The following is a 53,276-nucleotide window of genomic DNA, read 5'->3' on the forward strand; positions in this document are numbered from 1 at the left end:
GACCGACGTGACCGGCGCGATCTCGCTGCCGGAAGGCGTTGAGATGGTCATGCCGGGTGACAACATCCAGATGACGGTCAAGCTGATTGCCCCGATCGCCATGGAAGAAGGTCTGCGCTTCGCCATCCGCGAAGGCGGTCGCACCGTTGGCGCCGGCGTCGTCGCCAAGATCATCGAGTAATCGCTCTTTTGAAAACCCGGGGTGGCAGGCCCGTCACCCCATCGTTCTTTTGGAAGCCAAGAAAATGCAAAGCCAGAAAATCCGTATCCGCCTGAAGGCCTTCGACTATCGCCTGATCGATCAATCCGCCCAGGAAATCGTCGAGACCGCCAAGCGCACCGGCGCCGTCGTTCGTGGTCCCGTGCCGCTGCCGACCCGCAAGCAGCGTTTCGACATCCTGCGTTCGCCGCACGTCAACAAGGCTTCCCGTGATCAGCTCGAAATCCGCACGCACCTGCGTCTGATGGATATCGTCGATCCGACCGACAAGACCGTTGATGCGCTGATGAAGCTGGACCTTCCGGCTGGCGTCGACGTCGAAATCAAGTTGCAGTAATAGTAGTTCCGCGGTTATAATCCGCGGTTTTCGGGGGTGGCCGGCAACGGCTGCCCATTTGTTGTTTTACATCGACCGGCCAATCGCAGCCGGCGATGAGGAGAATAACCATGAGTCTAGGCCTTGTTGGTCGCAAGGTTGGCATGACTCGCATTTTTGCTGAGGATGGCGCGTCCATCCCGGTGACTGTGCTTGACGTGTCCAATAACCGCGTGACCCAAGTCAAAACGCCGGAGAACGACGGCTATGCAGCCGTTCAGGTCTCTTTCGGCCAGCGCCGTGCCTCGCGCGTTTCCAAGCCCCTGGCTGGCCATCTGGCCAAGGCAGGCGTGGAAGCCGGGCATGTGCTCAAGGAATTCCGTATCGATGCCGAGCAGCTCGCCTCTTTCAAGGCGGGTGACCAGGTTGCCGTTACCATCTTCGCCGAAGGGCAGAAGGTGGACGTCACCGGTACCTCGATCGGTAAGGGTTTCCAGGGTGGCATCAAGCGCCACAACTTCAGTTCCAACCGTGCCTCCCACGGTAACTCGGTGTCGCACAACGCGCCGGGTTCGATCGGTATGGCGCAGGATCCGGGTCGTGTTTTCCCGGGTAAGCGCATGGCGGGTCACCTGGGTGATGTGCAGTCCACGATGCAGGGTCTGACGATCGTTCGCGTTGATGCCGAACGTCAGCTGATTCTGGTCAAGGGTGCTGTTCCGGGTGCCAAGGGTTCCGACGTCGTCGTGCGTCCGGCAGTCAAGGCTTAAGGGGGCGACATGGAACTGAAGGTTATCAACGAACAAGGTCAGGAAGCAGCGAAGCTGCAAGCTTCCGACGTGCTGTTCGGTCGCGAATTCAACGAAGCGCTGGTGCACCAGATCGTCGTGGCCTACCAGGCCAACGCACGTTCGGGCGACAGCAAGCAGAAGGATCGCTCCGAAGTCCGTCACACCACCACCAAGCCGTGGCGCCAGAAGGGTACCGGTCGTGCCCGTTCCGGTTCCAATGGTTCGCCGCTGTGGCGCGGAGGCGGTCGGATTTTCCCGAACTCCCCGGACCAAAATTACTCCCAGAAGGTTAACAAGAAGATGTTCCGCGCCGGTATGGCTGCGATCCTCTCCGAGTTGGCCCGTCAGGATCGCCTGGTCGTGATTGACGATCTCGCGGTCGACGCACCGAAGACCAAGCTGTTCTCGGCCAAGCTGAAGAACATGGGTCTGGACGGCAACCTGCTGGTCATCACCGACGAACTGAACGAGAACCTGTATCTGTCGTCGCGCAACCTGCCCAACGTTCTGGTGCTCGAAGCCCATGAAGCCGATCCGGTTTCGCTGGTCCGCTTCGCCAAGGTGCTGGTCACCAAGAACGCCGTGGCCAAGTTCGAGGAGATGTGGGGATGAACCAGGAACGTCTGATGCAGGTGCTGCTGGCACCGCAAATCTCCGAAAAGGCAACCTACGTTGCCGAGAAGAACGAGCAGGTGATCTTCCGCGTTGCCACCGATGCAACCAAGCCGGAGATCAAGGCTGCAGTCGAGCTTCTGTTCAAGGTTGAAGTTGAGTCTGTCCAGGTCGCCAACGTCAAGGGCAAGGTCAAGCGCTTCAAGGGCGCGACCGGTCGCCGCAAGGGTTGGAAGAAGGCCTATGTCTGCCTCAAGGCCGGCCAGGAAATCAACTTCGTTGAAGGGGGTAACGCCTGATGGCTCTCGTTAAAGTCAAGCCGACTTCCCCCGGCCGTCGTGCCGTGGTTCAGGTCGTCAATGCCAATCTGCACAAGGGCAAGCCGTTTGCCGGTCTGGTCGAAAGCCAGTCGAAGAACGCCGGCCGCAACAACAATGGTCGCATCACCGTGCGTCACCAGGGTGGCGGTCACAAGCAGGCTTACCGTGTCATCGATTTCAAGCGCACCAAGGACGGCATCCCGGCCAAGGTCGAGCGTCTGGAATACGATCCGAACCGTACCGCCAACATCGCCCTGGTTTGCTACGCCGACGGCGAGCGCCGTTACATCATCGCCAACAAGGGCATGGTGGTCGGTCAGCAGATCATGAGCGGCTCCGAAGCCCCGATCAAGTCCGGGAATGCCCTGCCGATCCGGAACATTCCGGTCGGTACGACCATCTGCTGCGTCGAGATGCTGCCGGGCAAGGGTGCGCAAATCGCCCGTTCGGCTGGTACCTCGGTCCAGTTGCTGGCCCGTGAAGGCACCTACGCCCAGATCCGCCTCCGCTCCGGTGAAGTGCGCCGCGTTCACGTCGAATGCCGTGCCACCATCGGTGAAGTCGGCAACGAAGAAAACAACCTGCGCAAGATCGGCAAGGCCGGTGCTCAGCGTTGGCGTGGTATTCGTCCGACCGTCCGTGGTACCGCGATGAACCCGATCGATCACCCGCACGGTGGTGGTGAAGGCAAGACCGGTGAAGGCCGCGTGCCGGTTAACCCGTGGGGTCAACCGACCAAGGGTTACCGTACCCGCAGCAACAAGCGCACGAACAGCATGATCGTTCAGCGCCGTCATAAGCGTTAAGGGGTAGGAAATGGGACGTTCTCTCAAAAAGGGCCCGTTTGTTGATGCGCACCTGATCGACAAGGTCGAAGCAGTCCGCGCCACCAACGACAAGCGCCCGATCAAGACCTGGTCGCGTCGTTCGACGATCCTCCCCGAGTTCATCGGCCTGACGATTGCGGTCCACAATGGCAAGCAGCATATCCCGGTGTTCGTCACCGAGAATATGGTCGGTCACAAGCTCGGCGAGTTCTCGCTGACCCGGACGTTCAAGGGTCACACCGCCGGCAAGAAGGCCAAGAAGTAAGGAGCTGACATGGAAACTCGTGCAAGTTTGCGGGGCGTACGCCTCTCCGCGCAAAAGGGCCGCCTGGTTGCGGATCTGGTGCGTGGCAAGCCGGTTGGTCAGGCTCTCAACATCCTGGCTTTCAGCCCGACCAAGGGCGCCGGTATCATCAAGAAGGTTCTGGAGTCGGCCATCGCCAACGCCGAACATAACGATGGTGCCGATATCGACGAACTGACGGTGAAGACCATCTACGTCGAAAAAGGCATGGTGCTCAAGCGCTTCACCGCGCGCGCCAAGGGTCGTGGCAATCGGATCAGCAAGCCGACCTGCCACATCTATCTGACCGTTGGTAACTAAGGAAGAGCCATGGGACAGAAAATTCATCCGACTGGCTTCCGTCTGGCCGTCACCAAGAACTGGAGTTCGCGTTGGTTCGCCAACAGCAAGGACTTCCCCGGTATGCTGCAGGAAGACGTCAAGGTTCGTGAGTACCTGAAGCGTAAGCTGGCGCATGCCTCCGTGGGTCGCGTCACCATCGAGCGTCCGGCGAAGAACGCCCGCGTCACCGTTTACTCCGCCCGTCCGGGCGTGGTCATCGGCAAGAAGGGCGAGGACATCGAAACCCTGCGTACGGATCTTCAGCGCATCATGGGCGTTCCCGTCCATGTGTCGATCGAAGAAATCCGCAAGCCGGAAATCGATGCCCAGCTGATCGCCGACTCGATCGCCCAGCAGCTCGAAAAGCGCATCATGTTCCGTCGCGCCATGAAGCGTGCGATGCAGAACGCCATGCGCCTCGGTGCCCAGGGCATCAAGGTGATGAGCGCCGGTCGTCTGAACGGTGCCGAAATCGCCCGTAGCGAGTGGTATCGCGAAGGTCGTGTGCCCCTGCACACCCTGCGCGCCGACATCGACTACGCAACCTCGGAAGCGCTGACCACGTACGGCATCATCGGTATCAAGGTCTGGGTTTACAAGGGCGACATGCTCGATCGTAACGAGCAGCCGGTGGCTGAAGAGCCGACTGCTGAAGAGCGTCGTCCGCGTCGTGCACCGGGCAAGCCTGAGGGCGACAAGCCCCGCACCCGTACGGTCAAGAAGGCCGACGGTGCTGGCGAGCCGGCCAAGCGCGTCAGAAAGGCAGGTGCTTAATCATGTTGCAACCTAATCGTCGCAAGTTCCGCAAGGAGCACAAGGGACGCAATGAAGGTCTGGCCACCCGCGGCACCAAGGTGTCGTTCGGTGAGTGGGGCCTCAAGGCGACCGGTCGTGGTCGTCTGACCGCGCGACAAATCGAAGCCGCTCGTCGTGCGATGACCCGCCATATCAAGCGGGGCGGTCGCATCTGGATCCGTATCTTCCCGGACAAGCCGATTTCCAAGAAGCCGGCGGAAGTTCGTATGGGTAACGGTAAGGGTAACCCGGAGTACTGGGTTGCCGAAATCCAGCCGGGCAAGGTCCTGTACGAAATGGACGGTGTCAATGAAGCGCTGGCCCGCGAGGCGTTTGCCCTTGCCGCTGCCAAGCTGCCGATCGCCACCACCTTCGTGACTCGTCATCTGGGGTAATCATGAAAGCTAGTGAACTGAGAACCAAGAGCGTGGACGAGCTCAAGACGGAATTGCTGGAACTGCTGAAGGCACAATTCGGTCTGCGCATGCAGATCGCCACGCAGCAGCTGTCCAACACCAGCCAAATGTCCAAGGTTCGTCGCGACATCGCTCGCGTGCGTACCCTCATCCGTGAAAAGGCGGTGCAGCAATGAGCGAAACCACCAGCATCAAGCGTACGCTGATCGGCCGTGTCGTCAGCGACAAGATGGAAAAGACGGTTACCGTCCTGGTCGAACGGAAGGTCAAGCACCCGATGTACGGCAAGGTCATCGTCCGTTCCAAGAAGTATGCGGCGCACGACGAAGGCAGCATTGCCAAGGCGGGCGACCTGGTCGAAATCGTCGAAACCCGTCCGGTTTCGAAGACCAAGGCCTGGGCCGTAACCAGCGTTCTGGAAAAAGCCATCATCGTTTGATGTAATTTTTTTCAGGTACTTGCGCATTCAGTAAAGAAGCCGGTATAATCCGGCTTCTTTTTTGCGAGCACGCCTTCGTGCCGTAAATTTGTTCGACCCGTACGGGTTCCAAGACTGACCGCGCAGCGGATTAAGTTGGAGTTTATTTAAATGATTCAGATGCAGACGACGCTGGACGTCGCCGATAACACCGGCGCCCGTTCAGTTATGTGTATCAAGGTGCTTGGCGGCTCCAAGCGCCGTTACGCCGGTATTGGCGACATCATCAAGGTCAGCATCAAGGATGCTGCCCCGCGTGGTCGGGTCAAGAAGGGTGACGTTTACAATGCCGTGGTGGTTCGTACCGCCAAGGGTGTTCGTCGTCCCGATGGCTCGCTGGTGCGCTTTGATGGCAATGCCGCGGTTCTTCTCAACAACAAGCTCGAGCCGATCGGCACGCGCATCTTTGGCCCGGTGACCCGCGAACTGCGTACCGAGCGTTTCATGAAGATCGTGTCCCTGGCGCCTGAAGTGCTGTAAGGAGAGGGCAATGGAAAAGATTCGCAAGGGCGACGAAGTCGTCGTCATCACCGGCAAGGACAAGGGTAAGCGCGGCACCGTGCTGGCTCGTGTCGATGCCGACCACGTGCTGGTCGAGGGTGTCAATCGCGCCAAGAAGCACGTCAAGCCGAACCCGATCAAGGGTGTTCAGGGTGGCATCGTCGACAAGGACATGCCGATCCATATCTCCAATGTTGCGCTGTTCAATCCGGCGACCAAGAAGGCCGACCGCGTTGGCATCAAGGCGCTTGAAGATGGTCGCAAGGTTCGCGTGTTCAAGTCGAACGGCGAACTGGTGAACGCATAAGGGGTAGTCATGGCGCGTTTGCAACAGTTTTACAAGGAAACCGTCGTCGGTGAGCTGACCAAGCAGTTTGGTTACAAGTCCGTGATGGAAGTGCCGCGTATCACCAAGATCACCCTGAACATGGGTGTGGGTGAGGCGGTTGCCGACAAGAAGGTTCTCGAGAACGCCGTCGGCGACATGCAGAAGATTGCTGGTCAGAAGCCGGTTACCACCAAGGCTCGTACCTCGATCGCCGGTTTCAAGATTCGTGACGGCTACCCGATCGGCTGCATGGTTACCCTGCGCGGTCCGCGCATGTACGAATTCTTCGACCGCCTGGTCACCATCGCGCTGCCGCGCGTTCGTGACTTCCGTGGTGTTGCCGGCAAGGGTTTCGACGGCCAGGGCAACTACAACATGGGTGTCAAAGAGCAGATCATTTTCCCGGAAATCGAATACGACAAGATCGATGCGCTCCGTGGTATGAACATCAGCATCACGACGACCGCGAAGACCGATGCAGAGGCCAAGGCCCTGCTCGCCGCGTTCAAGTTCCCGTTCAAGAATTGAGGCAATCATGGCAAAACTTGCTCTGATCAACCGTGAAGAGAAGCGCCGCAAGATGGTGGCGCAGTATGCGAAGAAGCGTGCTGCCCTTGAGGCGATCATCAACAACGTGAGCCTGTCTGACGAGGAGCGTTATGAAGCTCGTCTGAAGCTGCAGGCCCTGCCCCGCAACGCCAGCCCGTCCCGTCTGCGCAATCGCTGCCAGCTGACCGGTCGTCCGCGTGGCGTGTTCCGTAAATTCGGTCTGTGCCGTCACAAGGTCCGCGAACTTGCCTTCAATGGCGAGATCCCGGGCGTTGTCAAGGCCAGCTGGTAATAGGAGATACAGAAATGGCTATGAGCGATCCGATCGCGGACATGCTGACCCGCATCCGCAACGCCCAGCTCGCCGAAAAGGCGTCTGTGTCCATGCCGTCGTCCAAGCTCAAGGTGGCTATCGCTGCCGTGCTCAAGGACGAAGGTTACGTCGAAGAATTTGCCGTTCGTCAGTCCGACGATGGCAAGGCCAACCTTGAAATTGCGCTGAAGTACTACGCCGGTCGTCCGGTCATCGAGCGCATCGAGCGTGTGTCCAAGCCTGGTCTGCGCATCTACAAGGGCGCCGAGGACATTCCGCGCGTCATGAACGGTCTGGGTGTGGCTATCGTTTCCACCCCCAAGGGTGTGATGACCGACCGCAAGGCGCGCGCTTCCCGTGTCGGGGGCGAAGTCCTCTGCATCGTGGCATAAGGAGCGAAGCAAATGTCTCGTGTAGGTAAGAATCCAATTGTTCTTCCGGCCGGTGTGGAAATCACCGTCGGTGAGCAGATCGTCGTCAAGGGCCCGCTGGGTACCTTGAAGACGGCAGCGAATCCCGCTGTCCAGGTGAGCCAGGAAGGTCAAAGCGTCGTCGTTGCCAAGGTGGCCGGCGCCGAGAACGGCTCCGCCATGTGGGGCACCATGCGTGCCAACATCAACAACATGGTGACCGGGGTTTCCAAGGGCTTCGAACGCAAGCTGCAACTCGTCGGCGTGGGCTATCGTGCCCAGGCCCAGGGTGATGTGCTGAACCTGTCGCTGGGTTTCTCGCATCCGGTTGCACACAAGATGCCCGCTGGTGTGAAGGTTGAGTGTCCGACGCAGACCGAAATCCTGATCAAGGGTTCGGACAAGCAGCAGGTCGGTCAGGTTGCCGCCGAAATTCGCGCATATCGCAAGCCGGAGCCCTACAAGGGCAAGGGCGTTCGCTATGCCGACGAAGTGGTGGTTATCAAGGAAACCAAGAAGAAGTAAGGGTGGCATATGTTTAACAAGAAAGAAGCACGTCTGCGTCGCGCCCGCAAAACCCGGGCCAAGATCGCCGAGCTCAAGGCTGTACGTTTGTGTATCAATCGTACGAACTGCCACATTTACGCCCAGGTCATCTCGCCGTGCGGCGGCAAGGTCCTGGCTTCGGCTTCCACGCTGGACAAGAACGTTCGCGGCGATGTCGCGAATGGTGGCAACAAGGCCGCCGCTGCCGTTGTCGGCAAGCTGATCGCCGAGCGCGCCAAGGCCGCCGGTGTTGAGCAAGTGGCTTTCGATCGCTCCGGCCTCCAGTACCACGGTCGTGTTCAGGCGTTGGCTGAAGCCGCGCGTGAAGCCGGCCTGAAGTTCTGATCGCTGCGAAAGGAATAGGTTACAAAATGGCTAAACCTGAAAGAAACAAGAAGCCGCAGCAAGCTGAAGAGCGTGATGACGGCATGCGCGAGAAGATGGTTGCGGTCAACCGCGTCACCAAGGTGGTGAAGGGCGGTCGCATCCTCGGTTTCGCAGCACTTACGGTCGTCGGCGACGGCGACGGCGGCATCGGCATGGGCAAGGGCAAGTCCCGCGAAGTCCCGGTCGCCGCACAGAAGGCAATGGAAGAGGCGCGTCGCAAGATGGCCAAGGTCAGCCTGAAGAACGGTACCGTCCATCACACCGTGATGGGTCGCCATGGTGCCACCACCGTGATGATCCAGCCGGCACCGGAAGGTACGGGCATCATCGCCGGCGGTGCTATGCGCGCCGTCTTCGAAGTCGTCGGCGTCACCAACGTCGTCGCCAAGGCTCACGGCTCCACCAATCCCTACAACATCGTGCGTGCCACCATCGACGGTCTGATGAAGGTGAATACGCCGGCCGAGATTGCTGCCAAGCGCGGCAAGTCGGTTGAACAGATCCTGGGGTAAGTCATGTCCGACAAGAAAATCAAAGTGACGCTCGTCAAGAGCATCATCGGCACCAAGCAGGACCATCGCGCCACCGTGCGCGGTCTGGGCCTGCGCAAGCTGAACAGCTCTGCCGAGCTGCTGGATACGCCGGCTGTGCGCGGCATGATCCAGAAGGTTCAGTATCTCGTCAAGGTTGAGGGCTAAACCATGCGTCTGAATACCATCAAGCCGGCTGAAGGCTCCAAGAAGGCCGCCAAGCGCGTCGGTCGCGGCATCGGTTCGGGCCTCGGCAAGACCTGTGGCCGTGGTCACAAGGGTCAGAAGTCCCGTTCCGGCGGTTTCCACAAGGTCGGTTTCGAGGGCGGTCAAATGCCCCTGCAACGCCGTCTGCCGAAGCGCGGTTTCAACTCGCTGACGCGTGCCCGCAATTACGAAGTTCGCCTCGGTGAACTGCAAGCCCTGCCGGTCGAGGAAATCGATCTGCTGGTTCTGCAGGTTGCCGGTGTCGTTCCGAATGACGCCCTGTCCGCCAAGGTGATCCTGTCGGGTGAGATCACCCGCAAGGTCGTCCTCAAGGGCATTGGCGCCACCAAGGGCGCCAAGGCAGCGATCGAAGCCGCTGGCGGCTCGGTCGGCGAGTAAGACACGGAAAGGGCAGAACGTTGGCAGCAAATCCGAATACCGTAGGCAAGGGCGGAAAGTTTGGCGACCTCAAGCGTCGTCTCTGGTTCCTGCTTGGTGCACTGGTGGTGTATCGCATCGGCGCGCATATTCCGGTTCCCGGTATCGACCCCAACGTTCTGGCCGATCTGTTCAATTCCCAACAGGGCGGCATCCTGGGCATGTTCAACATGTTCTCGGGTGGTGCCCTGTCGCGTTTCACCATCTTCGCGCTGGGGATCATGCCGTACATTTCGGCATCGATCATCATGCAGTTGATGAGTGTCGCCAGCCCGCAGCTCGAAGCCCTCAAAAAAGAGGGTGAGGCCGGTCGGCGCAAGATTACCCAATACACCCGCTACGGCACCGTCGTCCTGGCCCTGTTCCAGGGTATCGGCATTGCCGTTGCGCTCGAAGCCCAGCCCGGTCTGGTCAACGATCCCGGTTTCATGTTCCGTCTGACCACGGTGTCGACGCTGCTGACCGGCACGATGTTCCTGATGTGGCTCGGCGAGCAGATTACCGAACGTGGCATCGGCAATGGCATCTCGATGATCATCTTCGCGGGTATTGCCGCCGGCCTGCCCAGCGCCATCGGTGGCCTGCTCGAGCTGGTCCGCACCGGTGCCATGCATCCGCTGACCGCCATCGTGATCTGTATCCTGGTCGTCGTGGTCACCGCCTTCGTCGTCTTCGTCGAACGGGGGCAGCGCAAGATCCTGGTCAATTACGCCAAGCGTCAGGTGGGCAACAAGATTTACGGCGGTCAGAGCTCGCACCTGCCGCTCAAGCTGAACATGTCGGGCGTCATCCCGCCGATTTTCGCTTCGTCGATCATCCTGTTCCCGGCAACGCTGGCCGGCTGGTTCGGCTCGGGTGAGTCGATGACCTGGCTGAAGGACATGGCGGCCGTGCTGTCGCCCGGTCAGCCGATCTACGTCATGCTGTACGCGGCAGCGATCATTTTCTTCTGCTTCTTCTACACGGCCCTGGTGTTCAATTCCAAGGAAACCGCCGACAACCTGAAGAAGAGCGGCGCCTTCGTGCCGGGCATCCGCCCGGGCGAACAGACCGCGCGCTACATCGACAAGATCCTGATGCGCCTGACGCTGATCGGTGCTGCCTACATCACGCTGGTGTGTCTGCTGCCGGAGTTCCTGATTCTCAAGTGGAACGTGCCGTTCTACTTCGGCGGTACCTCGCTGCTGATCATTGTTGTCGTTACCATGGATTTCATGTCCCAGGTTCAGGCCTACGTCATGTCCCAGCAATATGAAAGTCTCTTGAAGAAGGCAAACTTCAAGGGATCACCGATGATCAAGTAAGCGCGATGGCAAAAGAAGACTATATCGAGATGCAGGGCGAGGTCATCGAAAACCTCCCCAATGCAACTTTCAAGGTCAAGTTGGAAAACGGGCACGTTGTGCTTGGCTTCATCTCCGGAAAAATGCGCATGCACTACATTCGCATCCTTCCCGGCGACAAGGTCACGGTGCAATTGACCCCGTACGATTTAAGCAAGGCCCGGATCGTTTTCCGGGCAAAGTAAAAGTTCTCTACGCAATAAACCGCAGGGCAAGGAATCACGGCTGCTTCCAAGCTCTCGCAGACGAGGAGTGAAACATGAAAGTGCAACCTTCAGTGAAGCGCGTTTGCCGCAATTGCAAGGTGATCCGTCGCAAGGGTGTCGTGCGCATCATTTGCAAGGATCCGCGTCACAAACAGCGCCAGGGTTAATTCCTGACGAAGTCGGCATTCGTTAATTTTAGAAATATTGGAGTGAATCGATGGCCCGTATTGCAGGGGTAAACATTCCGAACCATCAGCATGCCTGCATCGCCCTGACGGCGATCTACGGCATCGGCCGTACCCGCGCACAGCAAATCTGTGACGCGGCCGGTGTTGGTCGTACCACCAAAATGAAGGACATTTCCGATACGGATATGGACCGTCTGCGTGATGAAGTGGCGAAGTTCACCGTTGAAGGTGATCTGCGTCGCGAAGTCACGATGAACATCAAGCGCCTGATGGACCTCGGTTGCTACCGTGGTCTGCGTCACCGCAAGGGCCTGCCCTGCCGCGGTCAGCGCACCAAGACCAACGCCCGTACCCGCAAGGGTCCGCGCAAGGCCATCGCTGGCAAGAAGTAATAGGGATAGAACATGGCTAAGACTGCTACCAAAGTTCGCAAGAAGGTCAAGAAGAACGTCGCCGAGGGCATCGCCCACATTCACGCGTCGTTCAACAACACCATCATCACCATTACCGATCGCCAGGGCAACGCGCTGTCGTGGGCAACTTCCGGCGGTGCCGGCTTCCGCGGTTCGCGCAAGTCCACCCCGTTCGCTGCTCAGGTCGCCGCCGAAGCTGCCGGCAAGGCAGCCCAGGAATGTGGCGTCAAGAATCTGGAAGTGCGCATCAAGGGCCCCGGCCCCGGCCGCGAATCTTCTGTCCGTGCGCTGAACGCCCTGGGCATGAAGATCACCGCGATTTCCGACGTCACGCCGATCCCGCATAACGGCTGCCGTCCGCCCAAGAAGCGCCGCATCTAAGGAGAAAGACAAGTGGCTCGTAATCTCGATCCGAAATGCCGTCAGTGCCGCCGCGAAGGCGAAAAGCTGTTCCTGAAGGGCGAAAAGTGTTTTACCGACAAGTGTGCCATCGAGCGTCGCTCGTATGCGCCGGGTCAGCATGGCCAGAAGTCTGGCGCCCGTCTCTCCGACTACGGCGTCCACCTGCGTGCCAAGCAGAAGATCCGTCGCGTCTATGGCGTGCTTGAAGGCCAGTTCCGTCGCACCTTCGCCGAAGCTGAGCGCCGCAAGGGCCAGACCGGCGAAAACCTGCTGCAGCTGCTGGAAGCCCGTCTGGATTCCGTCGCCTACCGCATGGGTTTCGGTGCCTCGCGTACCGAATCGCGCCAGATCGTCCGTCACAACGGCGTCCTGGTCAACGGCAAGCGCGTGAATATTCCGTCCTACCTGGTCAAGCCGGGTGATGTCGTCCAGTTGACCGATCGCTCCCGCGCGTCGCTGCGTTGCAAGGCCGCTCTCGAAGCTGCCGAAGCCCGTGGCTTCCCGGAATGGATCTCGGTCGATGTCAAGGAAGGCAAGGGCACGTTCAAGGCCATGCCGCAGCGCTCCGAGCTGCCGGCTACCCTGAACGAAGGTCTGGTCATCGAACTTTATTCGAAGTAACCCGCAAGCAGAGGAATCTAGCCCATGCAAAGCAGTGGACTTCTCAAGCCCCGCATCATCGACGTACAGAGTGTTTCGCCGGTCGAAGCCAAGGTGGTCATGGAACCGTTTGAACGCGGTTTCGGTCACACCCTCGGCAACGCCCTGCGCCGCATCCTGTTGTCGTCGATGCCGGGTTATGCACCGACGGAAGTGTCGATCGACGGTGTGCTGCACGAATACTCGACCATCGATGGCGTCCAGGAAGACGTCGTCGATATCCTCCTGAACCTCAAGGGGGTCGTCTTCAAGCTGCACAACCGCGAGGTCGTCACCCTGAAGCTGGCCAAGGAAGGCGAGGGCGTGATTCGCGCCGGCGACATCGAGTTGCCGCACGACGTCGAAATCATCAATCCGGAGCATGTCATTGCCCACCTGTCCACCGGCGGCAAGCTCGCCATGGAAATCAAGGTTGAAAAGGGCCGTGGCTACGTTCCGGGTAATGTCCGCAATCTTGGCGATGCCAAGACCATCGGTCAATTGGTGCTGGATGCCTCGTTCAGCCCGGTTCGTCGCGTTGCCTACTCGGTCGAGAACGCCCGCGTCGAGCAGCGTACCGACCTGGACAAGCTGATCGTCGATATCGAAACCAACGGTGTGGTCGAACCGGAAGAAGCGATACGCTACGCTGCCCGCGTGCTGATCGAACAACTGTCGGTCTTTGCCGATCTGGAAGGCACGGCGCCGGTTGCCGAAGCGTCCAAGCCGGCCCAGGTCGACCCGGTACTGCTTCGTCCGGTCGATGATCTCGAACTGACGGTTCGCTCTGCGAACTGCCTCAAGGCCGAGAACATCTACTACATCGGCGACCTCATCCAGCGCACCGAAAACGAGTTGCTCAAGACCCCGAACCTGGGTCGCAAGTCGCTCAACGAAATCAAGGAAGTTCTTGCCGCACGTGGTCTCACGCTCGGCATGAAACTGGAAAACTGGCCGCCCGCCGGTCTGGAGAAGGCGTAAGCCTTTTTCCGATCCGGGCAGTCAAGGGACGCCTGCAGAACATAGAAAGGATTAACCATGCGTCACCGCAATGGACTTCGCAAACTGAACCGTACCAGCAGCCATCGCCTGGCGATGCTGCGCAACATGACCGTTTCCCTGCTCCGCCACGAGGCCATCAAGACCACGTTGCCGAAGGCCAAGGAACTGCGTCGTGTCGTCGAACCGATGATCACCCTCGGCAAGAACCCGACGCTGGCCAACAAGCGTCTGGCGTTCGACCGCCTGCGCGATCGCGAGATCGTGGTCAAGCTGTTCGCCGAAATCGGTCCGCGCTACGCTACCCGTCCGGGCGGCTACCTGCGCATCCTGAAGTGCGGCTTCCGCGTTGGCGACAACGCACCGATGGCTTTCGTCGAACTGCTCGATCGTCCCGAGCCGACCGAAGCCGTTGAAGTCGACGAGTCGGCCGAGTAATCGTCCAGCTCACGCAATGCAAAAAGGCCGGGTAACCGGCCTTTTTCTATTTTTGCAGGACGGAATTCAGGGGCAGTCGATCAGCATCAGCGACACGTCGTCGCCCGCGGCATTCTGGCCAAGGTGGGCCGACAGTGCGTCCTCCAGTGCCGTGAAGCGTACTTCCCTGGATGTGTCCCGTACCGCGTCGCTGATTCCCTGGCTGCCGAATTGCCGTCCTTCCGGATCGGCTGCTTCGAGGACGCCGTCCGAATACATCAGCAGCTGGCTGCCCGGCTGCCATTCGAAACGTCGGGGCTGGTCGTTCATCTGGGCACTGTCGATGATGCCGAGCGCCAGATTTTCCGAGGGGAAGCGTTCGCAGATCTGGCCGTCGGCATCGATCAACAGGGCTTCCGGGGTGCCGCCGATCCAGATCTCGCCGCTCAGGCTGATCTCGTCCAGACAGACGATGGTGGCGGCAACGAAGCGGCCGATCGGCATCGACTCCTTCAACTGCTGGTTGATTTCAAGCACCAGTTCGCGAATGGTCCGGTTCAGGCGGGTCATCCGGTAGAACAGTGCCAATACGGGCAGGACACTGATCGCGGCGGGCAGTCCGTGTCCAGTGGCATCGGCGAGGAGGGCGTAGAAGCGCCCTTCGGGCGAATGCGACGCGGCCACGATGTCGCCGCTGAAGTTCTCGGTGGCAATGACCTTGTAGCGCAGTCGGGCGTCGAGCAGGCCAGGGCGATGCAGCAACTTCTCCATCAACCGCAGCGCCAGTTGCTGTTCGTTCTGGCTATGGTCGTAGTAGGTCTGCAAGAGCGCGGCGTTTTGCTGCAATTGCGATTCGGCCAGCTTGCGCTGGGTGATGTCGCGAATGACGATGACGAAAATCCGCTCATGGTCGATGCTGACTTCGGAGAGCCCGTATTCGACCGGGAATGCCCTGCCGTCACGGCGATGGCCGATGGCCTCGCGTTCACGATTCCGGGTCGTCGCTGTCGTCGGCGCGGTGCACTGCAGATCGGGTACCAGCAGGCCAATCGGGCGCTGGACGAGCCCGGCCGCAGGGTGACCGAAAATGATTTCGGTCGCACGATTGACCGTCAGGATTTCGCCGCTGCCGTTGCAGGTGACGATGGCGTCGGGAACGTTGTCGGAGATGGCTAGCAGGCGTTCCAGCGCGACCGTCGCACTGCGCTGCATCGACAGGGAGCGTTGCATCGAGCGAAGCTTGGCTTCGAGGACGACGAAGTTGATCGGCTTGGTCAGGTAATCGTCGGCGCCGGCCTCAAGACCCTCGACCAGATTCTCGTCGCGGTTGAGTGCCGAAAGCAGGATGATGGGAACCCATTTGTCCCGGCTGGCGGCCTTGATCCGGCGCGCCGCCTCGAAGCCGTCCATGACCGGCATCATGATGTCGAGCAGCACCAGATCGGGATGGTACTGCTGGAAGCGGGCGATGGCTTCCTCGCCGTTTTCCGCAAGAATGACCTCGTGCCCGAGTTTTTTCAGGAAGACCTGCAGGATGTGCAGATTGGTGCGGTTGTCGTCAACCGCCAGCACGCTCATCTTCTCGAATGCGTTATTCATTGTCATGGCAAGGTTCAATCGGAGGTGCGCTCAGGTACCGGCCGGCGTTTTCATGCTACCACGCCTTCGCTGCCCGGCTCCTGAATTTCCCGCTGCTGCAGGTACCACATGTCGGCGTACTTGCCGCCGGCTGCAAGCAGCATCGCGTGGGTGCCGCGTTCGACGATGCGTCCGTCCTCGATGACCAGGATGCAATCGGCGTTCATCACGGTAGACAGACGATGGGCGATGATCAGCGTGGTCCGGCCGCGGGCGGCCAGTTCGAGTTGCTGCTGGATGGCGCGCTCGGTTGCGGAGTCGAGCGCCGAGGTGGCCTCGTCGAAGATCAGGATCGGCGGATCCTTGAGCAGGGCCCGGGCAATTGCCACCCGTTGTTTCTCGCCACCGGAAAGCTTCAGGCCGCGCTCGCCGACCCGGGTCTGGTACTTGTCCGGGAGGCCGTCGATGAATTCATGCAGGCTGGCTGCGCGGGCCGCGGCGAAGACGGCTTGATCGTCGGCATCCGGTTTGCCGTAGCGGATGTTGTAGAGGACGGTGTCGTTGAACAAAACGGTGTCCTGCGGAACGATGCCGATGGCCGAGCGCAGGCTGTGCTGGGTGACACTGCGCAGATCGTGGCCGTTGATCCGGATGCTGCCGTCGCTGACATCGTAGAAACGGTAGAGCAGGCGTGACAGCGTGGACTTGCCGGCGCCTGAATGGCCGACAACCGCGTAGGTCTGTCCGGCCGGAATGGTGAAGCTGACCTCGTGCAGGATGCGCCGGTTGGGTTCGTAGGCAAAACCGACCTGTTCGAAGTCGATCCGCATCTGCCGGTCCGCCGGCAATTCATGCGCATCCGGGGCGTCGGCAACCTCGCGGTTTTCGTTGAGCAGTCCGAACATCCGCTCGATATCGGTCAGCGCCTGGCGTATTTCGCGATAAACGATGCCGAGAAAATTCAGCGGCATGTAGAGCTGGATCAGGAAGGCGTTGACCAGCACCAGATCGCCGATGCTCATCCGGCCCTCGACCACGCCGTTGGCGGCGCGCCACATCATGGCCGTCACGCCCAGCGCGATGATCGCCTGCTGGCCGAGGTTGAGCAGGGCCAGGCTGTTCTGGCTACGGGTGCTGGCGTCTTCGAGTTTGACCAGTTGCTCGTCGTAACGCCGCGCCTCCCAGGCTTCGTTGTTGAAATACTTGACCGTCTCGTAATTGAGCAGGCTGTCGACGGCCTTGGTGTTGGCGGCCGAATCGCTTTCGTTGACCGCACGGCGGATGGCGATGCGCCAGTTGCTGACCTTGACCGTGAACACGATGTAGGCGACCAGGGAGGCAGCCGTGATCAACACGTAGCCGATGTCGTACTGGACGTAAAGGATGACCAGCACCAGCCCGATCTCGATCAGGGTCGGCAGGATCGAATACAGCGTGTAGGAAATCAGGCTCGAAATCGAGCGCGTGCCGCGTTCAAGGTCGCGGGAAATGCCGCCAGTCTGCCGTTCCAGGTGAAATCGCAGGGACAGCGCATGCAGGTGTTCGAAGACCTCGAGCGCCACTTTGCGGATGGCCCGTTGGGTGACGCGGGCAAACAGCAGTTCGCGCAATTCGGTGAACAGCGAGTTGGAAAAACGCAACGCGCCGTAAAGCGCCAGCAGCATCACCGGCAACGCCAGCACCTCGCCCGACAGGCCGTCGATCATGTCCTTGAAGACCAGCGGTACGCCGACATTGGCCAGCTTGGCGGCAACCAGGCAGAGCAGGGCGGCGACGACCCGGAAACGGTATTGCCAGAGATAGGGGAAGAGCTTGCGCACCGTCTGCCAGACGTGGATTTCCTGCAGCGGTTGCCCGGCAGGCGGTTTCGGTAAGGCGGTGGCGCGGCGCATGGGGGCTACCCTGAGTCTCGAAGGCAACGAGTATATGAAATAAGCGGGATTTCCGGGAGAATCGGCAGAATCTGTCGTCAAGGATTTTTCATGAACAAGCAGTGCCTCAATTTGCCGGACCGCCAGCCCACCTTGCGGGTGGTGCCGATGCCCGCCGACCTCAACCAGAACGGCGACGTTTTCGGCGGCTGGGTCATGGCCCAGGTCGACGTGGCCGGCGCCATTCCCGCCATGCGCCGGGCCCGCGGTCGAGTGGCCACGGTTTCCGTCAATTCCTTCCAGTTCCGGCAACCGGTGTCGGTGGGCGACATCGTCAGTCTTTACGCCGAAATCGTGCACGTCGGGCGGACCTCGCTGACGGTGCGCGTCGAGGTGTTTGCCGAGCGGAATTATGCCGATCCGATCACCGTCAAGGTGACCCAGGCCGAACTGACTTACGTGGCAATCGACGAATCGGGCAACAAACGTGAGGTTCCCGCTAAAAATGGCGCGGAAATGGAATAAAATCGCGCGATCAAATAATTCGGATGTCTTCGGGGATTCAGGAAATGAACAAGACCACCATGCGTACCCTGCCCGCCGCGATGCTGCTGGCCTTTTCCGGTCTGGCATCGGCAGCCGGCTACCAGGCGCTTGAGCAGAATGCCAGCGGCCTCGGTGTCGCGTACGCAGGCTCGGCGGCAATCGCCGACAATGCCGCCACGCTGTTTGCCAATCCGGCCGGCATGAGCCGCCTTGAGGGCGTCAACTTCTCCATGGGCGTGGTCGGCGTGTCCGAACGCCACAAGTTCCGCACGACCGGCGGGGTCGCTTCCGGCGGCGATGCCGGCGAGAGCAATGCCTTGCCCAACGCCTACCTGACCTGGCAGTTCACGCCGGCCCTGAGCGTCGGCCTGGGCATTTCCCGGCCTTACCTGCTCGATACGCGCTACGACGCCGGCTGGGTTGGCAGCGCCGCGGGCGTCGATACCGAACTGACCACGGTCAACATCAATCCGGCCATTGCCTACAAGGTCAATGAACTGGTGTCTGTCGGTGCCGGCCTGAATTACCAGACGCTGGACCTGCGCCGGACCAGCAGCGTGCCCGAGAATTTCAAGGGTGACGACAAGGCGCTGGGCTGGAACGTCGGTGCGCTGTTTACGCTGTCGCCGGCCATGCGCGTCGGGGTCGCCTATCGCTCGGAAATCGAGCACGACGTTTCCGGACGCAACAACGGCGTTGCCGCACGGCACGACATCGATACCCCGGGCGTGTTCACCCTGTCGGTCTGGCAACAGGTCTCGGATCGCTGGGAAGCCATGGGCGACCTGTCGCACACGCGCTGGAAGTCGGCCGACTTCACCGGCATGCGCTTTGACAATTCCTGGCGCCTGGCCTGGGGGGCTGCCTACAAATACACCGATCAGGCGAAGCTGAAATTCGGCATCGCCTATGACCGCTCGCCGGTCAGCGACAGCAAACGCACCGTGCGCATGCCGGACAGCGACCGCATGTGGTTGTCCCTCGGCGGTCAATGGACCTTTGGCCGTAGCAGCGTGCTTGATGTCGGCTACGCTTATCGTTACATGCGCGATGCCAAGATCAGCCAACCCGCGGGCAAGTACGAGAGCGGTGCCCATGTCGTGGGCGTCCAGTATTCGATCGGGTTCTAAGGGGTCGTGTTCGGCGCCGGTCTGCCTTCGCTCGAAATCGCCGGTCTGACCATCGGCGTGCGCGAGGCCGTACTTGCGCTGATCGTTCTGGTTGCGCTGTACATTGCCGTGGTCCTGTGGCGGATGCGGCGGCTGGGGGGCGCATCGGCGGAGCAAGCCAGCGGCCTTGGTGCGGGCCAACCCGGACCGACCGAAGCCCCTGTGGTCTCCGCCAACGAGCCTGAATCCCCAGTGCCGGACCGGAGCGACGAGATCCTGTCGGCCGAGGCATTTGCCTCGTCGTCCGCGCGAATGGCCGGCGAGTTGGTCGCCGAGGGGCTGGCGCGCGAACTGAGCCAGTTGCGCGACGAAGTCGACGCGATGCGCGGGGAGCTGGCGGCGCTGCGCGAGGACATGCTTCAGGAAGTCGCGCATTTGCGCGCCGCGCAAACGGTTTCGCCGATCTACGGCGATGCGGTACAGATGGCGGCGGCAGGTTACGATGCAGCGGCGATTGCCGAACGCTGCGGGATCGCGCGCGCCGAAGCCGAACTGGTGGTGGCGCTTGCCCGTAGCCAGGTTCAGTGAGGAATGAGCATGACGGACAAGCCGGCAGCCGGTGATATGAACGAAGCGGCAGCAAGCCCTGACTTGCGTAACCAGATGATCCGGCGGCTGGCCGTGGCCGGTGGTCTGGTGGCGATCCTGCTGGGCATGCTGGCGGTTTTCGACCATCTGTCCCAGCCGGCAGAAGAGCAGGAAGTCCGGGTGTTCACCGAACCGGTGCCGGTCGCGCCCAAGAAGATGGTGACGCAGCCGGTGACACCAGTCGAGCCGGTCGTCGACGAGGCGCCGGTCGCGCAGGAAGCGGTGCCCGCGGCTACCGTCCCGGCTGAGGCTGCGGTCGCGACGCCACCGCCGCCCGAGGTGCCTGCGCAACCGGCGATTGAGCCCACGGTCGCGCCAGCAAGCCCACCGGTGGCACGGCCGCGGGTGCGTCCTGTGGCACCGGCCAGCCCGGAAATCGTTCCCGAAATGACCTCGGCACCGCCGATTGCGCCTGCGCCGCCCGTCAGCCCGCCGAAGGCACCGGTGCCTTCGGCTCGGGTGGTCGAGTCCACCCCGGCCGCCCCGGCTGCGCCCCGTTTGTTCTCCGGCTTTGTCCTGCAGGCTGGCGTGTTCACCAGTGCTCAGCGGGCCGAAGAACTGCATGCCAAGCTGACGCTGAGCGGGGTTCAATCGAGCATCGAAACCCGGGTGCAGGTCGGGCCTTTCCGCACGCGCAAGGAGGCCGCCGAAGCCCAGGAAAAATTGCGCGAACTGGGTATCGACTCGATCCTGATTGCCCCCAAGGGCGGACGCTAACCGGCTTTCTGCAGGCGCCGGGCAAACACCCTCATTTCCTTGGCGGCCTGGATGTCGCCCTTCGTCTCGGCGACCGTGATTCCCGCTTCGTAGGCAGCGACAGCGCCGGCCGCATCGCCAGCTTCGGCGAGCGCCTTGCCCAGCGCCTTCCACGCCGCCGAATACTGCGGGTCGCGTTCAACTGCCGCACGGAAGCAATTTGCCGCCTGTTGTGGCGCCGCCGCCTTCAGGTACTCATTGCCCAGCGAGAAGCGGAGCAGGGCGCCGTCACGCGGGCCGTCGATCATTTTTTCCAGGGATTCGATACGCGGGTTCATCGATGCTCGGGTCTAAAATAGCGGCTTTCGCCAATTATCAGAAGGAATTCCACATGGCCAAGACCATCATCGCCACGCCGAACGCGCCGGCCGCCATCGGCACCTACTCGCAAGCCGTGCGCGTCGGCGATACCGTCTACCTCTCCGGGCAGATCGGTCTCGATCCGGCGACCATGCAGATGGTAGACGGTATCGACGCGCAAATCGTTCGTGTCTTCGAAAATCTCAAGGCGGTGGCCGAGGCTGCCGGCGGCTCGCTGGCCGACGTGGTCAAGCTCAATGTCTTCCTCACCGACCTCGGCAACTTCGCCAAGGTCAACGAAACGATGGCCCGCTACTTCAGCGAGCCGTTCCCGGCGCGTGCTGCCGTCGGCGTCAAGGAATTGCCGCGCGGCGCGCTGGTCGAGGCAGACGCGGTGATGTTCCTCGGCTGATCGCCGGATGTCGCTGGCGCCGATCCGCGCCTCCGACGCGCTGAAGAAAAAGCTGGCCAAGCTCGGTCTCCACACGGAGGCCGATCTGCTGGTGCATCTGCCGCTGCGCTACGAGGACGAAACGCGCATTACCGAACTCGCTCGCGCCTTCAGCGGCGAGGCGGTGCAGCTCGAACTGCGCGTGCTGAGCAACGAGATCCAGTTCAAGCCGCGCCGGCAGATGGTCGTGCGCGCCTGCGACGACAGCGGCGAAATCACGCTGCGCTTCTTCAGCTTTTACCCGAACCAGCAGGCGGCGCTCAGCGAGGGCTCGCTGGTGCGCGTCTTCGGCGAGGTGCGCGGCGGCTTCTTCGGGCTGGAGATGGTGCATCCGCGTTTCCGCAAGATCGTCGAGGGCGAGCCGCTACCGACGGAAATGACGCCGATTTACCCATCGACCGCAGGATTGGCCAATTCCGCACTACAGAAGCTGATCGGCCGGGCGCTGGCCGACGGCGACCTGTCCGAGACGCTGCCCGACGAAATCCGCCAGCGCCTCAAGCTGCCTGGCCTGGCGCGCAGCATCCATTTCCTCCACCGCCCGCCGCCGGGTACCGACGTCGACACGCTGCACGCACGCAATCATCCGGCCTGGCGGCGGGTCAAGTTCGACGAGGTGCTGGCCCAGCAACTGTCGTTGCGCCGCGCCTACCTGGCGCGCCGCGAGCAGGGCGCACCGGTGCTGGTGGCTCGGGACGACCTCGGCGCCCGTCTGCTCGACCGCCTGCCCTTCGGCCTGACCGGTGCGCAGTTGCGGGCGATGGCCGAGATCGCCGGCGACCTCGCCCAGCCTTATCCGATGCAGCGCCTGCTGCAGGGCGACGTCGGCGCCGGCAAGACCATCGTCGCCGCGCTGGCCGCCTGCCAGGCGATTTCCGCCGGCTGGCAGGCGGCGTTCATGGCGCCGACCGAAATCCTCGCCGAGCAGCATTACCTGAAACTCAAGGACTGGCTGGAGCCGCTCGGCGTGCGTGTCGCCTGGCTGTCCGGCAGCCTGAAGAGCAAGGCCAAGCGCGAGCAACTGGCGGCGACGGCGGCCGATGCGCAACTGGTGGTCGGCACGCATGCGCTGATCCAGGACGGCGTCGACTTCGCCAAGCTGGGCCTGGCCATCGTCGACGAGCAGCACCGTTTCGGCGTCGCCCAGCGCCTGGCGCTGCGCAAGAAGGGCAGCAACCCGCACCAATTGATGATGTCGGCGACGCCGATCCCGCGCACGCTGGCGATGAGCTACTACGCCGACCTCGACGTCACCGTGCTCGATGAACTGCCGCCCGGCCGGACGCCGATCAAGACGCGGCTGGTCGCCGACAACCGCCGCCAGGACGTCGTCGGCTTCGTCAAGAAACATGTCGAGGAAGGCCGCCAGGCCTACTGGGTGTGCCCGCTGATCGTGGAATCGGAAGCCCTGCAGTTGCAGACGGCGGAGGAAACCTACGAACAGCTTTCCGCCGATTTCCCGGGCTTGACCGTGGGATTGGTGCACGGCCGCCTCAAGGCCGACGAGAAACAGGCGGTGATGAGCGCCTTCGCCGCCGGCGACATCGACGTCCTGGTTGCGACGACGGTGATCGAAGTCGGCGTCGACGTGCCCAATGCCAGCCTGATGGTCATTGAGCACGCCGAGCGCTTCGGCCTGTCGCAACTGCACCAGCTGCGCGGTCGGGTCGGCCGCGGCCAGTACGAATCAAGCTGTGTGCTGATCTACGCCGGACCGCTCGGCGAGGTTGCCCGCCAGCGCCTGAAGATCATCTTCGAGCACACCGACGGTTTCGAGATTGCCCGCCAGGACTTGCAGATTCGCGGTCCCGGCGAATTCGTCGGTGCCCGCCAGAGCGGCGTGCCGCTGCTGCGCTACGCCGATCTCGAAATGGACGCCGACCTGGTCGAGATGGCGCGCGAAGTTGCCGAGGAAATGCTGACCGAGCATCCGGACCTGGCCGAGAAGCACCTGCAGCGCTGGCTGGGCGCCCGCGAGGAACTGCTCAAGTCGTAAACCAGTCCTCGATCAGCGCCGCCACCTGTTCCGGCTGATCGTGGTGCAGCATGTGGTCGGCTTGGTCGATCCACGCTTCACGGACATTGGCGAAGCAGGCGCGGCGCGCTTCCCAGTCGCCGGGGCGGGTGGCGAAATCGCGCACGATCCACGATTGCCGGCCGGCGACCCACAGTACCGGGCAGCTGACCTCGCGCCAGATCGCCATCGACTCTTCGAGGCGGAACAGGTTGGGCGACATCGCCTTGTGCCAGCGATCGCCGTTCCAGATGATGCCGTGCCGGTACTCGCCGCCCTTGGTCGTGCCATCGCCGATCCGCGCCAGGTGCCGCGACAGGAAATCGGCGCGCGCCTGGGTCAGGTAGGGATCGGTCTTCATCAGGCGCCGGGCGAAAGCCGGTCGATCCGGATAGACATGCAGGCGCGGCGGATTCTTCAATTCGCCCAGCCAGTGCCGGTAGCGGCCGGCCGCCATGTCCGGCGTGGTTGGCGCAATACCGAAGCCTTCGAGTGAAATCAGTTTTTCGACGCGATCCGGATACAGGCCGGCGTACAGTGTGGCAATGATGCCGCCCATGCTGTGACCGGCCAGCCGAACCTGCCCTTGCGGCGCGTAACGGTCGATGATGGCCAGCATGTCGCCCATGTGCTCGGCGAAGAAATACGGGCGGTCCAACCACTGCGACGGGCCGAAGCCGCGCCAGTCGGGGGCGACGATGTTCCAGTCCCGCTGCAATTCATCGACGACGAACTGCCAGGAGGCGGAAACATCCATCCAGCCGTGCAGCAGGAACAGTGTCGGCGCCTCGGGATTGCCCCAGCGACGGATGTGCAGGCGGACGCCGTTGGCGTCGAGGAATTCGGAACGGGAGGGGCGCATGGTCGATCGGGGAGCTTCGCGAAGCGCGCATTGTAGCGCCTGCTGCCCGACAGCAGCATTGCATGGAAAATGTGTCGATGGCATATAATCGCGCCTTTCCAGTTTTTACCGTCGGGAGCTTTGATGAAACGTCGCGATTTCGTGCTGTTGGGTACTTTGATGTCCGGTGTCAGCGCCGTCAATCCGGTGCTGGCCCAGTTCAATTTCGGCAAGGTGCTCGAAGCCGGCAAGACGCTGATGGAATCGGAGACGCTCAGCGACGCCGACCTCAAGTCCTACTTCGACCAGATGGCCGCCGATTCCGATGCCAAGAACAAGCTGGCCGGGCCGAAGGATGCCTACGGCAAACGCATCGCCAAACTGGCCAAGGGGCTGGACAGTTACGACGGTCTCAAGCTCGACATCAAGGCCTACCTGACGCCGGAAGTGAACGCCTTTGCCATGGCCAACGGCACCATCCGCGTCTACAGCGGGCTGATGGACAAATTCACCGACGACGAGATCCGCTACGTGATCGGTCACGAAATCGGCCACGTCAAGGCCGGTCACACCAAGTCCCGCATCCAGACCGCGATGCGCACCAGCGCCCTGCGCAGTGCCGTGGCATCGACCGGCGGCAAGACCGCGCAGCTTGCCGAATCGCAACTTGGCGACCTGTTTGAGCAGGTCGTTCGCGCCCAGCATTCGCAGGCCAACGAGAACGAGGCCGACGATCTGGCGATGCAGTTCATGAAGTCCCAGCGCTATCCGGCGGCGGCCTGCGTGACGGCGCTGGAGAAACTCGATGCGCTGGGCGGCGGTGGGGCGTCATGGCTGTCCACTCACCCGAGCCCGAAAGCCCGGGCCGAGCGCATGCGCGCCCAGGCCTGATCGGGCTCAGCGCAAGGTCAGCAGTTCCTGGCGACCGCGGCTTTCCAGGCGGAAGGCCGCGACCAGTTCCTTCAGCACATCGGCCTGATCGCGCAGCGATTCGGAGGCAGCGGCAGCTTCCTCGACGAGGGCGGCATTCTGCTGGGTGGTTTCGTCCATGCTGGCGAGTGCCGTCGACACCTGCTCGATGCCCTGCGCCTGATCGCTCGAGGCGCGGGCAATGTTGCCGACGATTTCGGTGACGTCGGTGATCGCCGCGGCAATCGCCTGCATTGCGGCGCCGGCACGTTCCGCCTGGCTGGAGCCGGTTTCCACCTTGCTGATGGTGTCGGCGACCAGCTGCGAAATCTCCTTGGCGGCCAGACCGGAACGCTGGGCGAGGGCCCGGACTTCGGTGGCGACGACAGCGAAGCCGCGACCGCTGTCGCCGGCCCGGGCCGCTTCCACTGCGGCATTCAGGGCCAGGATGTTGGTCTGGAAAGCGATGCCGTTGATCACATCGACGATGTCGTGGATGCGTGCCGAACTGGCCCGGATCTCCCGCATCGTCCCCAGCGAGGCCTCGACCACCTGACTGCTGGCGCTGGCCTGTTCGCGGGTTTCGATGGCGCGCCGGTTGGCGGCTTCGGCGCTCTGTGTGTTGGCGCGGACCATGACGGCAAAGTGTTCCATGCTGGCTGCGGTCTCTTCCAGGCTGCTTGCCTGCTGTTCGGTACGCCGGGAGAGGTCCAGGTTGCCGGCGCTGATTTCACCGGCGGCCGTGGTCACCAGATTGACCGAATCGATGATGCGCTGCATGACCCGGGTCAGGTTTTCGGCGGTCGTGTTGATGTTGTCGGCAGTCTCGCCGAAACGCCCCGGGTAGTGCTGCGTGATCCGGCACGACAGGTCGCCGTTGGCCAGCGCGTTGCAGGCTGCGGCAATGTCGCCGAAGGCGGCGTTGGCGGTCTGGTTGAGCTGGTTGAGCAGTTCCGTCAGTTCGCGGGCATAGCCCTGCTTGCCGGCGGTATCGATGCGCTGGCTGAAATCGCCGCGCGAGGCAGCATTGACCTGCTGGCGAACGTCGGCGATGACGTGCTGGAGGGTCTGCTGCATGCTGAGCATGGCATGCAGGATGCTATGCCGGTTGTCGTTGTGCAGTGCGATCGCGAAATCGAGGTCGCCGGCGGCGATGCGCTGGGCGGCCTGAACGGCTTCTTCCGGGGTGCCGCCGAGCTGGAGCATCAGCTTGTCGTTGAGCAGGTTCAACTGCTCGCACAAGGCCCGCATGAAGCCCTGCTTGTCGGTCAGATCGATGCGCGCGGAAAAATCGCCGGCGGCGGCCTGTTCGACCATCCGCCCGACTTCGCCGAGGGCTTTCTGCAACTCGCTCTGCATGCGCTGCATGGACGCGAGCAGGCTGTCGGTATCGCCGGTCGCCAGTTCTATCCTGCCGGAAAGGTCGCCGCGGGCGATGCGGCCGGCGGCTTCCACGGCCTGGGCCGGTTCGCCGCCCAGTTGCGTCATGATGCCGCCGGCAACCCGGCGCAGGAACAGCCAGAGCAACAGGCAGGCGCCGAGCACGAGCGTGCCGAGCTTGATCAGCGAATCGATGAAGGCGCTGCGGACATCGTCGAGGTAGATGCCGGTGCCGACGATCCATCCCCATTCCGGGATCTGGCGGACATAGGAAATTTTTGCCACCGGTTGATCGAATCCTGGCTTGGGCCAAAGGTAATCGACGAAACCGGCGCCGCTCGCCGCCGTCACCTGGTTCATCTCGCGGAACAGGAATTTGCCCGCAGGGTCTTTCATCTCGGCTACCGATTTGCCGTCAAGTTCGGGACGGATCGGGTGCATGACCATGTTCAGGCCGGTGTCGTGAATCCAGAAGTATTCGTTGCCGCCATAGCGCAGGGCGCTGACGGCGCGGCGGGCGCCCTCGCGGGCGTCTGCGTCGCTGAGTTCGCCGCGCGCGGCGCGCTGGCGGAAAGCGTCGATCAGGGTGCCGGCCGTTTCGATCTGGGTCTTGACCAGCGCTTGCCGGGCCGCCAGCAAGGAAGACCGCTCGTGGTACAGGATGGCTGCCGACAGAACGATCAGCAAGGCCAGCGACAGCATGATCATGCGTGTGAAGCTCTTCTTCACAGACATTCCCGCCATGGTTTCTCTCCGGTATGTTTTTCTTGATATCCGGCGTGATGCGCCGGTAGCCCGGAACTATAGCCTGATTCTTCCTCCCCCGCCTTCTCCCGCCGGAATCGGCCTGTGCTCGGGTAACATTGCGCCCTGGATAAATGACATTTGCCCGCTACGGTAACGGTGGGCGGGGGCGGCATGCGCGGACAATTCAGCTTACTCGGAGAGAAACGTTTCGGCCCCCTGTTCGGCACGCAGTTCCTCGGTGCCTTCAACGACAACCTCTACAAGAACGCTCTGGTTGTCCTGCTCACCTTTCAGTCGGCGCAATGGACGACCCTGCCGGTGGAATTGCTCGGCAATCTGGCCGCCGGCCTGTTCATCCTGCCCTTTTTCCTGTTCTCGGCGACGGCCGGACAACTCGCCGACAAATACGACAAGGCCTGGCTGGCGCGCCTGTCGAAAATCCTGGAAATCCTGATCATGGGGGTGGCGGCCGCCGGTTTCTGGCTGCACAGCCTGGCCTGGTTGCTCGCCGCGCTGTTCCTGCTCGGCCTGCAATCGACACTGTTCGGGCCGGTCAAATACGCGATCCTGCCGCAACACCTGCGCGAGGAGGAATTGATCGGTGGCAACGCGCTGATCGAGGCGGGCACCTTCGTTTCCATCCTGGTCGGCACCCTGGCCGGCGGCCTGTTTGCCGGCACGGTGAGCGAACCCTGGTGGATTGCCGTCGGTGGCTTGGTCGTCGCCGTGCTCGGTTATGTCTACAGCCGGGGCATTCCCGCCGCACCGGCGCCGGTGCCGGCGCTCCGGATCAACTGGAACCCGCTGAGCGAAACCTGGCGCAGCATTGCCTTCGCCCGCGGCGACCGCCTGGTGTTCCTGGCGATCGTTGCCATTTCCTGGTTCTGGTTGTACGGCGCGCTCTTTCTGGCGCAATTCCCTGCCTACACGAAGACCGTGCTCGGTGGCGGCGAGGCGACGGTCACCCTGCTGCTGGCGATTTTCACCGTCGGCATTGGTGCCGGTTCGCTGCTCTGCGAACGGCTCTCGGGCAGGCATCTCGAGATCGGACTGGTGCCGCTGGGCTCGATCGGCCTGACCCTGTTCGGCGTCGATCTGTACTTCGCCTCGCCGGTCGGCCTGGTCGGTACGACGGCGCACGAACTGCTGGCCTTGCTCAGCCTGCCGGCGATCTGGCGGGTGCTGTTCGACCTGCTGATGCTCGGCGTGTTCGGCGGCTTCTTCATCGTGCCCCTGTATGCGCTGGTGCAGACTCGCTGCGAGCCTAGCCACCGGGCGCGGATCATCGCCGCCAACAACATCCTCAACGCACTGTTCATGGTGGTCGGCGCCCTCGGTGCCGCCGCCGCGCTCGGCGCCGGGCTGTCGATCCCGGCGCTGTTTGCCGTCGCCGCACTGGGCAACGTGGTCGTGGCGGCTTACATCTACGGACGGCTGCCGGAATTCCTCCGGCACTTCGGCGCCTGGGCAAAGCGCATGTGCGGCGCGGCCAAATAGGCGGCGCGGCGGTAAAATTCCGGACTTTGCCCGAAAGTTGACGATGGCCACCGCTTCCCCGATTCCCGCCGACCCGCTGGCCGCCCTGGCCGATACCGAGTGCCAGCGACTGGCCGCGCGCCTGGCGCAGGATGCCTTTGCCGCCGTGTTCCGGATGGCCGTCGCGCCGGACAGTGACGCCGAAGCCGGCGCCCTCGGTGAGCTGGCCGGGCGCTGCTACAACTGGAGCCAGGCCGGCGCCGCCGACGATGCCCGGGCGCTGCGCCTGGCCCTGTTGATCAACGGACTCGATGCCTGGGGGCTGGCTTACACGCAGGCATTCCAGCTCCAAGCGATCCCGGCGCTGACGGCGCTGATCGGTGGTCTGCGCACGCGTCTCGACGCCACCGCCGATGCGCGCTTCCAGCAACAGTTTGCGGCGCTGACGGGGAATGAATTCGCCGCTGTCGATTTCAAGGTCGAACTGCGCCGCAGCATCCATCTCGCGCTGTGGCATGCGATGGCCGCCTGCGAAACGGCAGAGCAGGCCGAAGGCCTGGTCCGGCCGCTGGGCAGCCTGCTGCTCGGGCTCAACGAACAGATGCCGGAACTCGGCTGGCGGTTGATTGCCGACGCGCTGGCCAGCATCCAGATTTCGCTGCTCGCCGATCCGGCCGCTTCGGCGATTGCCCAGGATGGCACGCAGCAGTTGTTCGCAGCCTTGCGCCAGGCGCTGCCGGGGGAGCGCTACCAGGCCATCCTCGCCCATTCCGGTCAGGCCGTCGTCGCCTGGCAGCAGGCGCGGCGGGCACGCGACACAGAAGGTAGAATCGACGCATGACCCTGGCCGCGATCAAGGAAAGACTGGATCTCTACGAGAAGCTGATGCGATTGGACAAGCCAATCGGCATCCTGCTCTTGCTGTGGCCGACGCTGTGGGCGTTGTGGCTGTCTGCCGATGGCCGTCCGGATTGGGCCGTGCTGCTGGTCTTCGTGCTCGGCACGGTGCTCATGCGTTCGGCCGGTTGCGTCATCAACGACTACGCCGACCGCGATTTCGACAAGCATGTCGAACGGACCAAGGAGCGTCCGTTGACCGCCGGTCGGGTGAGCACGAAGGAAGCACTGGCGCTGTTCGCCGTCCTCTGCCTGCTGGCTTTCGCGCTGGTGCTGGTGCTGGGGATTCCGCTGGTCATCTGGCTGTCGATCCCGGCGGTCTTCCTGGCTGCCAGCTATCCCTTCACGAAGCGCTTTCTTGCCATTCCGCAGGCCTACCTGGGCATCGCCTTCGGCTTCGGCATCCCGATGGCCTACGCCGCGCACCAGGGCAGCGTGCCGGCCGAAGCCTGGTGGCTGCTGGTGGCCAACATCTTCTGGGCGGTTGCCTACGATACCGAATACGCCATGGTCGACCGCAACGACGACCTCAAGATCGGCATCAAGACCTCGGCGATCACCTTCGGTCGTTTCGACGTCGCCGCCGTCATGCTCTGCTACGCCGTGACACTGGCGCTGATCGCCTGGGTCGGCAGCACCTATGCGCTGGGCTGGCCGTTCTACAGCGCGCTGGCCATTGCCGCCGGCATCATGGGCGTCCATTACATCTGGATTCGCGGCCGCGAACGCATGGCCTGCTTCAAGGCTTTCCTGCACAACAACTGGGTCGGCGGCATCATCTTCGCCGGCATTGCCCTGGACTTCCTGCTCCGATGAAATACCACGACCTGCGCGACTTCCTGTCGCAACTGGAAAAGACCGGCGAACTCAAGCGCATCGCGGTGGACGTCGATACCCACCTGGAGATGACCGAGATCGGCGACCGCGTGCTGCGCGCCGGCGGCCCGGCGCTGCTCTTCGAAAAGGCTCATACGCAGGGTCGGCGTCACGAGATGCCAGTACTCACCAACCTGTTCGGCACGCCCAAGCGCGTCGCCCTGGGCATGGGCGAGGATTCGGTACAGGCGCTGCGTGAAGTCGGCAAGCTGCTCGCCTACCTCAAGGAACCGGAGCCGCCCAAGGGCCTGAAGGACGCCTGGGACAAGCTGCCGGTGTTGAAACAGGTGCTCAACATGGCGCCGAAGAAGGTGTCGAACGCGCCCTGCCAGGAAATCGTCTGGGAAGGCAAGGACGTCGACCTCTCGCGATTGCCGATCCAGCATTGCTGGCCCGGCGACGTTGCGCCGCTGATCACCTGGGGCCTGGTCGTCACCAAAGGCCCGCACAAGAGCCGCCAGAACCTCGGCATCTACCGCCAGCAGGTGCTCGGGCCGAACAAGCTGATCATGCGCTGGCTGGCGCATCGCGGCGGGGCGCTCGATTTCCGCGATTTCAAGATGGCCAATCCCGGCCAGCCTTTCCCGATTGCCGTGGTCCTCGGCTGCGATCCGGCGACCATACTCGGCGCGGTGACGCCGGTGCCGGACAGCCTTTCCGAATACCAGTTCGCCGGCCTGCTGCGCGGCGGCAAGACCGAGCTGACGCAATGCCTCGGCTCAAGTTTGCAAGTGCCCGCTTCCGCCGAGATCGTTCTGGAAGGCCATATCCATCCCGGCGAGATGGCGCTCGAAGGTCCCTACGGCGATCACACCGGCTACTACAACGAGCAGGCCGAATTCCCGGTGTTCACGGTCGACCGCATCACCATGCGCAAGAACCCGATCTACCACAGCACCTATACCGGCAAGCCGCCCGACGAGCCGGCGGTGTTGGGCGTGGCGCTCAACGAAGTGTTCGTGCCGCTGTTGCAGAAGCAGTTCACCGAAATCGTCGATTTCTACCTGCCGCCCGAAGGCTGCTCGTACCGCATGGCCATCGTCAGCATCAAGAAGGCCTATCCCGGTCACGCCAAGCGGGTGATGTTCGGCATCTGGTCTTTCCTGCGCCAGTTCATGTACACCAAGACCATCGTCGTCGTGGACGACGATATCGACATCCGCGACTGGAAGGAAGTGATCTGGGCGATGACCACGCGTTTCGACGCGGTGCGCGATACGACCCTGGTCGATAACACCCCGATCGACTACCTCGACTTCGCCAGCCCGGTGGCCGGCCTCGGCTCGAAAATGGGGATCGACGCGACCAACAAGTGGCCGGGCGAAACCAATCGTGAATGGGGGCGGCCCATCGTCATGGACGCCGAGGTGAAACAGCGCGTGGACGCTATCTGGGGGAAACTGGGCTTATGAGCCTGACCGTCATCGATCTCGACCTGAACCACACCGCCCATGCGGTGGCCTTGCTCGACCTGCTCGACCACTACGCGCAGGACCCGATGGGTGGCGGTCAGGGCCTCAAGCCCGAGGTCAAGGCGAGGCTGGTCGCAGGCTTGAAGGGCGTGCCGGTCTATCACGGCGGACTGGCGCTGGCTGGCGACGAGCCGGTCGGCCTGATCAACTGCTTCGCCGGCTTCTCGACCTTCGCCGCCCGGCCGCTGCTCAACATCCACGATATCGTGGTGCGTGGCGACCGCCGCCGTCAGGGCATCGGCCAGGCGCTGCTGGCCTGGGCCGAGGCCAAGGCGAGGGCGCTCGGCTGCTGCAAGCTGACCCTGGAAGTGCTGTCGAACAACCACCAGGCGATGGCCTCGTACCAACTTGCCGGTTTCGCGCCCTATGTGCTCGACCCGGCGGCTGGCCAGGCGCTGTTCCTGCAGAAACTGCTGGCCGAGGAGAAATCATGAACGAGCCTGTCCCTAGCGCCCCCGGCGGCGTGCGTCCGTCACTGGTCAATGTCACCCACCTGATTTACGGCCTGCACGCGATTGCCGTCGTCGTCGGCGTCACCTCGTCGGCAACCATCGCCGGCGGTTTCGTCTTCGGGCTGCCGTCGCTGCTGGCCGTCTTCCTCAACTACTGGATGCGCAGCGAAGTTCGCGGCACCTGGCTGGAAAGTCATTTCCGCTGGCAGATCCGGACCTTCTGGTTCACCGTGCTGTGGCTCGGTGTCTATGGCCTGTTCCTGATCACCATCATCGGTATCCCGATCGCCATCGGCGTCATCCTGGTGCTCGGTTTCTGGGTTGCCTACCGCGTCGTCCGCGGCTGGCTGGCACTCGGCAGTTCAAACCCGATTGGTTTGTGAGGCGGCGCGCTTGCGCAGCCACTTGAGCACCGTGCCGAACAGGATCTCGGGATCGACCGGCTTGGCGATGAAGTCGTCCATGCCGGCATCGAGGCAGCGCTGACGATCTTCGGCAAAGGCATTGGCGGTCATCGCCAGGATCGGTACGTGTTGCCGCGCCGGTAGCGCGCGGATGCGGCGGGTTGCTTCAAGCCCGTCGAGACGCGGCATCTGCATGTCCATCAGGATCAGGTCGTAATTGCCGCTGCTCGCCATGTCCAGCGCCTGCTGACCGTCCTCGGCGACATCCACGCTCAGGTTCACATCGCTGAACAGCGACAGCGCGACTTCGCGGTTGATCGGCTCGTCCTCGGCGAGGAGCAGGCGGCAGTGGGCGTAGTCCCGGGCGAGCCGGGTTTCGGCGCTGTCGCCCTCGATGGCCGGGCGGCTCGCGGCAGCGGGGATCGCCAGTCCGTGTTTCAGCCGGGCAGTGAACCAGAACGTGCTGCCGTGCCCGGGTTCGCTGCTGAGTCCGGTGTCGCCGCCCATGGCCTGGGCCAGCTTGCGGGTCACGACCAGGCCCAGGCCGGTACCGCCGAAGCGCCGGGTGATCGTGTTGTCGGCCTGTTCGAAGGCGGAGAACAGGCGGGCCTGCGCCGCCGGATCGATGCCGATGCCGGTATCCCGGACCTCGAAGCGCAGCAGGACGCCGTGCTCGTCTTCCTGCTCGCGACTGACCTTCAGGGTGACGTTGCCCTGGTCGGTGAATTTGATGGCATTGGCGGCGAAGTTGAGCAGGGCCTGCTGCAGGCGACCGGCATCGCCGCGCAGCACGAGGCCGGGGACGTCGTTGACGATTTCCAGGTGCAGTCCTTTCTCCATTGCCTTGTCGAGCATCATCGACGAGACGTTGGCAAGGATGATGCCGGGCTGCAGTTCGTTTTCATCAAGCTCGAATTTGCCGGCCTCGATCTTCGAAAGATCGAGGATGGCATTGATGATGTTCAGCAGATGCTGCCCGGCCAGGTCGATCTTGTGCAGGCGTTCCTGCTGGTCTGGCGGGACGCCGGCGCGGCTGATCAGGTGCACCATGCCGGTGATGGCGTTGAGCGGAGTGCGGATTTCGTGGCTCATGTTGGCCAAGAAATTGCTCTTGGCCTGGCTGGCTGCCTCGGCAATTTCCTTGGCTTCCTGGAGCGCCTGCTCGGTCTTCTTCTGCAACTCGATGGCAGCTTCCAGCTGAGCCGTCCGTTCGCGGACCTTGATTTCCAGCAGGTCGCGGTGGCCGGCGATTTCGTCCATCGCGGCGCGCAGTTCGGTGATGTCGTGGGCGATGCCGAGAATGCCGATCAGGGTGCCGTCGGCCAGGCGCATCGGCACTTTCGTCGTCAGGAACAGGCCCTGATAATCGCAGCCGGCGAAGTGCAGCCATTCCTCATTGGTGCTCGGGCCATCGGCGCTAATCGCTGCCAGGTCCCTTTCGCGGAAAAAATCGGCGAGTTCGGGCTCGACGAAGTCGTGGTCGGTCTTGCCGACAATTTCCTTCTCTCTGGCGCCGAAAAATTGCTCGAAACGCGGGTTGCAGGCCAGGTACACGCCGTCCGTATCCTTCAGCCAGATCAGGTCGGGGATGGTGTCGACCAGGGTGTGCAGGTGGGCGCGCTCGCGGGTCAGCGCGGTCATGGTTTCGTTGAGCACACGCGCCAGCGTACCCAGTTCGTTGTCCGGCAACTTGCCGTCGACCGGCACGAATTGTCCGCCGCGGGCCGAGTCAACGGCCTGCATCAGGCGGTCGAGCGGATTCATGATTTCCCGGCGCATGAAAATCAGGCCGATGATGAAAACCAGCAGCGAGACCGTCGCCAGGCTGGCGAAGCCGGCACCGATCAGCAGGCCGGTGGCCGTGTCGCCGCTCTCTGCCGGGCGGACAAAACGGAAACTGACGGCGGCGCCGTCGACCAGCGGTGCCGTGGCGGTGGAGAAGGTGTGTTCTCCGGATTTGCCGAGGCGCAGGTTGGCAAACCAGCGCAAGGTCAGCGCGCGTTCCTCGCCACTCTCGGTGTTCAAGGCCTGCGCAGGCATCTGCGCCGAATGTAGCGCGTCGTCGTTGCCGATGGCGAAGGCCAGGCCGGTCTCGTTCGCGGTGCGTTCGATGAAGCCAAGGTCGAGGCAGCGCCCGACCGACAGGCGGCCGATTTCGCCGGCGGTCGAAACGACGGGCAGGTCATGAACCAGGGCGATGCCCGGGGCGGTGCGGCAGCGCCCGAAACGGACCTTGTCGCTGCCGGCTGATGTTGTCAGGTCGAGGTCGGCAATGGGTTCGAAGGGGGCCAGGCTGGCCTTGCTGGCAAAGAGGACGGGGGCGCCTTCGCTGCGTTGCGACCAGTAGAGATTCTGCTGCATCGCGTAGCCGGCGATCGGGCCGTGCCGGCTGCTGACCAGCAGCCAGTCGACGCCGCTGGCCCGGCCGCTTTCACCCAGCAGCAGGGCCAGTTCGCGGGCAGGGAAGTCGAAGATGTCGGGGTTGCCGCGTTCGCTGTCGAAGTAGCCGTCAAACAGGTGCAGGGTGGCCTGCAGCTTGGGCGATGCGGACAGCGTCTGCGTCATTTCCGCCAGCTCCTGCGCCCGGTAGGCGGTTTCCGTATCGAGGTGATGCCAGGCGGCGTCGATCGTGCGCGTCTGTTCGTCCCACTCCTGCTGGCCACGCAGGACGGAAAACAGCAACCCGGCAACCACCAGCACGGCAAGGGTTGCGGCAAACCACAGCAGGAGGAGCCGATGGGCCAGGGGCAGCTTGCGCACGTTCAGAATACCGGTTCGATGCGCTCCACGTTGTCGCGGGTGACGGCAATGGATGCGACGATGCGTTCGCGCATCGCCAGACGGCCCCCGTCGATCAGGGTCAGCGCGGCCTCGGCGCCTTCGCGGCCGAAGGTCGGGTAGGTGAAACTGGCGTCGAGTTCGCCGGCCCGGATGGCGTTGCGGGCCTCGGTGATGAAGTCGATGCCGGTGATCGGGATGTGTCGCGGATCGCGTCCGGCCTTCTTCAGGGCCATGATCGCGCCCAGCGCCATGCTGTCGGACTGGGCGTAGATGGCATCGAAGGCCAGGTTTTCGGCGAGGGCTTCCTCGACTTTCTGGATGGCCAGTGCGCGTTGGGAATCGGCACGCTTGATCGCGGCAATCTTCAGTCCGGGGTGTCTGGCCAGTTCGTCCATGAAGCCTTCGGTGCGAAGCTGTCCCGGCGTCGAGGTCGGGATGTGCTGCAACATCAGTATCCGGCCCTTGCCGTTCAGTCGCCGGGCCAGGTATTGCGCCGCCTGGCGCGCGATGGCGCGGTTGTCGGCGGTGACGAAGTGGGTGAACTCCTCGCCATTGACCCGTCGCGACAACAGGATGACCGGGATGCCCCGGCGATGGATGCGGGCGATCGGCTCGCGCATCAGGTCGGCATCGCGCGGACTGGTGATCAGGATATCCACCCCGCGCGCCGCGAACTGCTCGATGTCCTGGACCTGACGGGCGGTGTCGCCGCCGGCGTCGCTGAACACGAACTCGATGTCGGGGCGTTTGCCGAAAGCCTGCTGCAGGTCGCGGACCTGGGCCGCGCGCCAGTCGTTGGCCATGGTGTCCTGGGCGAAGGCGACAACATGCTTGCGCTGCCGGGAGGGATTGGCAAATAACTGCGGCGCCAGGCTCAGCCCGAGGGCGAGCAGGCCAAATTGCCGGCGTTGCATGAGAGACTCCCTTCTCTTCCGTTTGGCGTCAGCGATTCTCGTGCCGCTGTCGCACCAATGCCTTCACTTTAACCCATTCACGGTCGCTTTTCGAGTCGCACCGGGCAACTTATCGACTGTCGGCAAGCCAGTTGAGCAGGGCGTCGATGGCCTCGCCGCCGGTCTGGGCGCGCGGATCGTTGATGAAGAACGTCAGGGCATGGCGGCGGCCGCCGGCGTCGAGCACGTAGCCGGCAGCGGTGCGTACGCCGTTCAGCGTGCCCGTCTTGATATGCGCCCGGCCGCTGGCGGCATCGCCGTTCAGGCGTTTTTTCATGGTGCCGTCGATGCCGGCCAGCGGCAGGCTGGCGATGAATTCCGGCATCACCGGGCTGCGCCAGGCGTCGAGCAGCAGGCGGTTCATGCTGCCGGCGCTGATGCGCTCGCTACGCGACAGGCCGGAGCCGTTGTCGATGACCAGTTCGGGAAAGTCCAGGCGGCGCGAGCGCAACCAGTCGATGATGCGGCGCGTTGCCCGCTCGTTGCTGGCCGGCGCGCCATCGTTGCCGAGCGTCAGGAAGAGCTGGCGGGCCATGACGTTGTTGCTGTACTTGTTGATGTCGCGCACGACTTCGCCCAGCGCGGCCGATTCGTGGCGAACCAGGGGGGCGGCGGTGGCCGGGGTCAGGCCGGGACGAACCTGCCCGTCGATACGCCCGCCCAGTTCCTGCCACAGCGCGAGAATCAGGCCGCTGGCATGGGCGTCGGCGGAAAGCGGTGCCAGATTGACCGTTCGTTCGCCGCACTGCAGCGCGTAGCCGCCTCGGATTTCGAGCCGGCGGCCGGCGCCGTCGGGAACCACCGCGAGCGAAACGCGGTCGCGCCAGTCGCCTGGGCAAGGGCCGTTCAACGCCTGCAGGCGGTCGTCCACGATCAGGCCGGCACTGGGCGATTCGAGCCATGCCCGGGCTTGTCCGTCGACGGGTTGCAGGGTGAAGCGCAAGGCCTGGAAATCCATCAGCAGGCCGTTGGGGCCGACGTTGTAGGCGCGCAGCGGCTTGTTGTCGAAGGCTGCCGGATCGAAGGCGGTGCTGGCAAAAACACTGCGGTCGAGGACGATGTCGCCGGCGATGCGGTCGACGCCGCGGGTGCGCAACTGGCGCAGCAGCAACCACAGGTGTTCGACGGTGAAACGGGGGTCGCCGCTGCCCTTCAGGTAGAGGTTGCCGGGCAGCGTGCCGCGCTCGACCGGCTGTTCGGCGAGGATGGTGGTTTGCCAGGTGTGGGCGGGGCCGAGCAGGTTGAGCGCGGCATAGGTGGTGAGCAGTTTCATCACCGATGCCGGGTTCATGACCATTTCCGCATTGTGCGCGAGGCTTGGCGCCATCGCGTCGACCGGCTGGACGATCAGGGCTACCTTGTCCGTGGGGATCTGCGCGGCCTGCAGGGCGCGGACGACCGGGGGCGGGAGTTGGGCGGCGACCGGGGCACTGGCGGTCAGGGCCAGCAGCGACAGGAACAGGATGAATGGGCGGGCAGTCATGGTGCGGCAGACGAAAAAAATGGGGGCCTGAAGGCCCCCATTTTACGTTGCCGGCTATCGCCGATCAGTGTTTGTACAGCTCGAAACCGGAAATCAGCTGGGCCAGCGACTTCGAGGTCTGCAGCAGGTCGGCGGAAGCCTGACGGGCCTGGCGCGCAGCGTTGGTGTTCTGCTCGATCAGGTCGGTGATCTGCTGCATGCTGATGGCGACCTCCTCGCTGGCAATGCCCTGCTGGCGGGCGGCATCGGAAATCTGCCCGGCCATCAGGGAAACCTGACTCGACGACTGGGTGATGCCTTCCAGGCCGGCGACGCTCTCGCGCAGCTTGCCGATCCCGGTTTCGACTTCCTGCGAGGCGACGTCCATGCTGGCCACGGCCTGCGCAGTGACCGACTGGATTTCGCTGACCGTGGTGTTGATGTCGGCGGTCGAGGTCGTCGTCCGTTCGGCCAGCTTGCGCACCTCGTCGGCGACCACCGCGAAGCCGCGTCCCTGCTCGCCGGCACGGGCGGCTTCGATGGCGGCATTGAGTGCCAGCAGGTTGGTCTGGCTGGCGATGTCGGCAATGACGCTGGTGATGTCGCCGATCTTGGCAATCGAGCGGTTCAACTGGTCGATGGTGGTGTTCGAGGCATTGACGGCATCGACGACCCGGTTCGTGGCGGCCATGCTCTGGCTGATGTTGGCGTTGCTCTGATTGACCTGGAGTTGCGATTCGCGGGCGGCACTGGCCGTGTCCTGGGCGTTGGCGGCAACTTCCTGGACCGACTGGCTGAATTCCTCGGTCGCGGCAGCCACACCCTCGACGCTGGCCTGCTGTTGCTCGGACTGCGAGGTAACCTGGGCCATCTGGGTTTCAAGCAGCTTGCTGCGCGAATCGATGGCGCGCGAAGCGGCGTTGATCTCGTCGAGCATGGCCTTCAGGGTGCCCTGCATGACGCCGAGGTTGCACAGCAGCAAGCCGGTCTCGTCGCGTCCTTCGATGTCGATCTCGTCGGTCAGCTTGCCCTCGGCGATCCGGTCGAACTGGGCGATGGCCTTGCGGATCGGGCCGACGATGGCATTGACCAGGAAGGCGCCGCCAATGACCGCCAGCAGGATGGCAGCGACCAGCAGGCCGATGCTCAGGTTGCGCACCCAGCGGTAGTGCGCGTCGGCCGCTTCGTAGCGGGCATTGGCACCGTCGGCGATGGCCTGGATCAGCGCCTGGCCGTCGCGTTGCATTTCGGCGTAGAGCGGATTGACCTTGCTCAGCAGCAGGACGTTGGCGTCCATGAAGTTGCCCTGGCGCAGCTGCTCGCGGGCCAGGTTGATGCCTTCGCGGGAGAAGCGCTCACGGGTCTCGCCGAACTTGTCGAGCAGGGCCTTTTCCTTGTCGGTCAGCGGGGTGGCCTTGAGCCGGTCGAGCAGTTCGTTGATTTCCTTGCGGTTGTTCAGCGTGTTGTCGATGTGCAGGTCGATCGGATGATCGTGCAGCTTGGCAAACTGGCTGGCCGGATCGTGCTGCAGGCCGAGCATGATCTGCGAGCGGTTGTCCGAGAGCAGGAACATCATCCGGTTGACGACGTTGGAGGGAACCAGGTTTTCGTTGTACAGCGCGATCAGCTCCTCGTCGGTGCTCTTGAGGCTGGTCAGTCCGACGATGCCGATGGTGCTCATCAGCACGACCAGTGCCGCCATGGTTGCCCAGATGCGGGCGCGCAGCGACAGCGACTTGCGGCCGGTGGCCGGCAGGCGGCCCTTCTGCCCGGCGGCGGCGTAGGCGGCTTCGGCGGCGGCACGCTTGGCGCTGGGGGCCGGGGTGCGTACCGACATGTAGCCGGTGATCTGGCCGTTCTTCTTGACCGGGACGACGAAAGCCTCGACCCAGTAGAAGCCCCCGTTCTTGCAGCGGTTCTTGACCATGCCGCGCCACGGCAGCCCTTTCTTCACCGTGCTCCACAGATCCTGGAAGGCGGCTTCCGGCATGTCCGGGTGGCGGACGATGTTGTGGCTCTTGCCGATCAGTTCCTCGCGGGTGAATCCGCTGATCTCGACGAAGGCATCGTTGGCGTAGGTAATGATGCCTTTGAGGTCGGTGCGTGATACCAGGTAGGTGTCGCGGGGGAAGTGCACTTCTTGCTGGGTGACGGGCTGATTGTTCTTCATGTCTTGTCCGGAAGTGTGGCTGTGGGGGGGCTTGATCGAACAATATATAACGTTAATTATAGCTTGTGTTGTTGGTCATGCCGATTTTGCAGTGTGTCCAAATGTTGGCGAAAAAAAAGCCCGCCGGATGGGCGGGCTGTAGGCATGTCCTGGGACGTTTATTTTTCCAGTTCGTAAACAATGTCGGCGCGGCGGTTCTCGGCCCAAGCCTCTTCGTTGCGTCCGAGCAGCTTGGGTTTTGCTTTACCCCAGCTCTTGACTGAAATCTGGCCCTTGTCGGCGCCGTGGCCAAGCAGCGTGGCGCGTACCGTTTGCGCACGCTTCAGACCCAGGCGCTGGTTGTAACTGGCGCTGCCGCGTTCGTCGGCGTGGCCTTCGACGCGCAATTTCGCGTTCGGGTTGCGGGCCAGGTAGCGGGCGTGGGCGGCGATGATCGGGTCGTAGTCGGCTTTGAGATCGGCCTTGTCGAGGTCGAAGTACACGCTGCGCTGGGTGCGCAGGCCTTCTTCGTCCATGCGCATCGGAGCTTCACCGGTGTCACGGGCGGCGACGGTTTGCGGAATCTGGAGTTCGGGCGGAACCGGCTGGCCGAGCAGGCCGGGGTGAACCTTGAGATTGCCGGTCTGGGCAATCTGGCGCGTGCGGGACGGATCGTCGCTCGTGGCGCAGGCGCTGAGCAGGGAAGCAAGCAGGAGGGCAAGGAGCGTACGCATGGTGGTCTGGCATCCGGGAAAGCGGGAATGATATCCGCTCTCCCGGTTTCCGACCAGTTTGCTTTGCCCCGGCCCGGAAAACCCGCCCGCACGGCAGTGATATAATCGCCCACCGAAATTTGCACCTGGCGCTTTCCAGTGATCTTCACCCTTGGCATCAACCATCATTCAGCACCACTCGCCATCCGCGAGCGCGTCGCTTTCGGTGCTGACAAGTTGCACCATGCCCTGGCCGAACTGGCACATGCCCAGGTGGTGCGCGAGGTGGCGATCCTGTCTACCTGCAACCGTACCGAGATTTATTGCGCGGCCGAATCGCCGCAGCGGGTCATCGACTGGTTGACGGCCTATCACCAGGTGGCGCACGACGAGTTGTCGCCCTTCCTTTACGTGCATGACCAGCCGGCGGCGATCCGCCACGCCTTCCGCGTGGCCTGCGGGCTGGATTCGATGGTCATCGGCGAGCCGCAGATCCTGGGGCAGGTCAAGGATGCGGTACGCGTGGCGGAAGAGGTCGGGACGCTGGGTACGCAATTACACAAGCTGTTCCAGCGTGCCTTTTCGGTGGCCAAGGAAGTGCGCAGCACGACCGCGATCGGGGCCAACATCGTTTCCATGGCTGCGGCCGGGGTGCATCTGGCCGAGCGCATTTTCGACTCCGTCGCCGGGCAGCGCGTGCTGTTCATCGGTGCCGGCGAGATGATCGAACTGTGTGCGGCGCATTTCTGCGCCGAGCAGCCGAAACAGGTGACGATCGCCAACCGCACCGTCGAACGCGGTCGCGAACTGGCCGAGCGCTACGGCGGCAAGGCCATCCGTCTCGATGAACTGGCCGACGCCCTGCCGCAGCACGACATCGTCGTCTCCTGTACCGCCAGCCCCTTGCCGATCATCGGTCTGGGCATGGCCGAGCGGGCGATCAAGGCACGCCGGCACCGGCCGATCTTCATCGTCGACCTGGCCGTGCCGCGCGACGTCGAGGAGGAAGTCGGTGAACTCGACGACGTCTTTCTGTACACCGTCGACGACCTGGCCCAGATCGTCGAAAGCGGCATGGAGTCGCGGCAGGCTGCCGTGGTCGAAGCCGAGGACATCATCGGTCAGCGGGTCCGCGAGTTCCTTGGCTGGCTGCAGTCGCGGGACACGGTGCCGGTGATCCGCGCCTTGCGCGACTCGGCTGACCGGATCCGGCGGCACGAGGTCGAGCACGCGCTCAAGGCTCTGGGCAAGGGCGAAGCGCCGGAGAAGGTGGTCGAACAACTGGCCCAGCGCTTGAGCAACAAGTTCCTGCACGCACCGACCAGCACCCTCAATGCGGCCGACGGTGAGGAACGCGTGCAGTTGCATGCGGCGGTCGAGCGACTGTTCCACCTGCGCGGCGGCGACTGAAATCGTCGGGCCTTATTGGCCCGGGGGATTGCCCCGGTTGAGGACGACCCGGTTGCGTCCGGTGCGCTTGGCTTCGAGCAGGGCGTCGTCGGCCGCGGCGATCAGCGACGACGCGGTCAGATAATCCGGAAGCGCGGCGATGCCGCAACTGAGCGTGGCGCGCAGGGTGCCCTGGGCATGGGCGTGCGGCAGTTGCGAGAAATCCTCGCGAATCTGTTCGATCAGCCCGATTGCCTGGGCCGTTTCGATGCCGGGCAGGGCAATGATGAATTCCTCGCCGCCATAGCGGCCGACCAGGTCGGTGCTGCGCAAACGGCCGCGCAACAGCCACGCGACGCTGCGGATCACCTGGTCGCCGACCGGGTGCCCGTAGTTGTCGTTGATCGTCTTGAAGCGGTCGATATCGATCATCGCCACGACCAGTTGCCCGTCGGGTTGCGCCGCCTGCAGCATGCGCTCGACCTGGACCTTCGAGGTCGAATGGTTGAACAGCCCGGTCAGGCTGTCGTGCTGGCCGGAATAGAGCATTTCCCGGTAGCGCTCGATCTTGGTCTTGACCACCGAGGCGAGGATGATCGGGTTGACCGGCTTGGTCAGGAACTGGTCGCCGCCCAGGCGCAGGGCTTCGACCTGTTGCACGATGTCGTTCTCGCTCGACAGGTAGATCACCGGCAGCGCCTGATATTCGGGAATCTGGCGCAAAGCGCTGGTGACCTCGACGCCGGTGCAGAAGGGCATGTACATGTCCATCAGGATGGCGTCGGGACGGTATTCGTTGGCCACTTCGAAGAGCAGTCGCGGGTCGCTGATCGCCTTGCTGTCGATGCCGTGCTGCGACAGCGAGCGGCGGATATGGGCGATGGCGGTGGCCGAATCCTCGACGATGAGCACCCGGTGCATTTCCTGTTCGTGCATTTCGACTAGGTCGAGGATGCGCGACAGTACGTCACTGACCTTGTTGCCGACCGGTACGCAGGCATCGGCACCGGCACGCTGGAGCAGGACGATGCTCTGCAGGTTGGATGGCACCGACAGGCAGTAGAAATAGCTGGTCGGGAAACGGGTGCGCAGGGCGATGATCGCCGAAATGGCGGCCGGCGGGTAGGCGCGTCCCTCGACGTCGGGGATGAAGGTGATGGCCAGCGGCGGTTCGTCGTTGGCCGGTTGCTCGCCCCAGCGGGCTTCTTCCGGGGTGAAGCCGAAGAAGCCGAGTTGTTCGGCCAGCGATGCCGACCACGGATGGTTTTCCCGGGAAACGATGAGGACGCGGCGGGGCTGGTTCCAGCAGTCGCCGACCTGTCCTTCTGCAGTGTCCAGCGTGCGTCGGGCCAGGATGGCCGGGGTTTCGTGGCGGCGTAATTCACCGAGAATGATCTGCAGCTTGCGCTCGATGGCCACCGCCTGGTCGAGCGGGATAGGGTGCATCTCGCGCTCGGCGAAGAAGGTCAGCGCGGTGTTTTCCAGTTCCTGGCAGGCACGCACCAGGCCCGGTAGGTGCTGGCGATGCAACTGTTCGGTCAGGCCGTTCAGCGACAGCGTGAACTCGACGAACAAGTCGAATTCGCCGGAGTTGCGATAGCTTTGCCAGCCACGTTCGAGGGTGGCGGCCAGGGCAACGATGGAATTGGGGAAGGAGGACATTGCGTCGCTTTTCGGGAATGCGTGATTATGCGGCTCGCGGAATGACAAGGCAATCTTTGCCGATTCGCGGGGGATGGTGAACTCGGGTACCATATCGCCCCTTTCCAGCGCTTTCGCCGGCCCGGCCCCCATCAATGAAACCGAGCATCCGCCAAAAACTCGATCTGCTGGTCGACCGTCTCGACGAGATTGACCGCATGCTGTCGGCACCGGAAACCGCCGGCGACATGGAGCAGTTCCGCAGGCTGTCCCGCGAGCGCGCCGAAGTCGAGCCGGTGATCGTGCAGTACAACGCGTTCCGCCAGGCCGAACGGGATCTCGACGAGGCGGCGGCGATGCTTGCCGACCCCGACATGCGCGACTTCGCCGAGGAAGAAATGGCCGCCGCCAAGGCGCGTCTGCCCGGACTTGAGGTCGAGTTGCAGAAGCTGCTGCTGCCCAAGGACCCCAACGACGAGCGCAGCGTGCTGCTGGAAATCCGTGCCGGCACCGGGGGCGACGAGTCGGCGCTGTTCGCCGGCGACCTCTTTCGCATGTATTCGCGCTACGCCGAGCGCCAGCGCTGGCAGGTCGAGGTGCTGTCGGCGAGCGAATCGGAGCTTGGCGGCTACCGCGAAATCATCTGCCGCATCGCCGGCTACGGCGCGTATTCGCGCCTGAAGTTCGAATCCGGCGGCCACCGCGTCCAGCGCGTGCCGGAAACCGAGACCCAGGGCCGCATCCATACCTCGGCCTGCACCGTGGCGATCATGCCGGAAGCCGACGAGGTCGAGGACGTCAATCTCAACCCGGCCGACCTGCGCATCGACACCTTCCGCGCGTCCGGTGCCGGCGGCCAGCACATCAACAAGACCGACTCGGCGGTGCGCATCACCCACCTGCCGACCGGCATCGTCGCCGAATGCCAGGACGGCCGCTCGCAGCACGCCAACAAGGCGTCGGCGATGAAGGTGCTGGCGGCACGGATCAAGGACGTTCAGGTGCGCGCCCAGCAGAGCCACATCGCCAGCACGCGCAAGAACCTGATCGGCTCCGGCGACCGCTCCGAGCGCATCCGCACCTACAACTTCCCGCAGGGGCGGATCACCGATCACCGCATCAACCTGACGCTGTACAAGATCGCCGCGATCATGGACGGCGACATGGACGAACTGCTCGGCGCGCTGGCCGCCGAATACCAGGCCGACCTGCTGGCCGAACTGGCCGAGCAGCAATGACGCTGGGCGAGGCGCTGGCCGCGGCGCGGCAGAAGATCGACCGGCTCGATGCCCGCCTGCTGCTCGAATACGCCACCGGTTGCTCCCACGCCGACCTGCTGGCGCGCCCGGAAACTCCGGTGATTGCGCCGGCGTATGCGCAGTTCGCCGAGTGGGTCGAGCGGCGCGCCGCCGGCGAGCCGCTGGCTTACCTGGTTGGTGAAACCGAATTCCGCGGCCGGGTCTTCCAGGTCTCGCCCGAGGTATTGATCCCGCGCCCGGAAACCGAGGTCCTGATCGATCTGGCGGTCGACCGCCTGAAAATGCAGAGAACCGCCCGCGTCGTCGATCTCGGCACCGGTTCCGGGATTGTCGCCATTTCGCTGGCGCTCGAATGTCCGCAGGCGCAGGTGTTTGCTGTCGACCTTTCGCCCGGAGCGCTGGCCGTCGCCCGCAACAACGCCGGCCGACTCGGTGCCCGCGTCGATTTCCGCGAAGGCGACTGGCTGGCGCCGCTGGCCGGCGAACGCTTCGACCTGATCGTTTCCAACCCGCCCTACGTTGCCGACGGCGATCCGCACCTGTGCCGGGACGGCCTCCCCTTCGAGCCGCAGATGGCCTTGAGCGATCTCGAACCGGGCGGCAACGGCTTGGCCTGCATCCGCCGCATCGTCGCCGATGCGCCCGCCTTCCTCAACCCCGGTGGCTGGCTCTTGTTCGAGCACGGCTACGACCAGGGCGAAGCCTGTCGGAACTTATTGACCGGCGCCGGGTTCAAAGGCGCATTCACCCATCCCGACCTCGCCGGCACCGATCGCGTGTCCGGCGGCCAACTGTAATCCTCTGGAGCCAGCATGTCCGACGTTCAGCAACGCATTCACGAAACCGTCACCAACAATCCGGTCGTCCTCTACATGAAGGGCGACGCGCGCTTCCCGCAATGCGGCTTCTCCGCCGCCGTCGTTCAGGTGCTCAAGCTGTGCGGCGTGAACGACTTCGTCACGGTCAACGTGCTCGCCGACGAGGAAATCCGCCAGGGCGTCAAGGAATACGCCAACTGGCCGACCATTCCGCAGCTCTACATCAAGGGCGAATTCATCGGCGGCTGCGACATCGTCAAGGAAATGTACCAGTCCGGCGAACTGCAACCGCTGCTGGCCGACATCGCCAAGCCCTGAGTTTTTGCCTCACCCAGCAAAAAGCCCGCCGACCGGCGGGCTTTTTTTTCGTGAGCCGGGAATCAGACTTCGGCGACCAGGAACTCGATGGTCGGGCCGTCCATGACCACTTCCTTGACCGCGCAATGAGCGATGCTGTCGAGGATGGCGGCCTTCTGCTCGGCGTTGAAATGCTCGGGGAAACGCACGTCGGTCTTGAACTTGGCCAGCGTCAGCGGACCCTTCGGGCCGGCGAAGGGCTTGCAGTCGATGGCGATGCCTTCGGCCGAGATGCCGAGTTCCTTGCACGCCTTCTTGGCATAGACGGCAGCGCAGGCGGCCAGGGTGGCGTAGAAGCCTTCGAGCGGGTTCATCAGGCTGCCGTTGAGGGCGAAACTGGTTTCGTGCTTGCCGGTGCTGACCTTGATCAGCGGGGTGCTGTCGACGACGGTGCTGTACATGCTGTTCTGCCTTCGGTTATTGATGTGTGCTTATATATTAAGTCGCTAATATATGGCGAGGCAACATGATTTTCCGGGAAGGGGGCTGAAAACCTCGGGGGCGATTTATGATTGTGCTTTCGTCTTTCAGAATACAACGCGTTTCATGGATGAAACACAGGCAGTTTTCGACCGGGTGGCCAGGTATTTCGGGCTGCTCTCCGATCCGACGCGCTTGCGGATACTTTCCTGCCTGTGCAACCAGGAGCGTACCGTGGGCGAGATCGTGGACATCATCGGTTTGTCCCAGCCGAACATCTCGCGTCACCTCGGTATCCTGTTCGAGGCCGAGGTGATCGACAAGCGGCGCGCCGGGACCTGCATTTTCTACCGCGTCATCGACCCGGATTTCATGGACATCTGCCGTACGGTCAGCATCCGCGTTGCCAGTTGTGATTTCCCCACCGGCCAGGAGAGCGGGGAAGGCGAGGCCTGAGGCTCGCCTTCCTTTGCCGGTTTTTCAGGCCAGGCGTGCGCGGGCACGGGCCACGGCGGCGCGTACCTGATCCGGCGCGGTGCCGCCGATGTGGTTGCGCGAAGCCAGCGAACCTTCAACCGTCAGTACCGAGAAAACGTCGTTTTCGATCAGCGGCGAGAACTGCTGCAGTTCTTCCAGTGTCAGTTGCGGCAGGTCGACGCCCTTGAACTCGGCGGCCTTGACCGCCAGACCGACGGCTTCGTGGGCGTCGCGGAAGGGCAGGCCCTTCTTGGTCAGGTAGTCGGCGAGGTCGGTGGCGGTGGCGAAGCCCTGGGTCAGCGCGGCCTTCATGTTGTCGGCGCGGACGGTGATGCCGCCGGCCATGTCGGCGAAGATGCGCAGCGTGTCGGTGACGGTGTCGACGGCGTCGAACAGCGGTTCCTTGTCTTCCTGGTTGTCCTTGTTGTAGGCCAGCGGCTGCGACTTCATCAGCGTCAAGAGGCTCATCAGCTGGCCGTAGACGCGGCCGGTCTTGCCGCGCGCCAGTTCCGGTACGTCCGGATTCTTCTTCTGCGGCATGATCGAGGAGCCGGTGCAGAAGCGGTCGGCGATCTGGATGAAGCCGACGCGCGGGCTCATCCACATCACCAGTTCTTCGGACAGGCGGCTGATGTGCATCATCAGCAGCGCGCAGGCCGAGGTGAATTCGATGGCGAAGTCGCGATCCGAGACGGCATCGAGCGAGTTCTCGCAGACGCCCTCGAAGCCCAGTTGCTCGGCGACGAATTCACGGTCGATCGGGTAGGTGGTGCCGGCCAGCGCGGCTGAGCCGAGCGGCAGGCGGGCGACGCGCTTGCGGCAGTCGGCGAAGCGTTCGCTGTCGCGGCCGAACATCTCGAAATAGGCCAGCATGTGGTGGCCGAAGGTCACCGGCTGGGCAACCTGCAGGTGGGTGAAGCCGGGCATCGGCGTTGCCGCTTCCTTCTCGGCCAGGTCAACCAGCGCGCTGCGGAAAGCCTTCAACAGCATCTGGATGTCGTCGATGGCGTCGCGCAGGTAGAGGCGGATGTCGGTTGCCACCTGGTCGTTGCGCGAGCGGCCGGTATGCAGGCGTTTGCCCGCGTCGCCGACGAGGGCGGTGAGGCGCTTCTCGATGTTCAGGTGCACATCTTCCAGGTCGAGCGACCATTCGAACTTGCCCGATTCGATCTCTTCGGTGACGATGGCCATGCCGCGCTCGATGTCGGCCAGGTCGGCGGCGGCGATAATGCCCTGTTTGGCGAGCATGCGCGCGTGCGCCAGCGAACCGCGGATGTCCTGGCGCCACATGCGCTGGTCGAAGTCGACCGAAGCGGTGTAACGTTTGACGAGATCGGAGACCGGCTCGGAGAAACGGCCGGCCCAGGTGTATTGATTGGCGTTGGAAGTCATGACTCTGGTCTAGAATGGGGCAGATCGACGACGAATTTCAGTGAAACCCGCTTAAAGATGACAAGTATACGGCACTTTCCGGCGACTCACCCGCTGCCCGACTGGCGCAATTTCGGGGTGATGCTGCGTGTGCTGCTCGGGGTCAATGTGCTGGCGGCGCTGGGGGCGCTGGTTCAGGCGCCGGATCTGCTCAACTGGTGGGAGCGGTTCATGGATCTGGCGTCGATTGTCGAGCCCTTGCTGCTGCTCTGTCTCGGCGTCTTGTCCCTGCTGCGCGACGGCCTATGGCGCCTGCGCCTGCGTCACGGGCAGGCGTGCGTGCTCGCGCTGACGGCGCTCATGGCGGGCTCGATGCACGCCTACGCGGCCTCGCTGAATCTGGTCGACGGGGCGTTCAGCCGCAGCATCCTGCTGACCCTGGCGACGACCGGCTTGCTGCTCGGTTATTTCGAGCTTCGCTCGCGGGCCTTTTCGCCGGCCCAGGCGGAGGCGCGGCTGGCGGCGCTGAATGCCCGCATCCGGCCGCATTTCCTGTTCAATTCGTTGAACGCCGTGCTGTCGCTGATCCGGGCGCAGCCACAACAGGCCGAGGCGGCGCTGGAGTCCTTGTCCGACCTGTTCCGGGCGGCGATGCGCGATCCGGCGGAACTGGTCAGCCTGGCCGACGAGGTTGCGCTCGGCCGGCAGTATCTCGAGCTGGAGCAATTGCGCCTGGGTGAGCGCCTGTCTGCCGACTGGCAGGTTGATGAAGCGGCCCTGGGACTGCCGATCCCGCCGCTGATGCTGCAGCCCTTGCTGGAAAATGCGGTTTATCACGGCGTCGAGCCCTCGGCGACGGGGGGCGTGGTTGGTGTGCAGATACGCCGGCGCGGCGAGGAGTTGCATGTCCGCATCACCAACCCAACCGTCGGTCAGCGTGCGCATGCCGCCGGCAACCACATGGCCCTGGCCAATATCCGCGAACGCCTCGCCTTGTATTACGATCTCGAAGCGCGTCTGGAAACCGAAGCCGGCGACAATTCCTACGAAGTCCGTATCGTCCTGCCATGCCAACGCAAAATCCGCTGAAAATCCTGCTGGTCGACGACGAACCGCCCGCCCGCGAGCGGCTGCGTACACTGCTTGGCGACATCGCCGGGCAATGCCCGGTCGAGGTCGTCGGCGAAGCGGCCAACGGTGTCCAGGCCCTCGAATTCCTGCAGCAGGCGCTAGCCGACGTCGTGCTCAGCGACATCCGCATGCCGGGCATGGACGGTATCGAACTGGCCTCGCACCTCGGCCGGCTGGACAGGCCGCCGGCGGTGATCTTCACCACAGCCTACGACAACTACGCGGTCCAGGCTTTCGACCTCAATGCGGTCGATTACCTGATGAAGCCGGTACGTGCCCAGCGTCTGCTGGCGGCGCTGCAGAAGGTGTCCGGCCAACGGCCGGACAGCGCCCTGTTTGCCGGCATCGGTCAGGCGGTGCGCGGTGGCGGCCGGACCCACCTGTCCTGCCACGAGCGCGGGCGCCTGTTGCTGGTGCCGGTGGTTGAAGTCCTCTACTTCAAGGCCGACCTGAAATACGTCACGGCCCGGACGGTCGAGCGCGAATACCTGCTCGACGAATCGTTGACCCATCTGGAGGAAGAGTTTCCCGAACGCTTTCTGCGCCTGCACCGCGCCGTGCTGGTCGCGCGTCCGGCGTTGGCAGGGTTCGAAAAGGCGGCCGGCGACGATGCTGAGGCTTACGGTTGGGCGTTGCTGCGCGGCGTTTCCGAAAAACTGCCGGTCAGCCGCCGGCAATGGGCAGCCGCCCGTGCCGAACTGACGGCCTAAGCGGCCCGGACGACGCGGATTTCAGGCTGCAGGTGCGGCGCGGCGGTGCGCGGTGCCGCCCGCCGGGGAATCCCTTCTTCGTCGAGCAGGCGTTCGACATGGAAAAAGACTTCGTGTCGCGAGAAGGGCTTTTTCATGAAGTCGTCGGCACCGATGCGGGTGCCGAAAAACTGCTCCATGGCCTGCTCGTTGCCGCTCATCATGATCACCGGCGTCCCGCGGGTTTGCGGATCGCGCCGGATGGCACGCAGGGCGGCAAATCCGTTCATGCCCGGCAGCATGATGTCGAGGAAGACCAGTTCCGGCTTCTGTTCGCGCAGGGCGACCAGGCCGCTTTCGGCATCGAGGCATTCGATGGTCTCGTAGCCGGCCGAGCGCAGGAACTTGCGCAGCACGGCCAGGACCGTCTTGGAGTCGTCGATGATCAGCACGCGTGTGCCGTCGCGGGCGTTCAGCCGCGGCTGCAGCCGTCGTTCAGGCGCCGGGGCCGCCGACAGCGGCTGACTGGCCGGCACCATGGCCGGCCGGCCGAACAATGCCTTGAGCTGGTCGAGTATTCCCATCTGCTGTTCTCCGCTTGGTCACCTGAATCTTCGGGCGTACTTTCCGGGAACGATTGCAACGGTCCCCGGGCGTGAGTCATGTTGTTCGCATTTGATCACGACAAGGGAATAATTTCCAGCGGATTTTCTTGTGGATATCCCTTAGCCCAGTGCCCGGGTAACCACCTCGAGCACATCGCGCGACAAGCCCTGATGGTCGCGAACGCGCCGCAGTGCGGCTTGTGCGTGCGCCTGTCGGCCGGCGTCGAATTTCTTCCAGCGGTCGAAGCAGCGCGCCAGGCGGGAGGCCACCTGCGGGTTGCGGTCGTGCAGCGCCAGAATCTGCTCGGCCATGAAGGCGTAGCCGCTGCCGTCGGCGGTATTGAAGCGGACCAGGTTGGCGCCGAAGGCGCGGATCAGCGCGTAGATCTTGTTCGGGTTGCCGAGGTCGAACGCCGGGTGGGCGGTCAGCGCCTTCACCGTGGCCAGGGTGTCCGGCCGGCGGCTGGTCGATTGCACCTGCAGCCACTTGTCGACGACCAGCGCTTCGTCTTGCCAGCGGGCGTAGAACTCGGCCAGCGCGTTGTCGCGCTGACGGCAGTCGGCGGCGTTGATGTTGGCCAGTGCCGCCAGCGCGGCGAACTGGTCGGTCATGTTGTCGGCTTCCCGGAACTGCTTGAACGCCAGTTCGCGCACCGCCTCGCCGTCGAGTTCGACCAGGTAGGACAGGCACAGGTTGCGCAGCGCACGGCGACCGGCCTGTTCGCTGCTCGGTGCGTAGGCTTCGTTGACGCTCAGGCTGGCGTAAAGGCCGGCGAACTCGCTTTCGAGCCGTTCGGCGAGGTGGCGGCGCAGGCTGTTGCGAGCGGCGTGCAGGGCGTCCGGATCGACCACGCTCATCAGTTCGGCCAGCGTCGTTTCGCCGGGCAGGGTGAGCGCTTCGGCGACGAAGGCGGCACCGCGTTCGGCGTGGCTTTGCAGCAACTGGCGGGCGGCGTCGACGAAGCTGGCCGGCCACCCCGGTGCGCGGCCGGCGGCGATTTCCGCGGAGGCGGCGAGGATCAGCCGGGTGGCCAGGCGCTGGCCGGCTTCCCAGGCGTTGAACGGATCGGTCTCATGCGCCAGGAGTACGGTCAGCTGTTCCGGCGTGTCGTCGAAATCGAGATAGACCGGCGCCGAGAAGTCGCGCAGCAGCGAGGGCACCGGCTCTTCGGCAACGTTCTCGAAGACGAAGGACTGGCTGGTTGCGCTCAGTTGCAGCAGGCGCTCGCTGCCCGGCAGCAAGCGGCCATCGGCAGCAAATAGCGCGACCCGGACCGGGATCAGGTAGGGCGCGTCGTCGCTGGCGCGCGGGTTGGACTGGGTCAGGGTCAGCGTGTAGCTGGCGCTGTCGGCATCCCAGAAACCGTCGGCGGCAACGCGCGGCGTGCCGGGCTGGCGGTACCAGCGCATGAATTGCGTGAAGTCGAAACCGCTGGCCGCCGCCATCGCTGCGACGAAGTCCTCGCAGGTCACGGCCTGGCCGTCGTGGCGGCGGAAATACTCGTCCATGCCGGCGCGGAAGGCATTGCGGCCGATCAGCGTCTGGATCATGCGGATGACTTCGGCGCCCTTTTCATAGACGGTGGCGGTATAGAAATTGTTGATCTCGACGAAGCTCTCGGGCCGGATCGGGTGCGCCATCGGGCCGGCGTCCTCGGGGAACTGCGCGGCGCGCAGGCCGCGCACCTCGCGGATGCGGGCGGTCTGGCGGTTGTGCAGGTCGGCGCCGAATTCCTGGTCGCGGAACACGGTCAGGCCTTCCTTCAGCGAGAGCTGGAACCAGTCGCGGCAGGTCACGCGGTTGCCGGTCCAGTTGTGGAAATACTCGTGGGCGACGACCCGGTCGATGTTCTCGAAATCAACGTCGGTGGCAACATCCGGGCGAGCGAGCACATACTTCGTGTTGAAGATGTTGAGGCCCTTGTTCTCCATCGCGCCCATGTTGAAATCGCCGACGGCGACGATCATGTAGTGGTCGAGATCGCATTCGAGGCCGAAGCGTTCCTCGTCCCACTTCATGGACTTTTTCAGCGCTGCCATCGCGTGCGGACACTGGTCGAGCTTGCCGGGTTCGACGTAGATGGCGAGTTGGACCTCGCGCCCGGAGGCAGTGCGGAA

The 53,276-nt window shown here is 63.4% G+C and carries 64 protein-coding genes and 1 pseudogene (1 of these 65 running past the window's edge); 50 read left to right on the top strand and 15 right to left on the bottom strand.

Going from position 1 to position 53,276, the window contains the following annotated elements:
• From tuf to rplQ, 30 genes and pseudogenes are all read left to right on the top strand, one after another.
• Positions 1-181, top strand: a pseudogene (gene tuf / locus Q0799_RS14275) (elongation factor Tu); the annotation flags it as partial.
• 64 nt (positions 182-245) lie between these two features.
• Positions 246-557, top strand: coding sequence for a 30S ribosomal protein S10 (gene rpsJ, locus Q0799_RS14280; RefSeq protein ID WP_028994183.1), 312 nt, complete (start codon positions 246-248; stop codon positions 555-557).
• 110 nt (positions 558-667) lie between these two features.
• Positions 668-1,306, top strand: a complete 639-nt coding sequence (gene rplC / locus Q0799_RS14285) for a 50S ribosomal protein L3 (RefSeq protein WP_298399541.1) — start codon at positions 668-670, stop codon at positions 1,304-1,306.
• 9 nt (positions 1,307-1,315) lie between these two features.
• Positions 1,316-1,939: a 50S ribosomal protein L4 gene (rplD, locus tag Q0799_RS14290; protein ID WP_298399543.1), complete on the top strand. Its 624-nt coding sequence runs from the start codon at positions 1,316-1,318 to the stop codon at positions 1,937-1,939.
• Entirely contained in the window at positions 1,936-2,238 is a 303-nt protein-coding gene (gene rplW / locus Q0799_RS14295) for a 50S ribosomal protein L23 (protein ID WP_028994186.1), read from the top strand. Before rplD ends, rplW begins: the two co-directional genes overlap by 4 nt.
• Complete coding sequence (gene rplB, locus Q0799_RS14300; RefSeq protein ID WP_298399545.1) at positions 2,238-3,065, top strand: 50S ribosomal protein L2; 828 nt, start codon at positions 2,238-2,240, stop codon at positions 3,063-3,065. Before rplW ends, rplB begins: the two co-directional genes overlap by 1 nt.
• A gap of 10 nt (positions 3,066-3,075) precedes the next feature.
• Complete coding sequence (gene rpsS, locus Q0799_RS14305; RefSeq protein WP_028994188.1) at positions 3,076-3,351, top strand: 30S ribosomal protein S19; 276 nt, start codon at positions 3,076-3,078, stop codon at positions 3,349-3,351.
• A 9-nt stretch (positions 3,352-3,360) separates the two neighbouring features.
• Positions 3,361-3,690 carry a 50S ribosomal protein L22 gene (rplV, locus tag Q0799_RS14310; protein ID WP_028994189.1) on the top strand — a complete coding sequence of 110 codons (330 nt, stop codon included), beginning with the start codon at positions 3,361-3,363 and terminating at the stop codon, positions 3,688-3,690.
• A 9-nt stretch (positions 3,691-3,699) separates the two neighbouring features.
• Positions 3,700-4,485 (top strand): 30S ribosomal protein S3, encoded by a 786-nt coding sequence (gene rpsC / locus Q0799_RS14315; RefSeq protein WP_298399548.1) that lies wholly within the window; start codon positions 3,700-3,702, stop codon positions 4,483-4,485.
• Between the two features lie 2 nt (positions 4,486-4,487).
• Positions 4,488-4,901: a 50S ribosomal protein L16 gene (gene rplP / locus Q0799_RS14320; RefSeq protein ID WP_028994191.1), complete on the top strand. Its 414-nt coding sequence runs from the start codon at positions 4,488-4,490 to the stop codon at positions 4,899-4,901.
• 2 nt (positions 4,902-4,903) lie between these two features.
• Positions 4,904-5,098: a 50S ribosomal protein L29 gene (gene rpmC / locus Q0799_RS14325; protein ID WP_028994192.1), complete on the top strand. Its 195-nt coding sequence runs from the start codon at positions 4,904-4,906 to the stop codon at positions 5,096-5,098.
• Complete coding sequence (gene rpsQ / locus Q0799_RS14330) at positions 5,095-5,361, top strand: 30S ribosomal protein S17 (protein WP_028994193.1); 267 nt, start codon at positions 5,095-5,097, stop codon at positions 5,359-5,361. Before rpmC ends, rpsQ begins: the two co-directional genes overlap by 4 nt.
• A gap of 150 nt (positions 5,362-5,511) precedes the next feature.
• Entirely contained in the window at positions 5,512-5,880 is a 369-nt protein-coding gene (gene rplN, locus Q0799_RS14335; protein ID WP_028994194.1) for a 50S ribosomal protein L14, read from the top strand.
• A 10-nt stretch (positions 5,881-5,890) separates the two neighbouring features.
• Positions 5,891-6,208 carry a 50S ribosomal protein L24 gene (gene rplX, locus Q0799_RS14340; RefSeq protein ID WP_298399555.1) on the top strand — a complete coding sequence of 106 codons (318 nt, stop codon included), beginning with the start codon at positions 5,891-5,893 and terminating at the stop codon, positions 6,206-6,208.
• Between the two features lie 9 nt (positions 6,209-6,217).
• Positions 6,218-6,757 carry a 50S ribosomal protein L5 gene (gene rplE, locus Q0799_RS14345; RefSeq protein WP_298399558.1) on the top strand — a complete coding sequence of 180 codons (540 nt, stop codon included), beginning with the start codon at positions 6,218-6,220 and terminating at the stop codon, positions 6,755-6,757.
• A 7-nt stretch (positions 6,758-6,764) separates the two neighbouring features.
• Complete coding sequence (gene rpsN / locus Q0799_RS14350) at positions 6,765-7,070, top strand: 30S ribosomal protein S14 (protein WP_298399560.1); 306 nt, start codon at positions 6,765-6,767, stop codon at positions 7,068-7,070.
• Between the two features lie 14 nt (positions 7,071-7,084).
• Positions 7,085-7,483, top strand: a complete 399-nt coding sequence (rpsH, locus tag Q0799_RS14355; RefSeq protein ID WP_281983464.1) for a 30S ribosomal protein S8 — start codon at positions 7,085-7,087, stop codon at positions 7,481-7,483.
• A 12-nt stretch (positions 7,484-7,495) separates the two neighbouring features.
• On the top strand, positions 7,496-8,026 hold the full coding sequence (rplF, locus tag Q0799_RS14360; RefSeq protein ID WP_298399564.1) for a 50S ribosomal protein L6: 531 nt from the start codon (positions 7,496-7,498) through the stop codon (positions 8,024-8,026).
• A 9-nt stretch (positions 8,027-8,035) separates the two neighbouring features.
• Positions 8,036-8,392, top strand: coding sequence for a 50S ribosomal protein L18 (gene rplR, locus Q0799_RS14365; RefSeq protein WP_028994200.1), 357 nt, complete (start codon positions 8,036-8,038; stop codon positions 8,390-8,392).
• A gap of 26 nt (positions 8,393-8,418) precedes the next feature.
• Positions 8,419-8,946: a 30S ribosomal protein S5 gene (gene rpsE / locus Q0799_RS14370; protein WP_028994201.1), complete on the top strand. Its 528-nt coding sequence runs from the start codon at positions 8,419-8,421 to the stop codon at positions 8,944-8,946.
• 3 nt (positions 8,947-8,949) lie between these two features.
• Positions 8,950-9,132, top strand: coding sequence for a 50S ribosomal protein L30 (gene rpmD / locus Q0799_RS14375; RefSeq protein WP_028994202.1), 183 nt, complete (start codon positions 8,950-8,952; stop codon positions 9,130-9,132).
• A gap of 3 nt (positions 9,133-9,135) precedes the next feature.
• Complete coding sequence (rplO, locus tag Q0799_RS14380) at positions 9,136-9,570, top strand: 50S ribosomal protein L15 (protein ID WP_028994203.1); 435 nt, start codon at positions 9,136-9,138, stop codon at positions 9,568-9,570.
• 20 nt (positions 9,571-9,590) lie between these two features.
• Positions 9,591-10,913 (top strand): preprotein translocase subunit SecY, encoded by a 1,323-nt coding sequence (gene secY, locus Q0799_RS14385; protein WP_298399568.1) that lies wholly within the window; start codon positions 9,591-9,593, stop codon positions 10,911-10,913.
• A 5-nt stretch (positions 10,914-10,918) separates the two neighbouring features.
• Positions 10,919-11,137 (top strand): translation initiation factor IF-1, encoded by a 219-nt coding sequence (gene infA, locus Q0799_RS14390; protein ID WP_028994205.1) that lies wholly within the window; start codon positions 10,919-10,921, stop codon positions 11,135-11,137.
• 74 nt (positions 11,138-11,211) lie between these two features.
• Complete coding sequence (gene rpmJ, locus Q0799_RS14395) at positions 11,212-11,325, top strand: 50S ribosomal protein L36 (RefSeq protein ID WP_121458103.1); 114 nt, start codon at positions 11,212-11,214, stop codon at positions 11,323-11,325.
• A gap of 50 nt (positions 11,326-11,375) precedes the next feature.
• On the top strand, positions 11,376-11,738 hold the full coding sequence (gene rpsM / locus Q0799_RS14400; RefSeq protein WP_028994207.1) for a 30S ribosomal protein S13: 363 nt from the start codon (positions 11,376-11,378) through the stop codon (positions 11,736-11,738).
• Between the two features lie 12 nt (positions 11,739-11,750).
• A complete protein-coding gene (rpsK, locus tag Q0799_RS14405) occupies positions 11,751-12,140 on the top strand; it encodes a 30S ribosomal protein S11 (protein ID WP_298399572.1) in 390 nt (129 codons plus the stop codon).
• Positions 12,141-12,152: 12 nt separating this feature from the next.
• The gene (gene rpsD, locus Q0799_RS14410) at positions 12,153-12,782 is read left to right on the top strand and encodes a 30S ribosomal protein S4 (protein WP_298399574.1); all 630 of its coding nucleotides are present in this window, start codon (positions 12,153-12,155) and stop codon (positions 12,780-12,782) included.
• Between the two features lie 24 nt (positions 12,783-12,806).
• The gene (gene rpoA / locus Q0799_RS14415) at positions 12,807-13,781 is read left to right on the top strand and encodes a DNA-directed RNA polymerase subunit alpha (protein WP_298399576.1); all 975 of its coding nucleotides are present in this window, start codon (positions 12,807-12,809) and stop codon (positions 13,779-13,781) included.
• Positions 13,782-13,838: 57 nt separating this feature from the next.
• Positions 13,839-14,237, top strand: coding sequence for a 50S ribosomal protein L17 (gene rplQ, locus Q0799_RS14420; RefSeq protein ID WP_028994211.1), 399 nt, complete (start codon positions 13,839-13,841; stop codon positions 14,235-14,237).
• A 66-nt stretch (positions 14,238-14,303) separates the two neighbouring features.
• On the opposite strand, the gene Q0799_RS14425 is transcribed toward rplQ, so the two are convergent.
• Together Q0799_RS14425 and Q0799_RS14430 are read right to left on the bottom strand one after the other, a co-directional pair.
• Positions 14,304-15,821: a SpoIIE family protein phosphatase gene (locus Q0799_RS14425; protein ID WP_298399578.1), complete on the bottom strand. Its 1,518-nt coding sequence runs from the start codon at positions 15,819-15,821 to the stop codon at positions 14,304-14,306.
• 44 nt (positions 15,822-15,865) lie between these two features.
• Complete coding sequence (locus tag Q0799_RS14430; RefSeq protein WP_298399580.1) at positions 15,866-17,686, bottom strand: ABC transporter ATP-binding protein/permease; 1,821 nt, start codon at positions 17,684-17,686, stop codon at positions 15,866-15,868.
• A gap of 90 nt (positions 17,687-17,776) precedes the next feature.
• Here Q0799_RS14430 and Q0799_RS14435 point away from each other — a divergent pair, with 90 nt between their 5' ends.
• Genes Q0799_RS14435 through Q0799_RS14450 form a run of 4 tightly spaced genes read left to right on the top strand, consistent with a single transcriptional unit; the run spans position 17,777 to position 20,685 of the window.
• The gene (locus tag Q0799_RS14435; protein WP_298399582.1) at positions 17,777-18,190 is read left to right on the top strand and encodes an acyl-CoA thioesterase; all 414 of its coding nucleotides are present in this window, start codon (positions 17,777-17,779) and stop codon (positions 18,188-18,190) included.
• Positions 18,191-18,234: 44 nt separating this feature from the next.
• Positions 18,235-19,341, top strand: a complete 1,107-nt coding sequence (locus Q0799_RS14440) for an outer membrane protein transport protein (RefSeq protein ID WP_298399584.1) — start codon at positions 18,235-18,237, stop codon at positions 19,339-19,341.
• Positions 19,342-19,347: 6 nt separating this feature from the next.
• Positions 19,348-19,908, top strand: coding sequence for a DUF2802 domain-containing protein (locus Q0799_RS14445; protein ID WP_298399586.1), 561 nt, complete (start codon positions 19,348-19,350; stop codon positions 19,906-19,908).
• Between the two features lie 9 nt (positions 19,909-19,917).
• Positions 19,918-20,685, top strand: coding sequence for an SPOR domain-containing protein (locus Q0799_RS14450; protein ID WP_298399588.1), 768 nt, complete (start codon positions 19,918-19,920; stop codon positions 20,683-20,685).
• Here the strand turns inward: Q0799_RS14450 and Q0799_RS14455 are convergent.
• Positions 20,682-21,002, bottom strand: coding sequence for a tetratricopeptide repeat protein (locus Q0799_RS14455; protein ID WP_298399589.1), 321 nt, complete (start codon positions 21,000-21,002; stop codon positions 20,682-20,684). The genes Q0799_RS14450 and Q0799_RS14455 overlap by 4 nt on opposite strands.
• Before the next feature lie 53 nt (positions 21,003-21,055).
• Between Q0799_RS14455 and Q0799_RS14460 the strand changes: the two genes are divergently transcribed.
• Positions 21,056-21,436: a RidA family protein gene (locus Q0799_RS14460; protein ID WP_028994217.1), complete on the top strand. Its 381-nt coding sequence runs from the start codon at positions 21,056-21,058 to the stop codon at positions 21,434-21,436.
• Between the two features lie 7 nt (positions 21,437-21,443).
• Positions 21,444-23,471, top strand: a complete 2,028-nt coding sequence (gene recG, locus Q0799_RS14465) for an ATP-dependent DNA helicase RecG (protein ID WP_298399592.1) — start codon at positions 21,444-21,446, stop codon at positions 23,469-23,471.
• Here the strand turns inward: recG and Q0799_RS14470 are convergent.
• Entirely contained in the window at positions 23,461-24,351 is an 891-nt protein-coding gene (locus Q0799_RS14470; RefSeq protein WP_298399594.1) for an alpha/beta hydrolase, read from the bottom strand. The two genes, recG and Q0799_RS14470, sit on opposite strands and share 11 nt — an antisense overlap.
• 123 nt (positions 24,352-24,474) lie before the next feature.
• Here Q0799_RS14470 and Q0799_RS14475 point away from each other — a divergent pair, with 123 nt between their 5' ends.
• Positions 24,475-25,221, top strand: a complete 747-nt coding sequence (locus tag Q0799_RS14475) for a M48 family metallopeptidase (RefSeq protein ID WP_281983491.1) — start codon at positions 24,475-24,477, stop codon at positions 25,219-25,221.
• A gap of 6 nt (positions 25,222-25,227) precedes the next feature.
• On the opposite strand, the gene Q0799_RS14480 is transcribed toward Q0799_RS14475, so the two are convergent.
• Positions 25,228-27,363, bottom strand: coding sequence for a methyl-accepting chemotaxis protein (locus tag Q0799_RS14480; protein ID WP_298399596.1), 2,136 nt, complete (start codon positions 27,361-27,363; stop codon positions 25,228-25,230).
• A gap of 174 nt (positions 27,364-27,537) precedes the next feature.
• Between Q0799_RS14480 and Q0799_RS14485 the strand changes: the two genes are divergently transcribed.
• From Q0799_RS14485 to Q0799_RS14510, 6 genes are read left to right on the top strand one after another with little or no spacing between them, the layout of a single operon-like run.
• On the top strand, positions 27,538-28,863 hold the full coding sequence (locus tag Q0799_RS14485) for an MFS transporter (protein ID WP_298399598.1): 1,326 nt from the start codon (positions 27,538-27,540) through the stop codon (positions 28,861-28,863).
• A 43-nt stretch (positions 28,864-28,906) separates the two neighbouring features.
• Positions 28,907-29,683, top strand: coding sequence for a hypothetical protein (locus Q0799_RS14490; RefSeq protein ID WP_298399600.1), 777 nt, complete (start codon positions 28,907-28,909; stop codon positions 29,681-29,683).
• Complete coding sequence (gene ubiA, locus Q0799_RS14495; protein WP_298399602.1) at positions 29,680-30,555, top strand: 4-hydroxybenzoate octaprenyltransferase; 876 nt, start codon at positions 29,680-29,682, stop codon at positions 30,553-30,555. Before Q0799_RS14490 ends, ubiA begins: the two co-directional genes overlap by 4 nt.
• Complete coding sequence (gene ubiD / locus Q0799_RS14500) at positions 30,552-32,027, top strand: 4-hydroxy-3-polyprenylbenzoate decarboxylase (protein WP_298399604.1); 1,476 nt, start codon at positions 30,552-30,554, stop codon at positions 32,025-32,027. Before ubiA ends, ubiD begins: the two co-directional genes overlap by 4 nt.
• On the top strand, positions 32,024-32,521 hold the full coding sequence (locus tag Q0799_RS14505; RefSeq protein ID WP_298399606.1) for an N-acetyltransferase: 498 nt from the start codon (positions 32,024-32,026) through the stop codon (positions 32,519-32,521). The genes ubiD and Q0799_RS14505 overlap by 4 nt, the downstream gene beginning before the upstream one ends.
• Positions 32,518-32,922, top strand: coding sequence for a hypothetical protein (locus tag Q0799_RS14510; protein ID WP_298399608.1), 405 nt, complete (start codon positions 32,518-32,520; stop codon positions 32,920-32,922). The genes Q0799_RS14505 and Q0799_RS14510 overlap by 4 nt, the downstream gene beginning before the upstream one ends.
• Here the strand turns inward: Q0799_RS14510 and Q0799_RS14515 are convergent.
• From Q0799_RS14515 to Q0799_RS14535, 5 genes are all read right to left on the bottom strand, one after another.
• Entirely contained in the window at positions 32,902-35,703 is a 2,802-nt protein-coding gene (locus tag Q0799_RS14515; RefSeq protein ID WP_298399610.1) for a response regulator, read from the bottom strand. The genes Q0799_RS14510 and Q0799_RS14515 overlap by 21 nt on opposite strands.
• Before the next feature lie 2 nt (positions 35,704-35,705).
• Positions 35,706-36,638, bottom strand: a complete 933-nt coding sequence (locus tag Q0799_RS14520; RefSeq protein ID WP_298399613.1) for a substrate-binding domain-containing protein — start codon at positions 36,636-36,638, stop codon at positions 35,706-35,708.
• Between the two features lie 109 nt (positions 36,639-36,747).
• The gene (dacB, locus tag Q0799_RS14525) at positions 36,748-38,160 is read right to left on the bottom strand and encodes a D-alanyl-D-alanine carboxypeptidase/D-alanyl-D-alanine-endopeptidase (protein ID WP_298399615.1); all 1,413 of its coding nucleotides are present in this window, start codon (positions 38,158-38,160) and stop codon (positions 36,748-36,750) included.
• Positions 38,161-38,224: 64 nt separating this feature from the next.
• On the bottom strand, positions 38,225-40,309 hold the full coding sequence (locus tag Q0799_RS14530) for a methyl-accepting chemotaxis protein (protein ID WP_298399617.1): 2,085 nt from the start codon (positions 40,307-40,309) through the stop codon (positions 38,225-38,227).
• A 158-nt stretch (positions 40,310-40,467) separates the two neighbouring features.
• Complete coding sequence (locus tag Q0799_RS14535; protein WP_298399619.1) at positions 40,468-41,022, bottom strand: OmpA family protein; 555 nt, start codon at positions 41,020-41,022, stop codon at positions 40,468-40,470.
• Positions 41,023-41,160: 138 nt separating this feature from the next.
• Here Q0799_RS14535 and hemA point away from each other — a divergent pair, with 138 nt between their 5' ends.
• Positions 41,161-42,411 carry a glutamyl-tRNA reductase gene (gene hemA / locus Q0799_RS14540; protein WP_298399621.1) on the top strand — a complete coding sequence of 417 codons (1,251 nt, stop codon included), beginning with the start codon at positions 41,161-41,163 and terminating at the stop codon, positions 42,409-42,411.
• Positions 42,412-42,423: 12 nt separating this feature from the next.
• Here hemA and Q0799_RS14545 read toward each other — a convergent pair whose 3' ends face one another.
• Entirely contained in the window at positions 42,424-44,052 is a 1,629-nt protein-coding gene (locus tag Q0799_RS14545) for a diguanylate cyclase (RefSeq protein ID WP_298399623.1), read from the bottom strand.
• 134 nt (positions 44,053-44,186) lie between these two features.
• Between Q0799_RS14545 and prfA the strand changes: the two genes are divergently transcribed.
• The 3 genes from prfA to grxD are packed head-to-tail and all read left to right on the top strand — an operon-like array spanning position 44,187 to position 46,426.
• Positions 44,187-45,269 carry a peptide chain release factor 1 gene (prfA, locus tag Q0799_RS14550; RefSeq protein WP_298399625.1) on the top strand — a complete coding sequence of 361 codons (1,083 nt, stop codon included), beginning with the start codon at positions 44,187-44,189 and terminating at the stop codon, positions 45,267-45,269.
• Positions 45,266-46,087 carry a peptide chain release factor N(5)-glutamine methyltransferase gene (gene prmC, locus Q0799_RS14555; RefSeq protein WP_298399627.1) on the top strand — a complete coding sequence of 274 codons (822 nt, stop codon included), beginning with the start codon at positions 45,266-45,268 and terminating at the stop codon, positions 46,085-46,087. Before prfA ends, prmC begins: the two co-directional genes overlap by 4 nt.
• 15 nt (positions 46,088-46,102) lie before the next feature.
• Complete coding sequence (grxD, locus tag Q0799_RS14560) at positions 46,103-46,426, top strand: Grx4 family monothiol glutaredoxin (RefSeq protein ID WP_298399629.1); 324 nt, start codon at positions 46,103-46,105, stop codon at positions 46,424-46,426.
• A gap of 62 nt (positions 46,427-46,488) precedes the next feature.
• Here grxD and Q0799_RS14565 read toward each other — a convergent pair whose 3' ends face one another.
• The gene (locus Q0799_RS14565) at positions 46,489-46,866 is read right to left on the bottom strand and encodes an OsmC family protein (RefSeq protein ID WP_298399631.1); all 378 of its coding nucleotides are present in this window, start codon (positions 46,864-46,866) and stop codon (positions 46,489-46,491) included.
• Positions 46,867-47,011: 145 nt separating this feature from the next.
• Here Q0799_RS14565 and Q0799_RS14570 point away from each other — a divergent pair, with 145 nt between their 5' ends.
• Positions 47,012-47,341 (top strand): metalloregulator ArsR/SmtB family transcription factor, encoded by a 330-nt coding sequence (locus Q0799_RS14570; RefSeq protein ID WP_298399633.1) that lies wholly within the window; start codon positions 47,012-47,014, stop codon positions 47,339-47,341.
• A 24-nt stretch (positions 47,342-47,365) separates the two neighbouring features.
• Here the strand turns inward: Q0799_RS14570 and argH are convergent, their stop codons facing one another.
• Positions 47,366-48,754: an argininosuccinate lyase gene (argH, locus tag Q0799_RS14575; protein WP_298399635.1), complete on the bottom strand. Its 1,389-nt coding sequence runs from the start codon at positions 48,752-48,754 to the stop codon at positions 47,366-47,368.
• A 57-nt stretch (positions 48,755-48,811) separates the two neighbouring features.
• On the opposite strand from argH, the gene Q0799_RS14580 reads away from it, so the two are divergent.
• On the top strand, positions 48,812-49,822 hold the full coding sequence (locus tag Q0799_RS14580) for a histidine kinase (RefSeq protein ID WP_298399637.1): 1,011 nt from the start codon (positions 48,812-48,814) through the stop codon (positions 49,820-49,822).
• Positions 49,801-50,574: a LytTR family DNA-binding domain-containing protein gene (locus Q0799_RS14585; protein ID WP_298399639.1), complete on the top strand. Its 774-nt coding sequence runs from the start codon at positions 49,801-49,803 to the stop codon at positions 50,572-50,574. Before Q0799_RS14580 ends, Q0799_RS14585 begins: the two co-directional genes overlap by 22 nt.
• Here Q0799_RS14585 and Q0799_RS14590 read toward each other — a convergent pair.
• Entirely contained in the window at positions 50,571-51,137 is a 567-nt protein-coding gene (locus Q0799_RS14590; protein ID WP_298399641.1) for a response regulator, read from the bottom strand. The genes Q0799_RS14585 and Q0799_RS14590 overlap by 4 nt on opposite strands.
• 141 nt (positions 51,138-51,278) lie before the next feature.
• Positions 51,279-53,276, bottom strand: the 3' portion of a protein-coding gene (gene pepN, locus Q0799_RS14595; RefSeq protein ID WP_298399643.1) for an aminopeptidase N. The gene runs 603 nt beyond the window's last position; the window shows 1,998 of its 2,601 coding nt (coding positions 604-2,601); the start codon falls outside the window, past its right edge; its stop codon occupies positions 51,279-51,281.

Origin of the sequence: uncultured Azonexus sp. (genome assembly GCF_937982035.1) — a bacterium.
Classification (GTDB): Bacteria; Pseudomonadota; Gammaproteobacteria; order Burkholderiales; family Rhodocyclaceae; genus Azonexus.

What these genes read in the sequence shown, in the direction of transcription:
- rpsJ (WP_028994183.1), top strand. Translation starts at nt 246, where the DNA reads ATGCAAAGCCAGAAAATCCGTATCCGCCTGAAGGCCTTCGACTATCGC.
- rplC (WP_298399541.1), top strand. Translation starts at nt 668, where the DNA reads ATGAGTCTAGGCCTTGTTGGTCGCAAGGTTGGCATGACTCGCATTTTT.
- rplD (WP_298399543.1), top strand. Translation starts at nt 1,316, where the DNA reads ATGGAACTGAAGGTTATCAACGAACAAGGTCAGGAAGCAGCGAAGCTG.
- rplW (WP_028994186.1), top strand. Translation starts at nt 1,936, where the DNA reads ATGAACCAGGAACGTCTGATGCAGGTGCTGCTGGCACCGCAAATCTCC.
- rplB (WP_298399545.1), top strand. Translation starts at nt 2,238, where the DNA reads ATGGCTCTCGTTAAAGTCAAGCCGACTTCCCCCGGCCGTCGTGCCGTG.
- rpsS (WP_028994188.1), top strand. Translation starts at nt 3,076, where the DNA reads ATGGGACGTTCTCTCAAAAAGGGCCCGTTTGTTGATGCGCACCTGATC.
- rplV (WP_028994189.1), top strand. Translation starts at nt 3,361, where the DNA reads ATGGAAACTCGTGCAAGTTTGCGGGGCGTACGCCTCTCCGCGCAAAAG.
- rpsC (WP_298399548.1), top strand. Translation starts at nt 3,700, where the DNA reads ATGGGACAGAAAATTCATCCGACTGGCTTCCGTCTGGCCGTCACCAAG.
- rplP (WP_028994191.1), top strand. Translation starts at nt 4,488, where the DNA reads ATGTTGCAACCTAATCGTCGCAAGTTCCGCAAGGAGCACAAGGGACGC.
- rpmC (WP_028994192.1), top strand. Translation starts at nt 4,904, where the DNA reads ATGAAAGCTAGTGAACTGAGAACCAAGAGCGTGGACGAGCTCAAGACG.
- rpsQ (WP_028994193.1), top strand. Translation starts at nt 5,095, where the DNA reads ATGAGCGAAACCACCAGCATCAAGCGTACGCTGATCGGCCGTGTCGTC.
- rplN (WP_028994194.1), top strand. Translation starts at nt 5,512, where the DNA reads ATGATTCAGATGCAGACGACGCTGGACGTCGCCGATAACACCGGCGCC.
- rplX (WP_298399555.1), top strand. Translation starts at nt 5,891, where the DNA reads ATGGAAAAGATTCGCAAGGGCGACGAAGTCGTCGTCATCACCGGCAAG.
- rplE (WP_298399558.1), top strand. Translation starts at nt 6,218, where the DNA reads ATGGCGCGTTTGCAACAGTTTTACAAGGAAACCGTCGTCGGTGAGCTG.
- rpsN (WP_298399560.1), top strand. Translation starts at nt 6,765, where the DNA reads ATGGCAAAACTTGCTCTGATCAACCGTGAAGAGAAGCGCCGCAAGATG.
- rpsH (WP_281983464.1), top strand. Translation starts at nt 7,085, where the DNA reads ATGGCTATGAGCGATCCGATCGCGGACATGCTGACCCGCATCCGCAAC.
- rplF (WP_298399564.1), top strand. Translation starts at nt 7,496, where the DNA reads ATGTCTCGTGTAGGTAAGAATCCAATTGTTCTTCCGGCCGGTGTGGAA.
- rplR (WP_028994200.1), top strand. Translation starts at nt 8,036, where the DNA reads ATGTTTAACAAGAAAGAAGCACGTCTGCGTCGCGCCCGCAAAACCCGG.
- rpsE (WP_028994201.1), top strand. Translation starts at nt 8,419, where the DNA reads ATGGCTAAACCTGAAAGAAACAAGAAGCCGCAGCAAGCTGAAGAGCGT.
- rpmD (WP_028994202.1), top strand. Translation starts at nt 8,950, where the DNA reads ATGTCCGACAAGAAAATCAAAGTGACGCTCGTCAAGAGCATCATCGGC.
- rplO (WP_028994203.1), top strand. Translation starts at nt 9,136, where the DNA reads ATGCGTCTGAATACCATCAAGCCGGCTGAAGGCTCCAAGAAGGCCGCC.
- infA (WP_028994205.1), top strand. Translation starts at nt 10,919, where the DNA reads ATGGCAAAAGAAGACTATATCGAGATGCAGGGCGAGGTCATCGAAAAC.
- rpmJ (WP_121458103.1), top strand. Translation starts at nt 11,212, where the DNA reads ATGAAAGTGCAACCTTCAGTGAAGCGCGTTTGCCGCAATTGCAAGGTG.
- rpsM (WP_028994207.1), top strand. Translation starts at nt 11,376, where the DNA reads ATGGCCCGTATTGCAGGGGTAAACATTCCGAACCATCAGCATGCCTGC.
- rpsK (WP_298399572.1), top strand. Translation starts at nt 11,751, where the DNA reads ATGGCTAAGACTGCTACCAAAGTTCGCAAGAAGGTCAAGAAGAACGTC.
- rpoA (WP_298399576.1), top strand. Translation starts at nt 12,807, where the DNA reads ATGCAAAGCAGTGGACTTCTCAAGCCCCGCATCATCGACGTACAGAGT.
- rplQ (WP_028994211.1), top strand. Translation starts at nt 13,839, where the DNA reads ATGCGTCACCGCAATGGACTTCGCAAACTGAACCGTACCAGCAGCCAT.
- Q0799_RS14425 (WP_298399578.1), bottom strand. Translation starts at nt 15,821, where the DNA reads ATGACAATGAATAACGCATTCGAGAAGATGAGCGTGCTGGCGGTTGAC.
- Q0799_RS14430 (WP_298399580.1), bottom strand. Translation starts at nt 17,686, where the DNA reads ATGCGCCGCGCCACCGCCTTACCGAAACCGCCTGCCGGGCAACCGCTG.
- Q0799_RS14435 (WP_298399582.1), top strand. Translation starts at nt 17,777, where the DNA reads ATGAACAAGCAGTGCCTCAATTTGCCGGACCGCCAGCCCACCTTGCGG.
- Q0799_RS14440 (WP_298399584.1), top strand. Translation starts at nt 18,235, where the DNA reads ATGAACAAGACCACCATGCGTACCCTGCCCGCCGCGATGCTGCTGGCC.
- Q0799_RS14450 (WP_298399588.1), top strand. Translation starts at nt 19,918, where the DNA reads ATGACGGACAAGCCGGCAGCCGGTGATATGAACGAAGCGGCAGCAAGC.
- Q0799_RS14455 (WP_298399589.1), bottom strand. Translation starts at nt 21,002, where the DNA reads ATGAACCCGCGTATCGAATCCCTGGAAAAAATGATCGACGGCCCGCGT.
- Q0799_RS14460 (WP_028994217.1), top strand. Translation starts at nt 21,056, where the DNA reads ATGGCCAAGACCATCATCGCCACGCCGAACGCGCCGGCCGCCATCGGC.
- recG (WP_298399592.1), top strand. Translation starts at nt 21,444, where the DNA reads ATGTCGCTGGCGCCGATCCGCGCCTCCGACGCGCTGAAGAAAAAGCTG.
- Q0799_RS14470 (WP_298399594.1), bottom strand. Translation starts at nt 24,351, where the DNA reads ATGCGCCCCTCCCGTTCCGAATTCCTCGACGCCAACGGCGTCCGCCTG.
- Q0799_RS14475 (WP_281983491.1), top strand. Translation starts at nt 24,475, where the DNA reads ATGAAACGTCGCGATTTCGTGCTGTTGGGTACTTTGATGTCCGGTGTC.
- Q0799_RS14480 (WP_298399596.1), bottom strand. Translation starts at nt 27,363, where the DNA reads ATGGCGGGAATGTCTGTGAAGAAGAGCTTCACACGCATGATCATGCTG.
- Q0799_RS14485 (WP_298399598.1), top strand. Translation starts at nt 27,538, where the DNA reads ATGCGCGGACAATTCAGCTTACTCGGAGAGAAACGTTTCGGCCCCCTG.
- Q0799_RS14490 (WP_298399600.1), top strand. Translation starts at nt 28,907, where the DNA reads ATGGCCACCGCTTCCCCGATTCCCGCCGACCCGCTGGCCGCCCTGGCC.
- ubiA (WP_298399602.1), top strand. Translation starts at nt 29,680, where the DNA reads ATGACCCTGGCCGCGATCAAGGAAAGACTGGATCTCTACGAGAAGCTG.
- ubiD (WP_298399604.1), top strand. Translation starts at nt 30,552, where the DNA reads ATGAAATACCACGACCTGCGCGACTTCCTGTCGCAACTGGAAAAGACC.
- Q0799_RS14505 (WP_298399606.1), top strand. Translation starts at nt 32,024, where the DNA reads ATGAGCCTGACCGTCATCGATCTCGACCTGAACCACACCGCCCATGCG.
- Q0799_RS14510 (WP_298399608.1), top strand. Translation starts at nt 32,518, where the DNA reads ATGAACGAGCCTGTCCCTAGCGCCCCCGGCGGCGTGCGTCCGTCACTG.
- Q0799_RS14520 (WP_298399613.1), bottom strand. Translation starts at nt 36,638, where the DNA reads ATGCAACGCCGGCAATTTGGCCTGCTCGCCCTCGGGCTGAGCCTGGCG.
- dacB (WP_298399615.1), bottom strand. Translation starts at nt 38,160, where the DNA reads ATGACTGCCCGCCCATTCATCCTGTTCCTGTCGCTGCTGGCCCTGACC.
- Q0799_RS14530 (WP_298399617.1), bottom strand. Translation starts at nt 40,309, where the DNA reads ATGAAGAACAATCAGCCCGTCACCCAGCAAGAAGTGCACTTCCCCCGC.
- Q0799_RS14535 (WP_298399619.1), bottom strand. Translation starts at nt 41,022, where the DNA reads ATGCGTACGCTCCTTGCCCTCCTGCTTGCTTCCCTGCTCAGCGCCTGC.
- Q0799_RS14545 (WP_298399623.1), bottom strand. Translation starts at nt 44,052, where the DNA reads ATGTCCTCCTTCCCCAATTCCATCGTTGCCCTGGCCGCCACCCTCGAA.
- prfA (WP_298399625.1), top strand. Translation starts at nt 44,187, where the DNA reads ATGAAACCGAGCATCCGCCAAAAACTCGATCTGCTGGTCGACCGTCTC.
- prmC (WP_298399627.1), top strand. Translation starts at nt 45,266, where the DNA reads ATGACGCTGGGCGAGGCGCTGGCCGCGGCGCGGCAGAAGATCGACCGG.
- grxD (WP_298399629.1), top strand. Translation starts at nt 46,103, where the DNA reads ATGTCCGACGTTCAGCAACGCATTCACGAAACCGTCACCAACAATCCG.
- Q0799_RS14565 (WP_298399631.1), bottom strand. Translation starts at nt 46,866, where the DNA reads ATGTACAGCACCGTCGTCGACAGCACCCCGCTGATCAAGGTCAGCACC.
- Q0799_RS14570 (WP_298399633.1), top strand. Translation starts at nt 47,012, where the DNA reads ATGGATGAAACACAGGCAGTTTTCGACCGGGTGGCCAGGTATTTCGGG.
- argH (WP_298399635.1), bottom strand. Translation starts at nt 48,754, where the DNA reads ATGACTTCCAACGCCAATCAATACACCTGGGCCGGCCGTTTCTCCGAG.
- Q0799_RS14580 (WP_298399637.1), top strand. Translation starts at nt 48,812, where the DNA reads ATGACAAGTATACGGCACTTTCCGGCGACTCACCCGCTGCCCGACTGG.
- Q0799_RS14585 (WP_298399639.1), top strand. Translation starts at nt 49,801, where the DNA reads ATGCCAACGCAAAATCCGCTGAAAATCCTGCTGGTCGACGACGAACCG.
- Q0799_RS14590 (WP_298399641.1), bottom strand. Translation starts at nt 51,137, where the DNA reads ATGGGAATACTCGACCAGCTCAAGGCATTGTTCGGCCGGCCGGCCATG.